The 56,201-nt window shown below is 62.1% G+C and carries 55 protein-coding genes, 1 tRNA gene and 1 pseudogene (1 of these 57 running past the window's edge); 27 read left to right on the forward strand and 30 right to left on the reverse strand.

Annotated features, from left to right (window positions below):
• From purU to HJC00_RS24495, 8 genes and pseudogenes are all read left to right on the forward strand, one after another.
• Positions 1-146 (forward strand): annotated as a pseudogene (gene purU / locus HJC00_RS24460) (formyltetrahydrofolate deformylase); the annotation flags it as partial.
• Positions 147-264: 118 nt separating this feature from the next.
• Positions 265-3,192 carry an aminotransferase gene (locus HJC00_RS24465; RefSeq protein WP_221164725.1) on the forward strand — a complete coding sequence of 976 codons (2,928 nt, stop codon included), beginning with the start codon at positions 265-267 and terminating at the stop codon, positions 3,190-3,192.
• Between the two features lie 521 nt (positions 3,193-3,713).
• Positions 3,714-3,908 (forward strand): hypothetical protein, encoded by a 195-nt coding sequence (locus tag HJC00_RS24470; RefSeq protein ID WP_003544544.1) that lies wholly within the window; start codon positions 3,714-3,716, stop codon positions 3,906-3,908.
• A 125-nt stretch (positions 3,909-4,033) separates the two neighbouring features.
• Positions 4,034-5,029 carry a P1 family peptidase gene (locus tag HJC00_RS24475; RefSeq protein WP_221164726.1) on the forward strand — a complete coding sequence of 332 codons (996 nt, stop codon included), beginning with the start codon at positions 4,034-4,036 and terminating at the stop codon, positions 5,027-5,029.
• Positions 5,030-5,137: 108 nt separating this feature from the next.
• The gene (locus tag HJC00_RS24480; RefSeq protein ID WP_210629565.1) at positions 5,138-6,667 is read left to right on the forward strand and encodes an ABC transporter substrate-binding protein; all 1,530 of its coding nucleotides are present in this window, start codon (positions 5,138-5,140) and stop codon (positions 6,665-6,667) included.
• Positions 6,668-6,829: 162 nt separating this feature from the next.
• Complete coding sequence (locus HJC00_RS24485) at positions 6,830-7,777, forward strand: ABC transporter permease (protein ID WP_221164727.1); 948 nt, start codon at positions 6,830-6,832, stop codon at positions 7,775-7,777.
• Positions 7,778-7,780: 3 nt separating this feature from the next.
• Entirely contained in the window at positions 7,781-8,644 is an 864-nt protein-coding gene (locus HJC00_RS24490; RefSeq protein ID WP_221164728.1) for an ABC transporter permease, read from the forward strand.
• Between the two features lie 23 nt (positions 8,645-8,667).
• Positions 8,668-10,059 carry an amidase gene (locus tag HJC00_RS24495; protein ID WP_210631710.1) on the forward strand — a complete coding sequence of 464 codons (1,392 nt, stop codon included), beginning with the start codon at positions 8,668-8,670 and terminating at the stop codon, positions 10,057-10,059.
• On the opposite strand, the gene HJC00_RS24500 is transcribed toward HJC00_RS24495, so the two are convergent.
• The 3 genes from HJC00_RS24500 to HJC00_RS24510 all read right to left on the reverse strand — a co-directional run bounded on the left by HJC00_RS24500 (position 10,056) and on the right by HJC00_RS24510 (position 12,840).
• Positions 10,056-10,913 carry an NlpC/P60 family protein gene (locus tag HJC00_RS24500; RefSeq protein WP_210629568.1) on the reverse strand — a complete coding sequence of 286 codons (858 nt, stop codon included), beginning with the start codon at positions 10,911-10,913 and terminating at the stop codon, positions 10,056-10,058. The genes HJC00_RS24495 and HJC00_RS24500 overlap by 4 nt on opposite strands.
• A gap of 11 nt (positions 10,914-10,924) precedes the next feature.
• Positions 10,925-11,275 carry a MarR family transcriptional regulator gene (locus HJC00_RS24505; RefSeq protein ID WP_011423607.1) on the reverse strand — a complete coding sequence of 117 codons (351 nt, stop codon included), beginning with the start codon at positions 11,273-11,275 and terminating at the stop codon, positions 10,925-10,927.
• 173 nt (positions 11,276-11,448) lie between these two features.
• The gene (locus HJC00_RS24510; protein ID WP_210629569.1) at positions 11,449-12,840 is read right to left on the reverse strand and encodes a M17 family metallopeptidase; all 1,392 of its coding nucleotides are present in this window, start codon (positions 12,838-12,840) and stop codon (positions 11,449-11,451) included.
• A gap of 141 nt (positions 12,841-12,981) precedes the next feature.
• Between HJC00_RS24510 and HJC00_RS24515 the strand changes: the two genes are divergently transcribed.
• A complete protein-coding gene (locus HJC00_RS24515; protein ID WP_221164729.1) occupies positions 12,982-13,821 on the forward strand; it encodes a tetratricopeptide repeat protein in 840 nt (279 codons plus the stop codon).
• A 44-nt stretch (positions 13,822-13,865) separates the two neighbouring features.
• Here HJC00_RS24515 and HJC00_RS24520 read toward each other — a convergent pair whose 3' ends face one another.
• The 10 genes from HJC00_RS24520 to HJC00_RS24565 form a co-directional block, all read right to left on the reverse strand.
• Entirely contained in the window at positions 13,866-14,498 is a 633-nt protein-coding gene (locus HJC00_RS24520) for a LysE family translocator (RefSeq protein ID WP_210629571.1), read from the reverse strand.
• A 124-nt stretch (positions 14,499-14,622) separates the two neighbouring features.
• Positions 14,623-15,609 carry a type II secretion system F family protein gene (locus tag HJC00_RS24525; protein ID WP_210629572.1) on the reverse strand — a complete coding sequence of 329 codons (987 nt, stop codon included), beginning with the start codon at positions 15,607-15,609 and terminating at the stop codon, positions 14,623-14,625.
• A 15-nt stretch (positions 15,610-15,624) separates the two neighbouring features.
• Positions 15,625-16,632, reverse strand: coding sequence for a type II secretion system F family protein (locus HJC00_RS24530; protein ID WP_221164730.1), 1,008 nt, complete (start codon positions 16,630-16,632; stop codon positions 15,625-15,627).
• Between the two features lie 4 nt (positions 16,633-16,636).
• Positions 16,637-18,112, reverse strand: a complete 1,476-nt coding sequence (locus HJC00_RS24535; protein ID WP_221147684.1) for a CpaF family protein — start codon at positions 18,110-18,112, stop codon at positions 16,637-16,639.
• Positions 18,113-18,144: 32 nt separating this feature from the next.
• Positions 18,145-19,422 (reverse strand): CpaE family protein, encoded by a 1,278-nt coding sequence (locus HJC00_RS24540; protein ID WP_210629575.1) that lies wholly within the window; start codon positions 19,420-19,422, stop codon positions 18,145-18,147.
• 14 nt (positions 19,423-19,436) lie between these two features.
• Positions 19,437-20,195: a CpaD family pilus assembly lipoprotein gene (locus tag HJC00_RS24545; protein ID WP_210629576.1), complete on the reverse strand. Its 759-nt coding sequence runs from the start codon at positions 20,193-20,195 to the stop codon at positions 19,437-19,439.
• Complete coding sequence (locus tag HJC00_RS24550; protein WP_221164731.1) at positions 20,192-21,688, reverse strand: type II and III secretion system protein family protein; 1,497 nt, start codon at positions 21,686-21,688, stop codon at positions 20,192-20,194. The genes HJC00_RS24545 and HJC00_RS24550 overlap by 4 nt, the downstream gene beginning before the upstream one ends.
• Before the next feature lie 12 nt (positions 21,689-21,700).
• Positions 21,701-22,516 (reverse strand): Flp pilus assembly protein CpaB, encoded by an 816-nt coding sequence (cpaB, locus tag HJC00_RS24555; RefSeq protein ID WP_221164732.1) that lies wholly within the window; start codon positions 22,514-22,516, stop codon positions 21,701-21,703.
• Positions 22,517-22,626: 110 nt separating this feature from the next.
• Positions 22,627-23,139, reverse strand: a complete 513-nt coding sequence (locus HJC00_RS24560) for a prepilin peptidase (protein WP_221164733.1) — start codon at positions 23,137-23,139, stop codon at positions 22,627-22,629.
• A gap of 124 nt (positions 23,140-23,263) precedes the next feature.
• Positions 23,264-23,449, reverse strand: a complete 186-nt coding sequence (locus HJC00_RS24565) for a Flp family type IVb pilin (protein ID WP_085857806.1) — start codon at positions 23,447-23,449, stop codon at positions 23,264-23,266.
• Between the two features lie 379 nt (positions 23,450-23,828).
• Between HJC00_RS24565 and HJC00_RS24570 the strand changes: the two genes are divergently transcribed.
• From HJC00_RS24570 to HJC00_RS24600, 7 genes are all read left to right on the forward strand, one after another.
• Positions 23,829-24,239, forward strand: a complete 411-nt coding sequence (locus HJC00_RS24570) for a pilus assembly protein N-terminal domain-containing protein (RefSeq protein WP_210629580.1) — start codon at positions 23,829-23,831, stop codon at positions 24,237-24,239.
• A gap of 113 nt (positions 24,240-24,352) precedes the next feature.
• On the forward strand, positions 24,353-24,988 hold the full coding sequence (locus HJC00_RS24575; protein WP_210629581.1) for a TadE/TadG family type IV pilus assembly protein: 636 nt from the start codon (positions 24,353-24,355) through the stop codon (positions 24,986-24,988).
• The gene (locus HJC00_RS24580) at positions 24,988-25,569 is read left to right on the forward strand and encodes a TadE/TadG family type IV pilus assembly protein (protein WP_221147682.1); all 582 of its coding nucleotides are present in this window, start codon (positions 24,988-24,990) and stop codon (positions 25,567-25,569) included. The genes HJC00_RS24575 and HJC00_RS24580 overlap by 1 nt, the downstream gene beginning before the upstream one ends.
• Positions 25,570-25,672: 103 nt before the next feature.
• On the forward strand, positions 25,673-26,893 hold the full coding sequence (locus HJC00_RS24585) for a phosphopentomutase (RefSeq protein ID WP_221123538.1): 1,221 nt from the start codon (positions 25,673-25,675) through the stop codon (positions 26,891-26,893).
• Positions 26,890-27,858: an adenosine deaminase gene (locus tag HJC00_RS24590; RefSeq protein WP_221123537.1), complete on the forward strand. Its 969-nt coding sequence runs from the start codon at positions 26,890-26,892 to the stop codon at positions 27,856-27,858. The genes HJC00_RS24585 and HJC00_RS24590 overlap by 4 nt, the downstream gene beginning before the upstream one ends.
• Positions 27,859-28,003: 145 nt before the next feature.
• Complete coding sequence (upp, locus tag HJC00_RS24595; protein ID WP_020920114.1) at positions 28,004-28,633, forward strand: uracil phosphoribosyltransferase; 630 nt, start codon at positions 28,004-28,006, stop codon at positions 28,631-28,633.
• 127 nt (positions 28,634-28,760) lie between these two features.
• Entirely contained in the window at positions 28,761-29,330 is a 570-nt protein-coding gene (locus HJC00_RS24600; protein ID WP_210629585.1) for a TIGR02281 family clan AA aspartic protease, read from the forward strand.
• 6 nt (positions 29,331-29,336) lie between these two features.
• On the opposite strand, the gene deoA is transcribed toward HJC00_RS24600, so the two are convergent.
• The 9 genes from deoA to HJC00_RS24645 form a co-directional block, all read right to left on the reverse strand.
• A complete protein-coding gene (gene deoA / locus HJC00_RS24605; protein ID WP_210629586.1) occupies positions 29,337-30,644 on the reverse strand; it encodes a thymidine phosphorylase in 1,308 nt (435 codons plus the stop codon).
• 1 nt (position 30,645) lies between these two features.
• The gene (deoC, locus tag HJC00_RS24610; RefSeq protein ID WP_210629587.1) at positions 30,646-31,422 is read right to left on the reverse strand and encodes a deoxyribose-phosphate aldolase; all 777 of its coding nucleotides are present in this window, start codon (positions 31,420-31,422) and stop codon (positions 30,646-30,648) included.
• Positions 31,415-32,221: a purine-nucleoside phosphorylase gene (locus HJC00_RS24615; RefSeq protein WP_221164734.1), complete on the reverse strand. Its 807-nt coding sequence runs from the start codon at positions 32,219-32,221 to the stop codon at positions 31,415-31,417. Before HJC00_RS24615 ends, deoC begins: the two co-directional genes overlap by 8 nt.
• On the reverse strand, positions 32,218-32,607 hold the full coding sequence (locus HJC00_RS24620; RefSeq protein ID WP_064800281.1) for a cytidine deaminase: 390 nt from the start codon (positions 32,605-32,607) through the stop codon (positions 32,218-32,220). Before HJC00_RS24620 ends, HJC00_RS24615 begins: the two co-directional genes overlap by 4 nt.
• 2 nt (positions 32,608-32,609) lie before the next feature.
• Positions 32,610-33,581 (reverse strand): ABC transporter permease, encoded by a 972-nt coding sequence (locus HJC00_RS24625; RefSeq protein ID WP_210629589.1) that lies wholly within the window; start codon positions 33,579-33,581, stop codon positions 32,610-32,612.
• A gap of 10 nt (positions 33,582-33,591) precedes the next feature.
• The gene (locus HJC00_RS24630) at positions 33,592-34,695 is read right to left on the reverse strand and encodes an ABC transporter permease (RefSeq protein WP_210629590.1); all 1,104 of its coding nucleotides are present in this window, start codon (positions 34,693-34,695) and stop codon (positions 33,592-33,594) included.
• A 7-nt stretch (positions 34,696-34,702) separates the two neighbouring features.
• Entirely contained in the window at positions 34,703-36,214 is a 1,512-nt protein-coding gene (locus HJC00_RS24635; protein ID WP_221164735.1) for an ABC transporter ATP-binding protein, read from the reverse strand.
• Positions 36,215-36,297: 83 nt separating this feature from the next.
• Complete coding sequence (locus HJC00_RS24640) at positions 36,298-37,290, reverse strand: BMP family protein (protein WP_085776574.1); 993 nt, start codon at positions 37,288-37,290, stop codon at positions 36,298-36,300.
• A 309-nt stretch (positions 37,291-37,599) separates the two neighbouring features.
• Positions 37,600-37,917, reverse strand: coding sequence for a hypothetical protein (locus HJC00_RS24645; protein ID WP_184458686.1), 318 nt, complete (start codon positions 37,915-37,917; stop codon positions 37,600-37,602).
• Between the two features lie 227 nt (positions 37,918-38,144).
• Between HJC00_RS24645 and HJC00_RS24650 the strand changes: the two genes are divergently transcribed.
• The 3 genes from HJC00_RS24650 (at position 38,145) to HJC00_RS24660 (ending at position 39,195) form a co-directional block, all read left to right on the forward strand.
• Positions 38,145-38,234 (forward strand) — tRNA-Ser (locus HJC00_RS24650).
• Between the two features lie 151 nt (positions 38,235-38,385).
• Positions 38,386-38,595, forward strand: a complete 210-nt coding sequence (locus HJC00_RS24655; RefSeq protein WP_210629592.1) for a KTSC domain-containing protein — start codon at positions 38,386-38,388, stop codon at positions 38,593-38,595.
• Between the two features lie 360 nt (positions 38,596-38,955).
• Positions 38,956-39,195: a CrpP-related protein gene (locus tag HJC00_RS24660; RefSeq protein WP_210631711.1), complete on the forward strand. Its 240-nt coding sequence runs from the start codon at positions 38,956-38,958 to the stop codon at positions 39,193-39,195.
• On the opposite strand, the gene pncB is transcribed toward HJC00_RS24660, so the two are convergent.
• From pncB to HJC00_RS24695, 7 genes are all read right to left on the reverse strand, one after another.
• Positions 39,177-40,481 carry a nicotinate phosphoribosyltransferase gene (pncB, locus tag HJC00_RS24665; RefSeq protein WP_210629593.1) on the reverse strand — a complete coding sequence of 435 codons (1,305 nt, stop codon included), beginning with the start codon at positions 40,479-40,481 and terminating at the stop codon, positions 39,177-39,179. The genes HJC00_RS24660 and pncB overlap by 19 nt on opposite strands.
• Before the next feature lie 187 nt (positions 40,482-40,668).
• On the reverse strand, positions 40,669-41,025 hold the full coding sequence (locus tag HJC00_RS24670; protein ID WP_221164759.1) for a hypothetical protein: 357 nt from the start codon (positions 41,023-41,025) through the stop codon (positions 40,669-40,671).
• 145 nt (positions 41,026-41,170) lie between these two features.
• A complete protein-coding gene (locus tag HJC00_RS24675) occupies positions 41,171-42,130 on the reverse strand; it encodes a glyoxylate/hydroxypyruvate reductase A (RefSeq protein ID WP_221123535.1) in 960 nt (319 codons plus the stop codon).
• A 9-nt stretch (positions 42,131-42,139) separates the two neighbouring features.
• Positions 42,140-43,777, reverse strand: a complete 1,638-nt coding sequence (locus HJC00_RS24680; protein ID WP_210629595.1) for an ABC transporter ATP-binding protein — start codon at positions 43,775-43,777, stop codon at positions 42,140-42,142.
• Positions 43,774-44,922 carry an ABC transporter permease gene (locus HJC00_RS24685; protein WP_210629596.1) on the reverse strand — a complete coding sequence of 383 codons (1,149 nt, stop codon included), beginning with the start codon at positions 44,920-44,922 and terminating at the stop codon, positions 43,774-43,776. Before HJC00_RS24685 ends, HJC00_RS24680 begins: the two co-directional genes overlap by 4 nt.
• Positions 44,922-46,010: a microcin C ABC transporter permease YejB gene (locus HJC00_RS24690; RefSeq protein ID WP_210629597.1), complete on the reverse strand. Its 1,089-nt coding sequence runs from the start codon at positions 46,008-46,010 to the stop codon at positions 44,922-44,924. The genes HJC00_RS24685 and HJC00_RS24690 overlap by 1 nt, the downstream gene beginning before the upstream one ends.
• 150 nt (positions 46,011-46,160) lie before the next feature.
• Positions 46,161-47,993: an extracellular solute-binding protein gene (locus HJC00_RS24695; protein ID WP_221164736.1), complete on the reverse strand. Its 1,833-nt coding sequence runs from the start codon at positions 47,991-47,993 to the stop codon at positions 46,161-46,163.
• Between the two features lie 246 nt (positions 47,994-48,239).
• Here HJC00_RS24695 and mepA point away from each other — a divergent pair, with 246 nt between their 5' ends.
• The 6 genes from mepA to HJC00_RS24725 all read left to right on the forward strand — a co-directional run bounded on the left by mepA (position 48,240) and on the right by HJC00_RS24725 (position 54,232).
• A complete protein-coding gene (gene mepA / locus HJC00_RS24700; RefSeq protein ID WP_221123533.1) occupies positions 48,240-49,313 on the forward strand; it encodes a penicillin-insensitive murein endopeptidase in 1,074 nt (357 codons plus the stop codon).
• Positions 49,314-49,399: 86 nt separating this feature from the next.
• Positions 49,400-49,780: a methylglyoxal synthase gene (locus HJC00_RS24705; protein ID WP_210629600.1), complete on the forward strand. Its 381-nt coding sequence runs from the start codon at positions 49,400-49,402 to the stop codon at positions 49,778-49,780.
• Between the two features lie 17 nt (positions 49,781-49,797).
• Complete coding sequence (locus HJC00_RS24710; protein WP_210629601.1) at positions 49,798-50,823, forward strand: glucokinase; 1,026 nt, start codon at positions 49,798-49,800, stop codon at positions 50,821-50,823.
• A gap of 124 nt (positions 50,824-50,947) precedes the next feature.
• Positions 50,948-52,735, forward strand: a complete 1,788-nt coding sequence (locus HJC00_RS24715) for an ABC transporter ATP-binding protein (protein ID WP_210629602.1) — start codon at positions 50,948-50,950, stop codon at positions 52,733-52,735.
• 15 nt (positions 52,736-52,750) lie between these two features.
• On the forward strand, positions 52,751-53,575 hold the full coding sequence (dapB, locus tag HJC00_RS24720; protein ID WP_221123531.1) for a 4-hydroxy-tetrahydrodipicolinate reductase: 825 nt from the start codon (positions 52,751-52,753) through the stop codon (positions 53,573-53,575).
• Positions 53,576-53,596: 21 nt separating this feature from the next.
• Positions 53,597-54,232, forward strand: coding sequence for a 2,3-bisphosphoglycerate-dependent phosphoglycerate mutase (locus tag HJC00_RS24725; protein ID WP_210629604.1), 636 nt, complete (start codon positions 53,597-53,599; stop codon positions 54,230-54,232).
• A gap of 54 nt (positions 54,233-54,286) precedes the next feature.
• Here the strand turns inward: HJC00_RS24725 and phnF are convergent, their stop codons facing one another.
• Positions 54,287-55,024 carry a phosphonate metabolism transcriptional regulator PhnF gene (gene phnF, locus HJC00_RS24730; protein ID WP_221123530.1) on the reverse strand — a complete coding sequence of 246 codons (738 nt, stop codon included), beginning with the start codon at positions 55,022-55,024 and terminating at the stop codon, positions 54,287-54,289.
• A 110-nt stretch (positions 55,025-55,134) separates the two neighbouring features.
• Between phnF and phnG the strand changes: the two genes are divergently transcribed.
• Positions 55,135-55,611, forward strand: coding sequence for a phosphonate C-P lyase system protein PhnG (gene phnG / locus HJC00_RS24735; protein ID WP_210629606.1), 477 nt, complete (start codon positions 55,135-55,137; stop codon positions 55,609-55,611).
• Positions 55,611-56,201 carry the 5' portion of a phosphonate C-P lyase system protein PhnH gene (phnH, locus tag HJC00_RS24740; protein ID WP_210629607.1) on the forward strand. Its footprint extends 18 nt past the window's final position, so only the first 591 of its 609 coding nucleotides appear in the window; its start codon is at positions 55,611-55,613; its stop codon lies off the right edge, out of view. The genes phnG and phnH overlap by 1 nt, the downstream gene beginning before the upstream one ends.

The following is a 56,201-nucleotide window of genomic DNA, read 5'->3' on the forward strand; positions in this document are numbered from 1 at the left end:
ATGTCTCGATCGGCCGCGACGTCGAAAGCCAGGTGCTGGCCCGCGCTATCCACGCCCATATCCATCATCGCACCTTCATCAACGGCAACCGCACCGTCGTCTTCCCGGCCAGCCCCGGAAGCTACGCCTCCGAACGCATGGGGTGAGTCGGCCGAGGCCGCGCATCTCTTTGCCGGCAGACAACAATCTCCCGTTGCCTGCCAGCGGCAAGTATTTGATTATCGCGCTTAAGGGGTAATCGAATCATGCTGCGGGAGGGGTGTCATGACCGACGAGGCGCTTGTGGATCGCATGACGCTGCCGCGTCCCGACGTCACCGTTGCTGACGCGGAAGAGATCCTTCTTGCCCATTACAGCCTGTCCGGCACGCTCGCCGAACTCGGCAGCCAGCAGGATCGGAACTACCGCGTCGACAGCGATCGTGGGCGATACGTCCTGAAGATCTGCCATGCCGCCTACGAGGCCCGCGAGCTCGAGGCGCAAAATGCCGCGCTCCATCATCTCAAGAGCCAGCAGGACGCGCCACGCGTTCCGAAGGTGATCGCCACGAATGATGGGCGGGAAATTATCGTCCTTACCGTGCGCGGGCGGGGCTACCAGGTCCGGTTGCTGGAATATCTGGAAGGCCAGGGACTGACGGAGTCGAGATATCTGGCGCCGGCTTCCGTCGCGGCGCTTGGCGCGCTCTGCGCGAGGCTGGCGCAGGCGCTTGCCGATTTCGACCATCCCGGCCTCGACCGCAGCCTGCAGTGGGATTTGCGACGCGCCGGGCCTGTCGCCGTACAGCTGCTGTCCGCCATCACCGACAGCGCTGCCCGTGACCGGATCGCCAAAACCATGGTGACGGCCGTTCGCCGCATCCAGCCCCTGGCGCCGTCGCTTCGGCTCCAGGCGGTCCATCACGACGTCACCGGCGACAATGTCGTCGGGCATCGCGACGCCCATGGCCACACGATCCCCGACGGGGTGATCGATTTCGGCGACATCATCCGCGGCTGGCTGGTCGGCGACCTCGCCGTCACCTGCGCTTCGCTGCTGCATCAGGCGAATGGCGATCCCTTTCACATCCTGCCCGCCGTCACCGCCTATCAGGCGATCTATCCGCTGAGCGACGAGGAGCTGAAGGCGCTCTGGCCGCTGATCGTCGCGCGCGCGGTCATCCTCGTTGCCAGCAGCGAACAGCAGATGTCGATCGATCCCGATAATGATTATGTCCGTGGCAATCTCGACCGCGAGCGGGCGATCTTCGATACGGTGATGTCGGTTCCGTTCGAACTCATGGAAGCTGCGATCCTCAAGGCGGCCGGCGCGGATGTCGCCGCTCCGCCGGCATCGGCATGGCTGCCCTTGCTGCCCGATATCGATCCCGCCACGATCGCCTATGTCGACCTTGGCGTGCGGAGCGCGCATTTTTCCGCCGGCAACTGGCTGAGCGCCGATATGGACTGGCGGCTGCTTGCCCGGGCTGCAAGCGAAAACGGCACGGCGGCGACGCGCTATGGTGAATATCGGCTTTCCCGCGCTGCCCTTGGAAGCGCGAGGGCACAGGCGACCTTCGCCCTGCATGTCGACATCTGCCTTGCCGCAGGAAGTGCGGTCGCAGCGCCCTTTGCGGGCCGTATCGGCTGGAAGGACCAGCATCTGACACTGACGGACGACAGCACGACCCTGCATCTCGACGGACTCGACCCTTTGGTCGAGAATGGCGCCGTGCTTGCCGCTGGCGATCCGCTTGGTTCTGTTTTCGGTGAAGCGTCGTCACTTGGCGGCCTGCGCCTCCAGCTCTGCAGCGTCGCGGGTCTTGAACCCCCGCTCTTTGCCATGCCGCGCGAGGCGGCGGCCTGGTCGGTGCTCTGCCCGTCGCCTTCATCCCTTCTCAGCCCGGGAGCGGATGCGCCGCAACCGGAGACCGGAGAACTGCTCGCCAAGCGGCAGGCCTATCTCGCAAGTGCGCAGAAGAACTATTATGCCGCGCCGCCGCAGATCGAGCGCGGCTGGAGGGAATATCTGTTCGATGTCGAGGGCCGCGCCTATCTCGACATGGTCAACAATGTCACGATCCTCGGCCACGGCCATCCCAGGCTGGCGGCGGCAATCAGCGCCCAATGGCTGCGGCTCAATACGAATTCACGCTTCCACTATGCGGCGATTACGGAGTTTTCCGAACGTCTCGCGGCGCTCGCGCCGGAGGGCCTCGACGCGGTCTTCCTCGTCAACAGCGGCTCTGAGGCGAACGATCTGGCGATTCGGCTGGCGCAGGCCCATAGCGGCGCCCGCAACATGCTCTGCCTGCTCGAAGCCTATCATGGCTGGTCGGCGGCGAGCGATGCCGTCTCCACGTCGATCGCCGACAATCCGCTGGCGCTGACCACCCGACCGGATTGGGTGCATGCGGCCGTTTCGCCGAATACCTATCGCGGCGCGTTTCGCGGACCCGACACAGCGGCGAGCTATCTGGCCGCCGTCAAGCCGATGCTCGAGACGATCGACGCCGGCGGCCAGGGCCTTGCCGGCTTCATCTGCGAATCGGTCTACGGCAATGCCGGCGGCATTCCGTTGCCGGAAGGGTATCTGAAGGAGATCTATACCGAGGTGCGCGCCCGCGGCGGGCTCTGCATCGCCGATGAGGTGCAGGTCGGTTACGGCAGGCTCGGCCATTATTTCTGGGGCTTCGAGCAGCAGGGGGTCGTGCCCGATATCATCACCATCGCCAAGGGCATAGGCAATGGCCACCCGCTCGGCGCCGTCATCACCAGACGGGAGATTGCGCAGTCGCTGGAGAAGGAGGGACCTTTCTTCTCCTCCACCGGCGGCAGCCCGGTCAGCTGCGTCGCCGGCATGACGGTGCTCGATATCATGGCTGAGGAGAAGCTGCAGGAAAATGCCCGCACGGTCGGCGATCATCTGAAGGCGCGGCTTGCCGCGCTGATCGACCGGCACGCGATCGCCGGCGCCGTCCATGGGATGGGCCTCTATCTCGGCCTGGAATTCGTCCGCGACAGAACGACGCTGGAGCCGGCGACGGAAGAGACGGCGGCGATCTGCGACCGGGTTCTCGACCTCGGCATCATCATGCAGCCAACCGGCGATCACCAAAATGTGCTGAAGATCAAGCCGCCGCTCTGCCTCAGTCTCGAAAGCGCGGATTTCTTCGCAGACATGCTGGAAAAGGTGCTCCAGGAAGGCTGGTGATCCATGCTTTCGGGCGTTAACCAAATCGGTCATTTCGAGGCATCTCGATTTTTAACGACGAGGCCCATTGCCGGAATCAGACAGACTTCCTATTTCTGCTGCGGCGATCGAACGAGTTTCGATTCTGTCATGCGAATTTTACGAAGAGCTGATATGTTTCTTTCTGTAAGTTCGGGCCAGGATGGAATGAATTTTTTCGGATCGTCGATATTTTGACACGTTTCGGAATATGTTTCCGACAGGCTGTCGGATAATCTCTACTAAGTTAGTAGATATTGAACGCAGCCTTCACCGGCCCCGGGCTCTTCCGGGACCATCGAGCGCAACGCCAACGAAAGGAACGAGACATGACAGACATCGAAATTCTCGCCACTCTCCTTGGGCGATCTGTGCTTGGCAGTGACCGTCCGGGCGCCCTCTCCCGCCCGAACTGTCGAATGTGACATTCGTCCTCCTTTTAACGGCACCAGACAAGTCAATTCGCCATGGCTGCGCATGCCCGCGCGGCAGGAGTTCTATCTATGAAGAAGCAAGTTATCGAATATGCAGGCGTTCCCGTCGGGATCGTTATCCCCGACGAAGATCGGCTGAAGTTCATCGCCGTGAAATTCCATGTCCACGATCTCGACGAGCAGCGGTTCGGTTCGCCCGACGAGGTGCGGCTGGCCATCCACGACCTGATGACCCGCCGTCATCCGAAGCCGCTTCATGCCTGACGGCATGCGGCCGCTACCGACTTTCGCGGCTCTTCTGATGTGACCGGTCCTGCCAAAGGGCCGGTCTTGTTTTTTGCGGGCAATTGCAGTCCTATCGGCCGGATCAGCGCCACCAGGATCAGCCCTTGCCCGATCTTCTCAATCTGCTCACCGACATCGAAGGCGTTTCCGTCGGCCATGCGACTGACCTCTCGCTGGGATCCGGCGTCACGGTCATCGTCTTCGACGAGCCGGCGGTCGCCTCCGGCGCGGTGCTCGGCGGCGCGCCGGGCGGACGCGATACCGGCCTGCTCGACCCGTCGATGACCGTCAGTACCGTCGATGCCTTTGTGTTCTCGGGCGGCTCGGCCTTCGGGCTCGATGCGGCCGGCGGCGTGCAGGCCGGCTTGCGCGAAGCCGGCCGCGGCTTTGCAGTCGGGCCGGTCAAGATTCCGATCGTGCCGCAAGCGATCCTGATGGACCTGCTGAACGGCGGCGACAAGGATTGGGGTCTTCACTCCCCCTATCGTGAGATGGGTTATGCGGCATTGAAGACCGCGACGAAGGGCGTATTTGCGCTCGGCACCGCCGGCGCCGGCACCGGGGCGACGACGGCCACTTTCAAGGGCGGGCTCGGCTCGGCCAGTGCCGTCAGCAGCGCCGGCCATCGCGTCGCTGCGATCGTCGCCGTCAATGCGCTCGGTTCGGCAACGATCGGTGACGGGCCGCATTTCTGGGCGGCGCCCTTCGAGAAGGACGGCGAATTTGGCGGGCTCGGTATGCCTGCGACCACCGATCACAGGATACGGCTCAAGGGGATGAGCACGCCGGCAACGACGATCGGCGCTGTCGTCACCGACGCGCAGCTGACGAAGGCGGAAGCGCATCGGCTTTCACTTGCCGGTCATGACGGCCTTGCCCGAGCGCTGCTGCCGGCACACCTGCCGCTCGACGGCGATACCGTCTTTGCCGCGTCGACCGTCAAACATCCAAGAAACGACATGGCAAGCCTGATGGAACTTTGCCACCTCGCCACCATCGTCATGGCGCGGGCAATCGCGCGCGGCGTCTATATGGCGAGCGCCCTTCCGGCCGAGGGCGGGCAAATAGCATGGCAAGACCGCTATCCCCAGGGCCGTTGATTGAATAGGGTCGCAACCTGGTGAAATGGCGGAGACACGCGAATGCAGATCCTGGCGCTGAAGTATTTTCGACGAGCTGGTGGGGACCGAATCATGCCGGGTGATGTGATGAACAAGGTTTCGTTTGCGTCTTCGGCGCGCTGCATCAAGCGGCTTTCCCTCGGTGCTGCGTTGTCGGCCGGTCTCGTAGTGACAGCAATGACACCGGCGGAAGCGGCCAAGACCGCCCTCAATCTCGGCATGAGCGTCGAACCAACAGGCCTCGACCCGACGATCGCCGCACCGGTCGCGATCGGCCAGCTCACCTGGCAGAATGTGTTCGAGGGGCTGGTGACGATCGATCAGACCGGCAAGGTCCAGCCGCAGCTGGCGAAAAGCTGGGAAATCTCGGGCGATGGCCTGACCTATATGTTCAAGCTGCGGACCGGCGTCAAATTCCATGACGGCGAGGCCTTCGATGCCGCCGCCGCCAAATTTGCCCTCGACCGCGCCCGCGGTACGGATTCGGTTAATCCGCAAAAACGCTTCTTCGCCTCGATTGCCTCGATCGATACGCCGGATGCCGAAACGCTGGTGCTGCATCTCACGGCCCCGACCGGCAGCCTGATCTATTGGCTCGCCTGGCCGGCATCTGTCATGGTCGCCCCGAAGACGGCCGACAACGACAAGGTCATGCCGATCGGCACCGGTCCCTTCAAGTTCGCCAGCTGGACGAAGGGGGACAGGGTCGAACTCGTCAGGAATGGCGACTACTGGAACAAGGATGCGTCTGCCAAGCTCGACAAGGTGACCTTCCGCTTCATCGCCGATCCGCAGGCGCAGGCAGCCGCCCTGAAATCCGGCGATCTCGATGCCTTTCCGGAATTTGCCGCACCCGAGCTGATGAGTTCCTTCGACGGCGATGCCAGGCTCATCACCAAGGTCGGCAATACCGAACTCAAGGTCGTCGCCGGCATGAACAATGCCAGGAAGCCCTTTGACGACAAGCGCGTCCGCCAGGCGCTGATGATGGCGATCGACCGCCAGACGGTGATCGACGGGGCGTGGTCCGGCCTCGGCACGCCGATCGGCAGCCACTACACGCCGAACGATCCGGGCTACAAGGACATGACCGGCGTGCTGCCCTATGATGTCGAAAAGGCAAAGGCACTGCTGACTGAGGCCGGCTACCCCAACGGCTTCACGTTCACGATCAAATCGCCGCAGATGGCCTATGCGCCGCGCAGCGCCCAGGTGATGCAGGCGATGTTTGCCGAAATTGGCGTGACGATGAACATCGAACCGACCGAGTTTCCGGCGAAATGGGTGCAGGACGTCATGAAGGATCGCAACTTCGACATGACGATCGTCGCCCACGCCGAACCGCTCGACATCGACATCTACGCACGCGATCCCTATTATTTCAACTACAGGAACCCGGCCTTCGATGCGCTGATGAAGAAGGTCCAGGAGACCGCGGATCCCGCCACCCAAAATGCGGTTTACGGCGAAGCGCAAAAGATCCTCGCCGAGGACGTACCGGCGCTCTACCTCTTCGTCATGCCGAAACTCGGCGTCTGGGACAGGAAGCTGAAGGGGTTGTGGGAGAACGAGCCGATTCCGTCGAATGTGCTCTCGGGGGTTTATTGGGAGGAGTGAGCGAGCGGGTTCGGGCGGATTGAGAGGCACGATGAGCAAGGCGAAGCGGGACAGCGATACGCTCAATGCAGGCCGCAGCCCTCGCCATCCCTCATTCCTGTCACAAGCTTGGCGCCGAGGCTACAACGTACTCCCGAAAGCCAACTCGAAAGCGTGGCATGCATGATCGCGCTTCTCCTTCGCCGCTTCACCGGCCTCATCCTCACCCTCGTCATCGTCTCTCTGCTGATCTTCACCGTCATGGATCTGCTGCCCGGCGATCCAGCCTCGATCATGCTTGGCACCTCGGCAAGCCCGGAAACGCTGGCAGCGCTGCGTCACGAGCTCGGCCTCGACCAGCCGCTCGTCCTGCGCTACGGCCAATGGCTGGCCGGCCTCCTGTCCGGCAACCTCGGCAGTTCCCTGACCTACGGCGTTCCAGTTGCCGGACTGATCGTCGAGCGGCTGGCGGTGACGCTGCCGCTGGCGCTGATGGCAATGGTGCTTTCGATGGCGATCGCCCTGCCGCTTGGCGTTCTGGCCGCCTCGCGCCGCGGCCGCGTTTTCGACACGATCGCAACATTGTTTTCGCAGATCAGCATCGCCGTGCCCGCCTTCTGGGTGGCGCTGCTGTTGATCATCCTGTTTTCGACGATGCTCGGGCTGATGCCGGCCGGCGGCTTCCCGGGGTGGGGCGCCGGTCTTCTGCCGGCATTGCAGGCGCTCGTCATGCCGGCCGTCGCGCTGGCGATGCCGCAGGCGGGCGTGTTGACACGCGTCGCACGTTCGGCGGTTCTCGAGACGATGCATGAGGATTTTGCCCGCACCGCGGTGGCCAAGGGGCTGTCAAGCAGTGCGGTGCTGTGGCGGCATATCGTGCCGAATGCGCTGATCCCGGTTCTGACGATGATCGGACTGCAGTTCACCTTTCTGGTCGCCGGCGCGGTGCTGGTGGAAAACGTCTTCAACCTGCCGGGGCTCGGGAGGCTTGCGCTTCAGGCACTCTCCCAGCGCGATGTCATCGTCATGCAGGATGTCGTGCTGTTCTTCGCGGGCTTGGTCATCGTGGTGAATTTCGTCGTCGATCTCTCCTATGTGGCGATCGACCCCAGGATCAGAAAGGCGGTTTGAAACATGGCCCAGATCGTATCTTCCGCCTTTGCCCGCCGCCGAAGGACTGACAGACTTAGCCGGCGAATGAATCTCATCGCGGGCATGGTCATCATTGGCCTGCTGGTCGCCGTTGCGCTGCTGTCGCTCGTCTGGACGCCCTTGCCGCCGGCGAAGATGCAGATCATCCATAAACTGCAGCCGCCGCTTGCCTTCGGCCTGCTCGGCACGGATCAGTTCGGCCGCGACGTGGCGTCGATGCTGATGGCTGGATGCCGGAACTCTTTGTCGATTGCCATCACCGCGGTTGCGATCGGCGGGACGCTCGGCTCGATATCAGGCATCTCCGCCGCGGCGATCCGCGGTCCAGCCGAAACGCTGCTGATGCGCATCTGCGACGTCATCTTCGCCTTGCCACCGATCCTGTCGGCGATGGTGCTCGGCGCCTTTCTCGGGCCGGGGCGCTTCACCGCGATCACCGCGATCGCCGTCTTCATGATTCCGGTCTTTGCGCGGGTGACGTTGGCGACCTCGCTGCAGGCCTGGAGCCGCGATTATGTGACGGCGGCGCGCGCGATCGGCAATACGCGCCTGACCATTTCACTGCGCCATGTGCTGCCGAATATCATCAGCCAGATCATCGTGCATGGGACAATCCAGCTCGGTCTGGCGATCCTGACCGAGGCCGGTCTCAGCTTTCTCGGGCTCGGCATGGCGCCGCCAGCGCCGACATGGGGCCGGATGCTTGCAGATGCGCAAACCTATCTGGCGCTGGCCCCCTGGCTCGCGATCCTGCCCGGCCTTGCCATCGCGCTCACCGTCCTCGGCTTCAACATGCTCGGCGACGGCTTGCGCGATCTTCTCGATCCACGCGAGGCGAGCCGCTGATGTCCCTCCGAAACAAAACGCCTATGGCCGAAACCGATCTTACAATCCGTGAACTCAGGCGACGCTTCGCCGATAAGAGCCTCTCGCCGCTCGAATACTGGCTCTCCCTCGAAGACCATATCGCCGCCTGGGAGCCGTCCATATCAGCACTCTACCTCTACGACCCAGAGGCGGCGCGCGTGCAAGCGAAAGCTTCGACGGAGCGCTGGGCGAAGGGACAAACGCTGGGCAGGCTCGACGGCATCCCGGTCACGCTGAAAGAACTGCTCGCGACGAAGGGCCAGCCGGTGCCGCTCGGCTCCAGGGCGGTGGAACTGAAGCCGGCGGAGGCCGACGCGCCGGCTGCAGCGCGGCTGCGCGAGGACGGCGCGGTGATCTTCGCCAAGACCACCTGTCCCGATTACGGCATGCTTTCCTCCGGCCTGTCGAGCTTTCATCCTCTCAGCCGCAATCCCTGGAACATCGCGCAAAATCCCGGCGGATCGAGCGCCGGCGCCGCGGCCGCGGCCGCGGCCGGTTACGGGCCGCTGCACATCGGCACGGATATTGGCGGTTCGGTGCGGCTTCCTGCCGGCTGGACCGGCACCTTCGGCTTCAAGCCGAGCCACGGGCGCATTCCGGCCGATCCCTATTATGTCGGGCGCTGTCTCGGCCCGATGACGCGCACCGTCGAGGACGCCGCTTTTTCCATGGCGACGCTGTCACGGCCCGACTGGCGTGACGGGACCAGCCTGCCGCCCAACGATTTCGACTGGATGGATTTCGTTGTCGACATGTCAGGCATGAAGATCGGCCTAATGCTCGATGCCGGCTGCGGGTTTGCTGTCGATGATGAGATCAGGGTCGCGGTCGAATCGGCGGCGAAACGTTTCGAGAAGGCCGGCGCGACCATCGTCTGCGTTCAACCGGTGCTGACGCGCGCGATGCTTGACGGGCTCGACACGTTCTGGCGCGCCCGCCTGTGGAGCGATATCGCAGGGCTGGACGAAGAGCGGCGCGACAGCATCCTGCCCTATATCCGGGAATGGGCCAAGGCCGGCGCCGATATCAATGGCGTCGATGCCGTCAGGGGTTTCAATCAGACGATCGAAATGCGCAGGAGCTGCGGACGGCTGTTCACCTCGGTCGACGCCCTGCTTTCGCCGACCAACCCGATCGTCTCCTATCCGGCCGAATGGGCATCGCCGACCAACGATCCGGCGAGGCCGTTCGAACATATCGCCTTCACCGTGCCGTGGAACATGTCGGAGCAGCCGGCCGCGTCGATCAATTGCGGCTTCTCCCGTTCGGGCATGCCGATCGGGCTTCAGATCGTTGGGCCGCGTTTCGACGACATGCGGGTGCTGAGACTGTCGAAAGCTTTCGAGGATTGGACCGGCGGCGTGAGATCCTGGCCGCAGCGACCGATCACTTAGCTAAACGGGCGGCGATAGCCGGTCGGCCGTTGGTACAGCGAGCCGATGCGCTCGACGGCCGCCTCGAAGTTCTCCCGCGCCACCGTCATGCTGTGGCCATTGGCGTGGAGAATGGTTTGGGAATCTTCGAAAATGGCGACGTGGCCCTTCCAGAACACCAGGTCGCCGCGGCGAATTTCGGAGCGGTCGATCGGTTCGCCGAGTCCGGCCGCCTGCATGTCGGTATCACGCGGCGCCAGTCTGCCGGTCATCAGCATCGCCAGCTGGACGAGGCCGGAGCAATCGATGCCAAGGCCGGATCGGCCGCCCCAAAGATAGGGTGTTTCGAGGAAACGGGCGGCGATACCGACATAATCGGCACCCTCGAGAGCGCCGATCGGCTGCACGTGCCTGGCGAAGATCGCCGTGCCGTCCGTCAGCACGACATAGTGATTGCCGCGCACCTCCGCCTCGCCTACGACGTGAACGCGGCTTCCCATCGACAAGATGGCCTGATGCGGTTTGCGCAGTTCCGGCTCCGGATAAAGGAAGGTGCGCGGCACGGTGACGATGTGAGTCGGCGCCGGCCCTGTCTGGGAGAGCGCCTCTGCCTCGAGATAACCGACATAGCCGTCGGAGGCAGCTTTTACCCAGCACCAGCCGTCGGCGCGATCGAAAACGGTCACCTCCTCGCCGAGGAGCAGTTCCGTATCGATGCCGCGGGCAAGTTCCGGCTCAGGGCGCAGGGCGGCGACGGGAAGGGCAACGCGCGCTGCGGCGCCTTCGACGAAGCGCGACGCCTCCACCTTGCCCTGGAGCCCCGCTTCCGCGAGATCCGGCCGATAGGCATGCAGGCGGCGGTCGAGCATCGTCATTCGTGTTCCCTTCAGATCGGCAGCCGGCGGCCCTGATCCCGGACGAGATCGCCGAGCTTTTCCAGGTAAAGCGCACCGCCGACGGTACGTTTGATGATCACATTGCGGCGATCGGCATCGTCGCGCACGCGATCAACCAGGCCCATCTCACCCATCGTATCCAAGGCGCGGGTAATGACCGGCTTGGTGACATTGAGTGTGGCGGCAAGCCCGCGCACCGTGTGGGGCGGCGGCACGAGGTAAATATGCAGCAGGATCGCCATCTGGCGCAATGTCAAATCGCGGTCGTCATGGCGAACCTGATCGAGCGCCACGCCATGCCAGAGCCCCAGCGCCTGCGAGGCGGTCAGTTCGATCGGCACGGCCCCTCCGGAAAATCGTTACGCTAGCGTTTCATTTTCCGGCAGTTGCAATGGACATGCAAGAGGTGGCGGGAACTGCCGCCCGGCAGGGTGAATAAAATTTTAACGATCGGCCGCGAGACGCAGCGCGGGACGGCGGTCATGCGATGCGCCTTAGCATTATCCGGGCGGCGTCAGCGCAGGCTGGTGCGGATATGATGGAAGAGCGCGCGGATTGCCTGTGCTTCGCCGCCGCCCGGCGAATGTGGCCGTTCGGACGGAGCCCAGCCGTAAATGTCGAAATGTGCCCAGCTCTTGGACTTGCTGACGAAACGCTTTAGGAAAAGCGCGGCGGTGATCGATCCCGCCATGCCGCCGGCCGGGGCATTGGTCAGGTCGGCGAATTTGGCGCGGACATCCTTTTCATAGCCGGCATAGAGCGGCAGACGCCAGATCGGATCGTCCGTCTCCAGGCTTGCTTCGGTCAGGTCATGGGCCAGATTGGCATCATCGGTGAAGAAGGGCGGAAGATCCGGACCGAGGGCAACGCGGGCAGCCCCTGTCAGCGTCGCCATGTCGATCAAGAGTTCGGGCTCTTCCTCGTCGGCATAGGCCAGCGCGTCGGCCAGGATCAAACGGCCTTCGGCGTCGGTATTGTCGATCTGAACGGTCAGGCCCTTTCGGCTTCGGTAAATGTCGCCGGGGCGAAAGGCATTGGAGGAGATGGCGTTTTCGACGACCGGGATAATGACGCGCAGATCGACCTTCAGCTTGGCGTCCATGATCATCAGGGCGAGTCCCATGACATTCGCGGCGCCGCCCATGTCCTTCTTCATCAGCAGCATCGAGGCGGCAGGCTTGATATCGAGACCGCCGGTATCGAAGCAGACGCCCTTGCCGACGAGCGTCACCTTGCGATGACCCTTTTTGCCCCAGCGCAGCTCAAGAAGGCGCGGCGCGTCGGCGCTGGCGCGGCCCACGGTGTGAACCAGCGGGAAATTCTGGGTGAGCAGTTCATCGCCCGTGATGACCGACAGTTCCGCCTTGTAATGTCCGGCCAGGGCACGGAAAGCGGCCTCGAGCTGGTCCGGCCCCATATCGTTCGTCGGCGTATTGATGAGGTCGCGAGCAAGAAAGACGCCGGCGAGCTGGCGCTTGATATCGGCGCCGTCGGCATCGCGGGGGATCATCAAGGTCGCTGCCGGCGATTTTTCCGATTTGTAGCGATCGAAACGGTAGCTGCCGAGCCCGAAGCCAAGGGCCAGCCGGTTTGCCGTCAGCGGCGCGGTCTCGATGTGCCATTCGCCGGCGGGCAGCGCACGGGCCAGCCTGCCGGTGATGTAGGGCTGTTCCGACGGGTTGGTGCCCAAGCCGAAAAGCGCGCCGCCGAGATGGCCATCGGCCGTCGGGATCAGCAGGAGCGAGCCGCTTTCGGCCTTGTAGCCCGCCTTGCGCGCCCAATCGAGCGCGATCGGATCGATCGTGCCGGTCTCGATATGGGCAGGGGTGACGGCAAAGATCGGCAGCGTCAAGCCGCCCTTCGTGTTGAAAGGAGTCGGTCTTTCGATGAACTGATAGGGGGCCATGATTGTCCTTCGGCGGTCGCCAGGAATCGTTCCTTAACGGTCTGTTAGGGTTAACAGACTATTGCTGGAGCGAAGATTGCGTCAAACCTTTCCCTGTTCCGCTTCGAGGTCAGGCGCCGATTTCGGAATCAGGAACGCAACATGCCTGCCTCGCGCATCACCATTTCCCTAAATCGCATCCTGCAGGGCGCAGCAGCATCGCTGATCATCCTCGCGCTTGCCGGCTGCTCGACGACGGCCAAGGACCGGATGACGACAGGCTCGGTGCCGAAGCTTACCAAACCGGTCGAGGAGATGGATTCGACCGAACTGCGCTCGGCGACGGACCGAATCGGCCAGGCCTATGAGAAGAACCCGCGCGATCCCGTCAACGGCGTCAACTACGCCAACCTGCTGCGCATGAACGGCCGCGACGCTCAGGCGCTCGCCGTCATGCAGCAGGTGGCGATCGCCAACCCGGGCGACCGCAACGTGCTGGCCGCCTATGGCAAGGCGCAGGCGGCGGCTGGGCAGTTCCAGCAGGCGCTCGACACGATCGGCCGCGCCCAGACACCGGATCGCCCCGACTGGAGGCTGATCTCGGCCGAAGGCGCAATCCTCGACCAGATGGGCCGGGCAAGCGAGGCCCGGCAGCGCTACCGCGACGCACTCGACATTCAGCCGAACGAACCTTCCATCCTGTCCAACCTCGGCATGTCCTACGTGCTGACCGGCGATCTGCGCACGGCCGAAACCTATCTGCGCTCCGCCGCCGGCCAGCCGACCGCCGACAGCCGCGTCCGGCAGAATCTTGCCCTCGTCGTCGGCCTGCAAGGGCGTTTTGCGGAAGCGGAACAGATCGCGCGGCGGGAGCTTTCACCGCAGCAGGCCGATGCCAATGTCGCCTATCTCAGGGGCATGCTCTCGCAACAGAATTCCTGGCAGAAGCTCGCCGCCAAGGACAAGACGCCGGGCGCAGCCGATGGCAGCAACACCAACTGACCTCGTCATTTTTTGCCGGATGACCAGGCCCCTCTCCGCCTGATCTACCTGACGCTGAGGCCCGAAAGAATGAGCCGCAGACCAAGGCCGCCCATCACCGCACTGGCGGCGCGGTCGATCCAGCCCTTGGCATGGAGATAGAGCCGCCGCGGGTGGCGGGCCGAAAAGGCGAGCGCCACGATCGAATACCACCCCGCCTCCACCGCGAACACGCCGACCGGCAGCGCGACGAGGAGATCGAGCGGCACCGTCCTCGGCAGAAGCGCCGCAAAGAGGCTGGCGTAGACGATGATGGTCTTCGGGTTGCTGAGCTGCGTCAGCAATGCGGTCATGAAGCTGCGCATGGGCGCACGATGGCCATGGACGGCATCGGAAAGCTCGATCGGCTTTGCGGCGCCTCTCCAGATATTGACGGCGATGTAGAGGAGATAAGCCCCGCCCGCCACCTTGAGCAGCACATAAAGCCATTCGAATTGCGACAGCAACGCCGTCAGACCGGCGAGCGCCAGGCCGGCGAAAACGACGCCGCCGGCGCCCATGCCGAATGCCGCCGCAAGTCCATCCAGCCGCGAACGCGAGATGGCAATCCTGGAGACGACGACGAAGCTCGGGCCGGGGCTCATCGCGCCGACGGCCAAGGCTGCCATGATGCTGATGAAAATGCCTGCGGAAGACATCGGAACCTCTTTCGGAATCGGATAGCGCTGGGAAAGCGGCGGTCACTTCCGTGCTCCCGACCGCCTCATCCTGTTTATCAGCTATGCCAGCGTCGGTCACGCGGGTCGAAGTGGCCCCTGCGGTTCAGAATCTATCCGCCACCTGGATGCCGGCCGGGCCGAGAATGACGGCGATCAGCACCGGCAGGAAAAACAGGATCATCGGCACCGTCAGTTTCGGCGGCAGGGCGGCCGCCTTCTTTTCCGCTTCGTTCATCCGCTCGTCGCGTCCTTCCTGGGCCAGAACGCGCAGGGCCTGTGCAACCGGCGTGCCGTAGCGGTCCGCCTGGATCAGCGCCTGGGTCACCGAACGCACCAGCTCGAGCTGCGTACGTGCGGCGAGATTATCGAGCGCCACGCGGCGATCCGGCAGGAAGGAGAGTTCGGCGGTGGTCAACACCATCTCCTCGGCAAGCGGCGGCGACTGCTCGCCGAGCTCCTCCGACACGCGACGCATCGCCGCCTCCATCGAGACGCCGGATTCGACGCAGATCAGCATCAGATCCAGCGCATCCGGCCAGGCGCGCTTTATCGAGTGCTGACGCTTGCTCATGCGGTTGGAGATATAGATATTCGGCGCATAAAAGCCGAGATAGGCGATGCCGATGACGGCGAGCATACGCATGGGCATGCCGCGACCAGCAAGGCCGCCGAGACCGAAGACCCAGAAGGCGGCAAGTGCGAGGAAGAGAAATGGCAGCAGGAAGCGCGCGACCAGAAAGGTATTCAGCGCATTTTCCGAGCGAAAACCGGCGGCGCGCAGCTTGTTGACCGTGTTTTCGTCGACGAGCGCCTTGCGCAGGTTGAAACGTTCGACGATCTGGCGGACCGAGCGGTTGTTCTGGTTCCTGAGCGAAGCCTTGCCGGCGCCCGGTTCCATGTTCAAGCGGGCGCGTTCGCGGGCGCGGATCTGCTCGCGCTCGGTCGAGACAGCTTTCATGCGCTTGTTGAGATCGCCGCGCTCGAAGAAGGGGATGGCGATCGTGTAAAAAGTCGCGAAGACGGCGATCGCGACGAAAACAGCGATCAGCATGCTCGGATTGGTCAGCGTTGCGGCAAGATCCTGCGACATGGTGCTTCTCTCCCGCTAGATGTCGAAATTGACCATGTTGCGCATGACGAGGATGCCGATCGACATCCAGACCGCCGAGGCGCCCATGATGAAATGGCCGCGCGGATCGGTGAAAAGGACGATCATGTAGTTCGGCGACGTGAGGTAAACGAGGGTCGCGACGATAAAGGGCAGAGCACCGATGATGACGGCGGACGCCTTGGCTTCCATCGACAGCGCCGAGACCTTGGCCTTCATCTTCCTGCGCTCGCGCAGCACCTTTGACAGGTTGCCGATCGCTTCGGAGAGATTGCCGCCGGCCTGCGACTGGATGGCGATGACGATCGCGAAGAAGTTGACTTCCTGGAGCGGCATTTGGAGTGTCATGCGGGCGCAAGCGTCGGGAATGCTGAGGCCAACTTGCTGGGCTTCGATCACCCGGCGGAATTCGCTCTTCACCGGCTCGGTGCCTTCGGTGGCGATAAGGCGGATCGCATCGTTGAGCGGCAATCCCGATTTGATCGAACGGGTGATGACATCGAGCGCATTGGGGAACTCGTTGAGGAACTTGTTCTGGCGGCGCTTGATCAGGAAACCAATGACCCAACGCGGCAGACCGAGTCCGGCGACGAAAGCGATGCCGACCATGACCAGCCACGACGCGCCGATGATAAAGGCCATGAACAGCAGCACCGAAGCGAAAATGGCGCTGAAGAGATAGAACTGCGTCAGCGTGACCGTCAGCCCGGCCTGCACCAGCCGCGGTTTCATCGACAGGGTCTTCTTGGTCTTTTCGTTCTGGCGCTTTTCCAGATCCTTCAGGTTGTCCTGCACCGATTTGCGCCGCTTCGACATCTCCTGCACCCGGTCGCGGGCAGCCTTGACCTTGGCACGGTCGACCTCGGCCGATTTGACACGGTTGATGCGGCTTGCCGATTTCTTGTCGGCCTCGATCCGGGAAAACAGCAGGGCATAGGCGACCGCCGCGGCGGAGACAGCGGCGAGGACGACGATTGCCAGGACTACCGGATCGAATCCGAACATCACCCTATTCCTTCGATTTCGCTTCCATTGCGTCGAGGGCGGCGGCCAGGCGCTTTTCCTCGTTGAAGTAACGAGCCCGATCCCAGAAATGCGGTTTGCCGACGCCGGTCGACATGTGCCGGCCGACCAGTCGGCCGCCAGCATCCTCGCCTTCGATCTCGTAGCGCATCAGATCCTGGGTGATGATGACGTCGCCTTCCATGCCGATCACTTCGGTGATCTGGGTGATGCGGCGCGAACCGTCGCGCAGGCGCGCTGCCTGGATGATGATATCGACGGAGGTGGAGATAATCTCGCGGACCGTCTTTGCCGGCAGCGAGAAGCCGCCCATGGCGATCATCGATTCGATACGGCTCAGGCATTCGCGCGGCGTGTTGGCATGGATCGTGCCCATCGAGCCGTCGTGACCGGTGTTCATGGCCTGCAGCAAGTCGAAGACTTCAGGTCCGCGCACTTCGCCGACGATGATGCGTTCTGGACGCATGCGCAGGCAGTTCTTGACGAGGTCGCGCATGGTGATCTCGCCCTCGCCTTCGATATTCGGCGGGCGCGTTTCGAGACGCACGACATGCGGCTGCTGCAGCTGCAGTTCGGCCGTGTCCTCGCAGGTGATGACGCGCTCGTCCCGGTCGATGTAGTTGGTGAGGCAGTTCAGCAGGGTCGTTTTGCCCGAGCCCGTGCCGCCCGAGATGATGACGTTGCAGCGCACGCGGCCGATAATCTGCAGCACGGTCGCGCCTTCCGGCGTGATCGCGCCGAAACGGACGAGCTGGTCGAGCGTCAGCTTGTCCTTCTTGAACTTGCGGATGGTCAGCGCCGGCCCGTCAATCGACAGCGGCGGCGCGATGACGTTGACGCGCGAGCCATCGGGCAGGCGCGCGTCGCAGATCGGGCTCGATTCATCGACGCGGCGGCCGACCTGGCTGACAATGCGCTGGCAGATGGAGAGAAGCTGCGCATTGTCACGGAAGCGGATTTCCGATTCGATCGTCTTGCCGCCGACTTCGATGAAGGTCTGGCCGGCGCCGTTGACCATGATGTCGGCGATGTCGTCGCGCGCGAGCAACGGCTCCAGCGGACCGTAGCCCAGAACGTCATTGCAGATATCCTCGAGCAATTCTTCCTGCTCGGAGATCGACATCGCGAAGTTCTTGATGGTGATGATGTCGTTGACGATGTCGCGGATTTCCTCGCGCGCGCTTTCGCCATCGAGCTTGGAAAGCTGCGAGAGATCGATCGTGTCGATCAGCGCGGAAAAGACCTGCTGCTTGGTATCATAATATTCGTCGGTGCGAACCGGTCGCTTGCGCTGCGGCGCCTGCATCGGCGGCGGCATCACCTGCTGGCGCGCGGGTTCGCGCTGGGGTTCGACGAGGACGGCAGGAGAAGAGGCCACGGGGGCGGCGGCCGGGGCCGGCGGCGGAGGAGCAATCGCGCCTCCGGCCTTTCCGAAACCATCGTTTCCGCGTTTTCCAAACATGCCGCTTAATCCGATCTCTTCATTCTGGTCACCTACTTCCGCTTCAGGAGGCCGAGCAGGCCGCCCTTCTTCGCCTTCTTGATGGCGACCCGGCCGGTGACGATGTGCGATATCTGCGAAAAGGTTTCGGCCGTCGGCGACTTCGGATCGACTTCCGAGATCATCCGGCCGCTGTTGGCGGCGTTGCCGAAGAGGTTGATGTCAAAGGGAATGATCGCGATCGGATCGACCTCCAGCGGCTCACAGAAATCCGACGGCGATATCTCCGGGCGTTTCGGCATGCCGACCTGATTGAGGATCAGATGCGGCGGCTTGTCATTCGGCCGCATCTTGCGCAGCGCGTCCAGCATGTTTTTGGTGTTGCGCAGGTTGGCAAGGTCGGGAACCGCCGTGATGACCACCTCGTCGACGCTCGCCAGAACCGAGCGCGTCCATTCCGACCAGGCATGCGGGACGTCTAGCACGGTGACGGGCGCACTGCGCTGCAGGACATCGAGCACCGGCTGGAAGGCCTGGCCATCGAAATCATAGGCGCGGTCGAGCAGCGAGGGTGCGGCAAGGAGGGAAAGGTGCTCGGAGCATTTCGTCAGCAAGCGGTCGAGAAAGACCTCGTCGAGCCGATCGGGCGCAAAGACCGCTTCGGCGATGCCTTGCGCCGGATCCTGATCGAAGTCGATATTGGCTGTGCCATAGGGCAGGTCGAGATCGGCGAGGATCGTCTCGGTGGAGAAAAGATTGGAAATGCCGAAAGCGCAATTATGCGCGATGGTCGAGGCGCCGGTGCCGCCTTTCGAGCCGATGAAGGCGATGCTGCGCCCGAGCGGCTCGGCTTCCGGATCAACGAAGATCGAGGCCATCGCCGTCAGAATGTCGGGCATGGCGACCGGCTGAACCATATATTCGGAAATGCCGTTGCGGATGAGTTCGCGATAAAGCCCGATATCATTGTAGTAGCCGACGATCACGACCTTGGTGCTGGGGTCGCAGACGGCGGCGAGCGGCGCAAGTTCGTCGAGCAGGCTTCCGGAATTGGCTTTGGTCTCGAGGATGATCAGGTTCGGCGTCGGCGCTGCGGCGAACATATTGGCGGCAGCGGCTATGCCGCCGCTGGTGATGCGCATGCTCACCTTCGCCATGCGCCGGTCGTTGGCGCAGCGTTCCATCACATGCTGCAGGGGCTCGCTCTCGCAGAAGGCGTGAACGGAGATGCGCGGCAATGGCCGCATATTTTCCAGATCCGCCATCCGCACCGCCTCTTCGGCGTGACGAAGTTCGCTGGGGTTCCTGATTTCGTATTCGATCGCGCTCATCGTCCCGTTCCGCCTCAGAAGCTGCTGTCGCTGCCGGCAACATCCTCGATCGTCGTTGTCGTCGTCCGGTATTCCTGTATTGCGTTGTTGCGCCGCTGTGCATCGATCGGGGTCATGCCGCGGGGCGCCACCAGGTCCTCCGGATTAGCGATCTGGGCAGCGAGGTTGTTCTGCGAGGCGCAGCCAAAATTATAATAGTTCTGGTTGGCGAGATCGTTCGAGATATCCTTCGGCCACTGGCCGCATTGCGTGGTGATCGCGGTCGTGCCGGTAAAGCTCAGCCGGATCGGCGCGGCATCGCCGGCGCCGGCAGCGGCATAGGAGGTATTGATGATTTTCGAACTTGCGATCCCTCTTGTCGTCAGCTCGGCACGAACTTGGTTGCGCAGCTGATGTGCGGCTGCGGAATTGGGCGAACCTTCCGGCGACAGGACATAAACCGGCCCCGAGGCGCGTGAAATGTAGTTGGCGGCAAAGCCGCGGATGAGATCACGCTGGGCGATGGTCAGGCGGCGGTCGGTCGAGGCGACGGGTATATCCACCGTCTGCTCCGCCTCCGTGACGATGATCGGATGGCGGGCGCGGTAGTCGTCAGGAATCCCGCCTGTCGTCAGCTGGTCATGCGGACCGGCGCATCCGGACAGGATCGCCAGCGACATGACCGCCGCGGTAAAAAGCGCCCTGGAGCAACCGAGGCGGTGTGTCGTCGCATTCATCTGGGCCATCGCCTGATCTCTGTTCTGTGCCATTGCTGCCGATCGTGCCCCGCTCATTTGTAGATGAACCCGATCGAGCCGTGGAACTGCGCGTCGGCCACGGGCGCCTCGCGGCCGCCATAGACCTTGTTCACACGGTTGAGGAAGAAGGTTGCACCGTCATTCTCAGGGCTGAAATTATCATCCGGCCGGTTGAGTTGGTTCCGCGCCACCGGGCGCACCAGATAGGGTGTCGCGATGATGACAAGTTCGGTTTCCTGACGTTCGAAACCCTTCTGGCGGAAGAGCGTGCCGAGCAGCGGGATCTTGGAGACGCCGGGTGTGCCGCCCATCGTCTGGGAAACATTGTCGCGGATGAGGCCCGCCAGAGCGATCGAGCCGCCAGAAGGCAGTTCCACCGAGGTCTCCGCCGAACGCCGCTGATAGGTGGCGTTGCCGCTGCCGGCCACCGGCTCGGAGACGTTCGTCTTGATCTCCAGGCTGATGCGTCCAGACGACAGCACGACCGGTTTGAAGGCAAGATTGATGCCGTAGTTGAAGGGAACGACCGTGACGTTGCCGTCATTGTCGGTCGTCGAATAAAGCTGCTGGCCGCCGGAATTGAAGGTTGCCGCCTGGCCGGATATGGCCGTCAACGTCGGCTCCGCAAGCGTCCTGACGACCTTGGCCTGCTCCAGCGCATTGAGATAAGTCGAAATATCGTATTTGCCGATCGAGCTCTTGAAGAGCGCCGCCAGGCCGCCGCCGACGGTGGCTGTGGCGCTGTCGGCGCTCGGAGTGCCAAGCTGAGCGACCGTCATGCCGGAGGAACTGGAGACGAGGTTGTCGAAGCCGAGCTGCTTCAGCACCTCGCGGCGAACCTCGGCGATCGTCACCTTGAGGGTGACCTGGTCCTCGCCCTGGATCTGCAGGAGGTTGACGACCTGCGACGTCTGGCGGCCTTCGGCAAAGAGCGCCACCGAGCTGTCGCCGCCGGTGCCGGAGGCCGTCTCGGTTCTCGTCGTCGCTTCGCCGCCCTTCAGGAAGACCTGCGCCAGATCGGCCGCCTGCGTCGCATCCTGCGGGGTGCGCACGGTGCCGGTCAGCACGATATTGTCGGAGACGATTTCGACTTTGATGTTGGAGTCGGGAATGAAACGGCGGAGATTGGTTTCAAGGCCGGAGACGTCGCGCTCGATCTCGATGTCGAGATTGACGACCTCCTGCCCGCCGGCGCCGAAGACAAAGATATTCGTCTGGCCGACCTTCTTGCCGAACAGGTAGATGCGCCGGGAAGTGCGGGTAACGGCATCGGCCATTGTCGGATCGGAGACCAGGATATCATGGGCTTCCTCCGGCAGGTCGACGACGACGGCCTTGTTCAGCCCGAGCTTCAGCCGGCGATGGGCGTCGGGGCCGGTCTGCGAGATGCGGACAAGGCTTTCAGCGGCACGCGCCTCACGGACAGCGAAAAGCGGCCCGAAAGAGGTCGGCGCCATGCCGGTCGCGCCGACTGCCAGCGAAAGGCAGCCTGTCAGGAGAAGTTTGGCGCGCCGCGTTGAATTACCCATTTGCACGTCCCTTTACTCCGCCTTCGGCGCTGCGCCGGCATCCGTCACGATGGAGCCCGACTTGATGACCTGAATGATCGCGCTGCCGTTGTCGCCGCTCAGCAGATAGTCCGCCGCACTGGTATCCTGCTCCTGCGCATCGGCGACCGAGCGCAGAGCGAGCGAAAGCCGGTCAGCCATCTGTTGGGCAACGGCGAGAACTTTCGTCTGGTCCGGGGTCAGCTCGAGCGTTGCGGTCGTGCCGACCACCGTCTTCGAACCATCGTCCTTTTCCTGGATCTGCTGGTCGATGGCGAGAACGCGCACATTGCTCAGCACGGTTTCGGTGATCAGCTTGTTGGCCTCGGTACCCTTGCGGACCATGATGACGTCGACGCGATCGTTCGGCAGGATGAAACCGCCAGCGCCCGTTGCCACAGAGATCTCGGTCGCGACGGCGCGTTTGCCGGCCGGCAACAGCGAGGACAGGATGCGGCTGCTGGAATCGGCGACCTTTTCAGGCCGGATCGGCTCGCCTTCGAAGATCGGCAGACGCACGACGGCGCCCTGCAGGTCCTTGATCGCGTCCGGCTTGTCAGCCTCGGTGATGAAGCCCTGGACCACGCCGCCCTGCGGCCAGGGCATCCAGTGCATCGATTTCTCATCGAGCCTTGCCCCGACCGGCAGATTGCCGCTCGAAACGAGGATGTTGACGGTGGGTTCTTTCTTGATAACCGACTGCACCTGGGTGACGACGCCACCGCTGCCGGCCATGCGCATTGCCAGGAGCCCGGCTAGGCCGGCTGCCACCACGGCGACAGCGAGAATTATAAGGCGGGCCGGTTTCATCGATCATTCCTCAGGGCACGATATGTTCGCCCTGCAGAATGCTCAGGAATTGGTGTAATTATGGTTAATGGAATGCTTACATTTTAAGTTAACGGGCATTTAAAATGCGGTTATTTCAGGCTTTCCAGCGCGGCGGTGAAGAGCGGCGAGGACGGGAAGGCCATGAAGCCGCCGATCGCGATGGCGATGCCGTAGGGAATCTTCTTGGCGAGCAGCAGAGAGTTCGGCACCGGCAGGCCGATGGCGAGGATGGTATTCGACTGTGCCCTCAGCAGCAGGATGAGCAGGGTGATTAGGCCGCCGATAATGGCAACATCGGTCATCAGGAAAAGCAGGGATTCGTTCAGGCCGAACCAGAGTGCGGTGGCGGTCAACAGCTTTGCGTCTCCGCCGCCCATCACATTAAAGGCAAAAAGAGCAAAGCATGCGGTAAAGACGATCGCGCCGGCGGCAAGATGCATGCCGATCGCCTGCAGGCCGAAACCAAAAAACGGCGCCAGTGCGAGGAAGGAGACAACAAGGATCAGGGAAATGCGGTTCGGGATCGTCATGGTGAACAGATCCGAGAAGGCCGCCACGGCGAGGCAGAGTGGCAGTATTACAAAGACTGCAGCTGCGATCATGCGTATACCCGATCATAATAAGATGCGAAAAGGCTCACGGCCATTCAGCGCGTGAGCCCGCTCGATAGACCAGCCAGGTCAGATCCGGCCAGAATCAGGGAGGTGCCGCCGCGCGGCGCCTCGCTTAGTTGACCGCCGTGGTGGCGTCATCCATCTTGGTGCTCAGACCGTTGAACGTGTTGCCGATCTTCTCGCCGAGGGTCGTGGCGCCGGCGATGAGCGCTACGGAAATGAGAGCTGCGATCAGGCCGTATTCGATTGCGGTCGCGCCGGATTCGTCCTTCAGAAAACGGCTAAAAAGCTTGGTCATGGGTACTCCTAACTCCAGTTGATGTTCAGCACGTCCGCCAACTGTTGCCGTTGATCGGATGAACAGCAATCTAATGAATGGGCGTTTCCATCGGCTTAAGAAAAAGAGTTAACAGCATGTGAAAGCCGTCGGAGGCTCCTGTATGGTAAGCCTTACGCTATTCATTTCGCTCAAGATTTAATGGTTTTCAGAGGTTAACGAGGGGATTCATCCGGTAATAGCACAGGCGCCGTATCGAGCCGCAATGACACCGACTGGATCCAGTGCCAAATCAGATCAACTTGCTTCACCGCGAAACAAGATGGTGGGTTTAAGGCTTCATTCACCATTTTTTTCCATTCTATGCGCCTATTGCGCTGTGATCGTGAAAGAGGACCCAATGTCATCGAGCGGCAAAACCATTTTCTTTGCCGGTATGATCGCCGTTTCCGGTGTTTCGGGAGTTTCCTCGGCCGCAGACGATGACATGCTGCGCGTCTATATGGATCACGCGCGCGTCTTGAAGCTCGACCGCCCCGTCAGCAAGGTCATCGTCGGCAATGCCCAGGTCGCCGACGCGACCGTCGCCGATGCCAAGACGATCGTGCTGACAGGACGCAGCTTCGGCACCACCAATCTGGTCCTTCTGGACGCCGACGGCAACGCGATCCTCGACGAGCGCATCCTTGTGTCGATAGACGAGGGCAACACGGTGCGCGTCTACCGGCAGACCGAGCGCTCCGTGCTGTCCTGCACGCCCAATTGCGAGCAGCATGCGCAGCAAGCGGCCGCCGGCGCCACGTCACCCTGATCGGCCCGGCCCGGATCTTCTGCCATTCGTTAAAATCGTCGTATCGGCCTGAAACGGAAAATCAACGAACGGACCCTAGTGTGGCAGGCAGAGATGTCGCGCGGGTCCAGGCAATGACGGTAGTTGATCAGAAGACGGATAGGGAGCGCGCCTTCGCGCCGGACCGTTTCTCCCGGTTTCGCGCTGTTGTCCGCTCGCGCGACGGCGCAGCGGCGATCGAATTTGCCTTGCTTGCCATCCCGTACTTCCTGGTGATCTTCGCGATCCTAGAAACCTTCATCGCGTTCGCTGCCGAAGAACTCGTCTCCAACGCCGTCGATACGATGAGCCGGCGGATGCGGACCGGGCAGATCACCTACAATCTCGGCCGTACGACCGACATGAGCCGGACGCAATTCCGCCAGGCGTTCTGCAATGAGATTTCGATCCTGATCAGCTGCTCGACCAGCGAAGCCGCCACGCCGAGCAAGCTTTACCTGGATGTGCAGACATTCGGCACCTTCTCGGCCATCCCGACGACGATCCCCAAGGTTTCCAGTGACCGATATGCCGATATCAACACTGCCGCCTTCAAATATACGCCTGGCGGTGCCGGCACCATCAACATGCTGCGCGCCTATTATCGATGGGAAATCATCACGGATCTGGTCCGGCCCTATATCACGACGATCCGTCCGTCCGACGGTTCGATGCCGACGCAATATCTGATCATCGCAACCTCCGCCTTCCAGAACGAGCAGTATCCATAATGGCGATGCGCAACCCGTTCACCAGACTGGTACAGCAGGCGCGTCGGCTGGCGCGAGAGCGCAAGGGCGCCGGAGCGATCGAATTCGCGATCCTCTTTCCCGTGCTCATCATGCTCTATATCGGCGCTTTCGAGATCACCATCGGCCTCAGCGTCAGCAAACGCGCGACACGCGCCGCTGGTTCGATCGCCGACCTCGTCACCCAGCAGCAATCCGTCACGAAGAGCGCGCTCGCGCAGATGCCGTCGGTCGCAACGGCGATGTTCGTGCCCTACAATTCAACATCGCTGACGCTGAAAATCACCGGAATTTCAATCGACGCCGGCGCCAATGCGAAAGTGCTCTGGTCCTGGGCGCAGGGCGGAACGGCGCCTTACGCCAAGAATGCGCCGGTGAGCGACGTGCCGGCCGATATGAAGATGGCAAACAGCTTCCTCGTTCGGACCGAACTCAGCATCCCCTATACGATGTTCCTGTTCGCGCCGAACTTCATGCCGGATGGGATGCGCACGATTACCATCAGCCGCAGTTACTTCTACCGCCAGCGGCAAGGCGACTCGATCCCCTGCGGAGACTGCTGACCCCCTTCCCACCTCGAATTTGCCAAGGCAGGCGCGGCACTATATGCGTGGGCTTCAGCCTCCGACGGTCCGGAGGCCGGCGATCGGTCCTTTCGGGGGTAAAATGGCGCGCGCCTTTCTTTTCGTTCTCGATTCCTTCGGCGTCGGCGGGGCGCCGGATGCGGCAGCCTATGGCGACGAGGGCGCCGACACGCTCGGCCATATCGCCGAATTCTGCGCGGCCGGTGCCGGAGACCGCGCTGGGCTGCGCAGCGGACCGCTTTCCCTGCCCAACATGTCGGAACTCGGGCTTCTGCACATCGCCCGGGCCGCCTCCGGCCGATTTCCGGCCGGCATGCCCCTGCCGGAAAAGCTCTACGGCATTTATGGCGCCGCCAGCGAAATCTCCCGCGGCAAGGATACGCCATCGGGGCATTGGGAGATCGCAGGGACACCCGTCAATTTCGATTGGGGATATTTTCCGACGGAAGGCGATGCCTTTCCCCCGGAGCTGATCGAGGCACTATGCCGGGAGGGCGACGTTCCCGGCATTCTCGGCAATTGCCACGCCTCGGGAACCGAAATCATCGCCAGGCTCGGCGAGGAACATATCCGCACCGGCAAGCCGATCTGCTACACGTCCTCGGATTCGGTCTTCCAGGTCGCGGCGCACGAAATGCATTTCGGCCTGGACCGGCTGCTTGCCTTCTGCCGCACGGCCCGCACCCTTCTCGATTCCTACAATATTGGCCGCGTCATTGCCCGGCCCTTCATCGGCCAGTCGTCCTCCACCTTCCAGCGCACCGGAAACCGGCGCGATTTTTCCGTGCCGCCGCCGGAGCCGACACTGCTCGACCGGCTCGTCGAGCACCGCCGGCATGTGCATGCCGTCGGAAAGATCGGTGACATCTTCGCCCACCAGGGCATTTCCAGGCTCATCAAGGCCAGCGGCAACGAGGCGCTGATGGATGCGTCGCTATCGGCAATCGACGAGGCCGAGGACGGCGATCTCGTCTTCACCAATTTCGTCGATTTCGACATGATCTACGGCCATCGTCGTGACGTGCCCGGTTATGCGGCAGCGCTCGAAGCCTTTGATGCGCGTCTGCCTGAGGTCCACAAGAAGTTGAAACCCGGCGACCTCGTCGTGCTGACCGCCGACCATGGCTGCGACCCTACCTGGCGCGGCACGGATCATACGCGCGAACGCGTGCCGGTCATCGCCTACGGCCCCGGCATCCGGTCGCGTTCCATCGGCGTTCGCCGCACCTATGCCGATATCGGCGAAAGCATTGCGCACCATCTCGGCATCCCGGGCGGCGCGCATGGAAGGAGCTTTTTGTGACATCGCATTTGAAGAAGGTCGAGCTGCACTGCCATCTGGAGGGCGCGGCACCGCCTGCATTGACCGAGGCGCAGGCGCGGAAATACGGTGTCGACATCAGCGGCGAGCTGCGCGATGGCGCCTATGTCTGGCACGATTTCGCAAGTTTTCTGGAATGTTACGACAAGGTTTCCGAGGTCTACAGGACGGAGGAGGATTATGCGCTTCTGACCGAAACCTATCTAGACGAACTTGCCGGCATCCATACGATCTACAGCGAACTCATCGTCTCGCCCGACCACGGCAAGCGTATCGGGCTCGGCGCCGATGCCTATATAGCAGGCGTCTGTGAAGGCATCCGGCGGGCCAAGGCCAAAACCGGCATCGAGGCCCGGCTGATCGTCACCGGGGAACGGCATTTCGGTCCGGAGAGCGTGATGGGAGCGGCCGAATATGCGGCAAAGGCCGGCAACCCTCTGATAACCGGCTTCAATCTAGCCGGTGAGGAGCGCATGGGCCGTGTGGCCGATTATATCAGAGCCTTCGACATCGCCCGCGATGCCGGTCTGGGCTTGACCATCCATGCCGGCGAGGTCTGCGGCGCCTTCAGCGTTGCCGACGCGCTCGATGCCGTGCGGCCTGCACGCATCGGCCACGGCGTGCGTGCCATCGAGGATGTCGATCTGGTGAAGCGACTTGCCGATCTCGGCACCGTGCTTGAAGTCTGCCCAGGCTCCAATATCGCGCTCAGGGTGTTTCCCGATTTCACCTCGCATCCGCTGCGGCGACTGAAGGAAGCGGGCGTGCGGGTGACGATCAGTTCCGACGATCCGCCGTTTTTCCATACGTCGCTGAAGCGGGAGTATGAACTTGCGGCCGATGTCTTCGGCTTCAGCGACACAGAGATCGACGCCATGACCCGCACGGCGATCGAGGCAGCTTTCGTCGATGAAGAGACGCGCAAGGCTCTGCTTGCCCGGCTTTGAAGATGAGTGTCTTCTTATCCCGGAACCGCTGCACACTTCCGGGCGACAAGCATTGGGGAAGATCGCGGCAAATTCGGCTCCGCTCTTGCGGTCGGGCCGATTTCCGTGAAAGAAACATTCGATAGAAAGAATGAAAGGCTTCCCCATGGACGGCGTCACGGTCATCGATCACCCGCTTGTGCAGCACAAGCTCACCATCATGCGACGCAAGGAGACATCGACGGGAAGTTTCCGGCGCCTGCTGCGCGAAATCTCCACGCTGCTTTGTTACGAGGTCACCCGCGATCTCGAATTGACGATGGCGACGATCGAGACGCCGCTGCAGACGATGGACTCGCCGATCCTCGAGGGCAAGAAGCTGGTCTTCGCCTCGATCCTGCGCGCCGGCAACGGGCTGCTCGAAGGCATGCTCGATCTCGTGCCTTCCGCCCGGGTCTCGCATATCGGCGTCTATCGCGATCACGAGACGCTGCAGCCGGTCGAGTATTACTTCAAGGCGCCGGAGGACGTGGCCGAGCGCCTGATCATCGTCGTCGACCCGATGCTGGCGACCGGCAATTCCTCGATTGCGGCGATCGACAAGCTCAAGGAACGCGGCGCCCACAATATCCGCTTCCTCTGCCTGCTCGCCGCCCCGGAAGGCATCCGCAACTTCCGCGCGGCGCATCCGGATGTTCCGGTCTTCACCGCGGCGATCGACAGCCATCTGAACGAGAAGGGCTACATTATGCCGGGCCTCGGCGATGCCGGCGACCGCATGTACGGCACGAAATAATTTCAGCCTTCCTTTACCAAATCGCAAGACTTTATGGCCCGGAAGGTTCGCTCCGGGCCTTTTTGTTATCGATATTAGCAAGTTCTCAGGATTTGAGGCTTAGCAAGCTGGAAGCATGAGGCCCCGCATGACGCGGGGTTTATACAGGAAGGATTTCTGTTTCATGCTCGTGCGTACCGTCATTTTCGCCAGCGTCGCCGCAGTGCTGGCCACACAGGTACCTTCGCTCGTTGGACGTATCAGCCAACAACCTGCCGACGGTCTCTCCGCCAATTACGTCTCGGCCGACGCCCACCAGTCCGCTGCACCGGCGCCCGCTTCCGGCAATGGTACGATCCGCCTGCAGGCGGATGCGCAGGGGCACTATACCGGCAGCTTCAAGATCAACGGCAAACCGGTGCCAGGGCTGATCGATACCGGCGCCACCTATGTCGCGCTCAATGAGACACTCGCCCGCCGGCTCGGCTACACCGCAAATCAGCTTGACTTCCGCTATGGTGTGAACACGGCGAACGGCCAGACGAAGGCCGCGCATGTGATCCTTGACCGCGTCGAAATCGGCGGCATCCGCGTCCGCAATGTCGAAGCCTTCGTGCTCAGGGACGATGCCTTGACGACCACGCTCGTCGGCATGAGCTTCCTGCAGAAACTCGCCTCCTATTCGGTCGCCGACGGCTCGCTCAGCCTCAAACAGTAAACCGCATCAGACCCGACCTGCAATGACGGGGGCCAATTCCGGCCTGTCGTCAGCAATGCGATAATGCACGGCAAGGGCGGCAACTGCTTTTTCCGCCGCGGCTTCGCAGGCAGCGTGAACGACAGCGATCGGATCGCCCGCATCGACCCACGTGCCGAGCGGCAGGAGGCCGGAGAAACCGACGCGGTGGTCGATGCGATCTGACGGATGGCGGCGGCCGCCGCCGAGATCGATGACGCTGATGCCGATACCGCGCGCGTCGCAGGCGGCCATCCAGCCGGATCGGGCAGCGGGGACTTCTCTTTCGACCGGCGCCCCGGCCAGGTATCTCTCGGGATTTTCGACGAGATCGGCCGGTCCGCCGAGCATGGAAACCATGCGCCCGAAGCTTTCGGCCGCCCGTCCCGACGACAGCGCTCGACGCGCCATCGCGTCGGCTTCCTCGCAGGAAGAGGCAATGCCTGATTTAACCAGCATCTCGGCGGCGAAGGCAAAAACCACGGTCTCGAGTCGCGTGCCGGTCTTCCTGCCCGCCAGGAAGTCCAAGCAGTTGCGCATCTCGACGGCATTGCCGGCGCAATCGGCAAGCGGCTCATTCATGTCGGTGATCAAGGCGGAGGTCTTCACGCCCGCGCCGTTCGCCACCTCGACCAGGGAACGCGCCAGCATCTCCGCCTGACCGCGGTCAGCCATGAAGGCGCCGTTGCCGAGCTTGACGTCGAGCACCAGCGTCTCAAGTCCGGCTGCGAGCTTCTTCGACAGGATGGAGGCAGTGATGAGCGGAATGGAATCGACGGTGGCGGTGACATCGCGCACGGCATAAAGCCTGCCGTCGGCGGGCGCCAAGCTTCCGGTCTGGCCGATGATGGCGAATCCCGCCCCTTTCACGACCCTGTGGAACAGGTCCGAATCAGGGGTGATTACATAGCCGGGAATGGATTCGAGCTTGTCGAGCGTGCCGCCGGTATGGCCGAGGCCGCGCCCCGAGATCATCGGGACGGCGAGGCCGCAGGCGGCGGCGATCGGCGCCAGCATCAGCGAGACGTTATCGCCGACGCCGCCGGTTGAATGTTTGTCGGCGATGGGACGGCCGATATCCGCCCATTGCAGCCTGTCGCCGGAATTGGCCATCGCCAGCGTGAGGGCGACGATTTCCTTGCGTGACATGCCCTTGAACCAGACGGCCATGGCGAAGGCGCCGATCTGTCCTTCGGACAGCTGCCCGTCGGAGAGTGCCGCGATGAAGGAGCTGATATCGGCGGGGTCGAGTTCCTCGCCATCGCGTTTACGCCGGATGATCTCCTGCGGAATCATCTCAATAGCTCGACGCCGCAGCCGCTGCCGGCTGCGCTCCGCTCAGAACCGCCAGTATGTCGTCGAGCAGGCCGGAAGCGCCGAAGCGGAAGGTCGAGGGCATGGCCCAGTCCGGCGCCATGATGGTTTCGGCAAGGCTGAGATAGAGCGCCGCATCGGCCACCGAGCCGATGCCGCCAGCCGGCTTGAAGCCGACCTTGCGCCCGCTCTCACGAATGGCCCGGATCATAATGTCGGCGGCTTCGAGCGTCGCGTTGACGGCGACCTTGCCGGTCGAGGTCTTGATGAAATCGGCGCCGGCTTCAATCGCGAGCTCCGAGGCACGGCGGATCAGGGCCGCATCCTTCAACTCGCCGGTCTCGATGATCACTTTCAGCAGGACGGGGCCGGCGCATTCGGCGCGCACCGCCTTGACCATGTCGGTCACCGCCTTCTCGTTGCCTGATATGAACTTGCGGTAGGGAATGACCAGATCGATCTCGTCAGCGCCATCGGCGATCGCCTCACGGGTTTCGGCGGCGACATCGGCCACCTCCATATCGCCCGCGGGGAAATTGACGACGGTTGCGATCCGCACAGCATGGCCGGCGCCGAGGATATTGCGGGCATGGGCGACGAAACGCGGCCAGATGCAGATCGCGGCGCTGTTGCCGTAGGGCGTCTGCGCGCGGGCGCAGAGCGTGTCGATCTGCGCCTCGGTGCAATCGTCCTTCAAATTGGTGAGGTCGAGAAGGGAAAGGGCGACCGCCGCGGTCTCCCGGATAGAATGGCTAGTCATTTTCGCTTCCTCCCGCAATCATCTCTTTCAATATGGCGGCGAGACGGGCGCCGCCGACGGGCGCCATGTCCTTGGTTTCTTCATGGCTGAGCTCATTGCCGGTCATGCCTGCTCCATAGTTGGTGATAACGGAAGCGGCCGCAACCCTCAGACCCAGCATTCTTGCGATGATCACCTCGGGCACTGTCGACATGCCGACGGCATCGGCGCCCAGGATGCGCGCCATGCGGATTTCGGCCGGCGTTTCGAAGCTCGGCCCGGAAAACCACATATAGACGCCCTGCGCCAGCTCAATCTTGAGCTTTGCCGCTGCCTTCCGAATCGCCGCGGCGAGGCCGGCATCATAGGCATTGGTCATGCCGACGAAGCGATGGTCGCTCTCCTCGCCGATCAGCGGGTTCATGCCGGAGTAGTTGATGTGATCGGTGATTTGCATCACCGAACTGGGCGGCATGTCGTCGCGCAGCGATCCGGCCGAATTGGTCAGGATCAGCGCCTCGACGCCGAGCGCCTTCAGCACCTCGATCGGCAGGCGCATGGCGTTGGCATCGCCCTTCTCATAATAATGCACGCGGCCGGAAAGCATGATGACTGGCTTTCCACCGAGGCGGCCTGCGACGACTTCGCCAGCGTGGCCGGAGACGGCGCTGACGGGAAAGCCCGGCAGGTCGCGATAGGGAATACGGACGGCGCCGTCCAGCTGGCCAACGAGGGAGCCGAGGCCAGAGCCGAGCACGATGCCATGGCGCGGCTTGATCGCGCCGAGCAGGGCGACAAGCAGTTCGACCGTCGCCTTCATCCGAGTTCGGTCTCGAAGCTGAAAGGAAGGAGCTCTTCCATCGTCATGGTCTTCTTCACGCCCGCCTCATCGCAGAGATAGATCTTCGTGTCCTTGGCGGCGAATTCGGAAATTTTCTGGCGGCAGCCGCCGCAGGGCGGGCAGAGCGGCAGCTTCTCGGCGATGACGGCCATTTCGACGATCTTCCTGGCGCCGCCCATGATCATGGCGCTGATCGCCGTCGGCTCGGCGCACCATCCTTGCGGAAAGGAGAGGTTTTCGATGTTGGCGCCGGTATAGACCTTGCCGTCCTCGGCGCGGATCGCCGCGCCGACCGGGAATTTCGAATAGGGCGCATGGGCAAAGGCCATGGCGCCGCGGGCGGCTTCGAACAGGTCGTGGGACATGATCAACGCTCCTTCGTATAGGGCACGCCGCCGGCCTTGGGCGGTATTGCGACGCCGATGAAGCCGGCAAGCAGGATGCAGGTCAGGATATAGGGCAGTGCCTGGAAGACCTGGACGGGCACTTCACCGACCAACGGCACCTGCTTGCCCTGCATGAAGTTCGCCAAAGCATCCAGGAAGCCGAAGAGCAGGCAGGCGAACATCACCGGTACCGGCTTCCACTTGGCGAAAACTAGCGCCGCCAGCGCGATGTAGCCCTTGCCGGCCGACATGTCCTTGATGAAGGCGGCGGACTGGGCGATCGCGAGGTACGTGCCGGAAAAGCCGCAGAGGATGCCGGCGCACATGACGGCGCGATAGCGCAGCCAAGAAACCGAAATGCCTGCCGTATCGACCGCGCCGGGATTTTCGCCGACGGCGCGCAGCCTGAGGCCGAAGCGCGTGCGGTAAAGCACCCACCAGGAGAAGGGCACGGCGAGGAAGGCGAGATAGGTGAGGATATTGTTGCCCGATATCACGCTTGCATAGAGCGGACCGATGATCGGTATGTCGTGGACGGCATCGGCGCCCGGCAGGATGATCGGCGCGAAGCGGGCCTCCGGCGCCAGCTGCGGCGTCCGGCCGCCCTGGCCGAACCAGGCCTGGCCGAGCACGATGGTGATGCCGGCGATGAAGAAGTTGATCGCCACACCTGAGACGATCTGGTTGCCGCGATTGGTGATCGAGGCAAAGCCATGCACCAGGCTGAGCGCCACCGAACAAACGACACCGGCGCCAAGGCCCAGCCAGGCCGAACCGGTGAGATAGGCCACGCAGGCGGCGGCGAAGGCCGAGCCCAGCATCTTGCCTTCCAGGCCGATATCGAAGATGCCGGCGCGCTCGGAAAACAGTCCCGCGAGCGCGGTAAAGATCAGCGGAATAGAGAGCCTGACCGTCGAGCTCAGGACGTTGATGAAGATGTCGTAATAATCCATCGTCCGCTCCTCAGGCTCGCTTCAATTGCTGGTAGATGTGCACCATTGCCGGCCGGAACATGTATTCCAGCGCACCGGCAAAGAGGATCACCAGTCCCTGGATGACCAGGATCATTTCGCGGGTGATATTCGGCATCTCGAAAGAGATCCAGTCGCCGCCCTGGTAAAGGGTGCCGAAAAGGATTGCGGAAAAGATGATGCCGAGCGGATGGTTGCGGCCCATCAGCGACACTGCAATGCCGACGAAGCCGGCGCCACCAACGAACTCGACCTGCAGACGGGCGGACGATCCCATGACGGGATTGAGCGCCATCATGCCGGCGAGCGCGCCCGAAATCAGCATCGCGATGATAACGATGCGCGCATAGGGTATGCCGGCATAGGCAGCCGCGGTCGAGCTCACGCCGAGTGTACGCATCTCAAAGCCCAGCTTGGTGCGCCAGATGAGGATCCAGACAAACCAGGCGGCAAGAAGGGCGATGATGAAGGAGACGTTGAAGGGTGCTGCACCCAATTTGGCACCGAAGATGCTCATGAGCCAGCCAAGCTTCGGAAGCTGCCCACCTTCGAGGAAGGTGCGGGTTTCCGGCGCCATCTTGCCCGGCACGATCAGCACGTGCACCAGCAGATAGACCATCAGGGCGGCTGCGATGTAGTTGAACATGATCGTCGTGATAACGATATGGCTGCCGCGTTTGGCCTGCAGGAAAGCGGGAATGAAGGCCCAAGCCGCACCGAAGATCCCGGCGCCGACAATGGCAATCGGCATCGTCACATACCAGGGCACGTAATGGTCGAGCGCAAGCGCTACCAGCGCACAGCCGAGCCCGCCAATATAGGCCTGGCCTTCAGAGCCGATGTTAAAGAGACCGGCATGGATGGCGACGGCCACGGAAAGGCCGGTGAAGATGAAACTCGTTGCATAGTAGAGCGTGAAGCCGATGCCTTCGCCGCTGCCGAAGGCGCCCTCGATCAGCAGCGAGAGCGCGGCGAGCGGGCTTTCGCCGATCAGCCAGACGACGAAACCCGAGATCAGGAAGGCGACGACGAGGTTTAAAAGCGGGATGAGACCGTAATTAATCCAGTTTGGTAGCGGAACGGAAGCAGTGCTCATAAAGGCCTCACGCGGCAATGCCGGCCATCATCAGGCCGAGGGTCTGTTCACCGGCATCGGGCGTCTTCTCGCCGACGACCTGGCCGGCGAACATGACAAGGATACGGTCTGAAAGGGCGCGGATCTCATCGAGTTCGACGGAGACGAGCAGGATCGCCTTGCCCGCATCGCGCATTTCGATGATCCGGCGGTGAATGAATTCGATGGCGCCGATATCGACGCCGCGGGTCGGCTGACCGATGATCAGCATCTTCGGATCGCGTTCGATTTCGCGGGCGACGACGATCTTCTGCTGATTGCCGCCGGAGAAATTCGCCGTCTTCAGCCGCGGGTTCGGCGGGCGGATATCGTATTTTTCGATCTTCTCCATCGCATCCTTGCGGATCGCTTCGAGATCGAGCAGCGGCCCTTTGCTGTAGTCCGGACGGCGGTGATAGCCGAGGACGGAGTTTTCATATTCCTCGAACTTCAGCACCAGTCCCATATGGTGCCGGTCCTCGGGAATGTGGGCGAGGCCGAGATCGCGCAGGCAGGCGGGGTCGGCCTTGTCGATCGTCTGGCCATCGAGAAGGATTTCGCCGGAGACAGGCTTGCGGATTCCGGCAATCGCCTCCAGCAATTCCGACTGGCCGTTGCCGGCAACACCGGCAATGCCGACGATCTCGCCGGCGCGCACGTCGAAGGAGACGTTGTCGACCATGGTGACGCCGCGATTGTCCTTGACCGTCAGGTTGCGGACGGAGAGCACGGCGGCGCCCGGATTGGCTACGCCCTTCTGCACGCGCAGCAGCACGCGACGGCCGACCATCAGCTCGGCAAGCTCCTCCACCGTCGTTTCCGCCGTCTTGCGGGTGGCGACCATCTCGCCGCGGCGCATGACGGAGACCGTATCGGTGATCGCCATGATCTCGCGAAGTTTGTGGGTGATGAGGACGATCGTCTTGCCCTGGTCGCGCAGCACCTTGAGGATGCGGAAGAGGTGGTCCGCTTCAGCTGGCGTCAGCACACCTGTGGGTTCGTCGAGGATCAGGATCTCGGCGCCGCGATACATGGCTTTCAGGATTTCGACGCGCTGCTGCAAGCCGACCGGCAGCTCTTCGATCAGTGCGTCCGGATCGACCTCGAGGCCGTATTCGGTTTCCAGCCGCTTGAGCTCGGCGCGGGCCGATGCGACGCCCCTGGCCAGCAGCGAGCCGCCTTCGGCGCCGAGCATGATGTTCTCGAGCACGGTGAAATTGTCGACCAGCATGAAATGCTGGTGCACCATGCCGATGCCGGCGGCGATGGCCGCCTGGCTGTCACGGATGGTGACCGGATTGCCGTTGACGCGGATCTCGCCGCTGTCGGCATGATAGAAACCGTAGATGATCGACATCAGCGTCGATTTGCCGGCGCCGTTTTCACCGATGATGCCGTGGATCGTCCCCTTGGCAACGGTGAGGTTGATGTCCTTGTTGGCATGGACGGCACCGAATTTCTTATCGATGCCGACAAGCTCGATAGCGGGCTTATCTGTCACTGCAGGCTCCAAATAAGAAAAGGGCGTATGGCGAAAATCCCCTCCGCCATACGCCCGATCTCGATATTACATCAGGGCGCTGATCACTTCGGGCAAGCGTTGTCCGAGGTGTAATCGTGAACCTTGACGGTTCCGGCGATGATATCGGCCTTGGCCTTGTCGACGGCAGCCTGCATTTCCGGCGTGATCAGCGACTTGTTGTTGTCGTCGATCGCGGCGCCGACACCGTCTTCCTTGACGCCGAGAGCCTGAACGCCAGCGGTGAACTTGTCGTTCTTGGTATCGGTGTAGGCGTTGTAGACGGCGAGGTCGACGCGCTTGACCATCGAGGTCAGGACCGAGCCCGGATGCAGATGGTTCTGGTTGGAATCGACGCCGATCGACAGCTTCTTGTTGTCGGCGGCGGTCTGGAGAACGCCGAGACCGGTGGCGCCGGCAGCCGCGTAAATAACGTCGGCGCCCTGATCGATCTGGTTCTTGGTGAGCTCGCCGCCGCGAACCGGGTCGTTCCAGGCAGCACCCGTGGTGCCGGTCATGTTCTGGAACACCTCGATATCGGCCTTGGCGGCGCGGGCGCCCTGCTCATAGCCACATTCGAACTTGCGGATCAGCGGAATGTCCATGCCGCCGACAAAACCGACCTTGCCGGTCTTCGATGCCATGCCGGCGAGAATGCCGACGAGGTAGGAGCCTTCTTCTTCCTTGTAGACGACGGAGCGGACGTTCGGCTTATCGACGACGGAGTCGACGATGATGAATTTGGTATCCGGGAATTCGGCTGCGACCTTCTCGATTGCCGAAGTCCAGGCGAAGGAAACGGCCACCACCGGATTGAAACCGCGGCTTGCGAAGTTGCGGATGGCCTGTTCGCCCTGCGTGTCGCCCGTCGGCTCGAAGTCGCGATAGGCGATGCCGGTCTCGGCCTTGAACTTCTCGGCGCCGTTATAGGCCGCTTCGTTGAAAGACTTATCGAACTTCCCGCCGGTGCCGTAAACCAGCGCCGGCTTGACATCGGCGGCCAGCGCCGTCGTCGACATGGCAGCCACGGCAAGGAGAGTGAGAAGGGATTTTTTCATTGTGCAGCCCTGTTGTTGCTATTCGTTAGGGGTCCTCCCGCAAGCCCTTTTCGGACATGTCTGCGGAACCACCGACCTCCCCCCGGAGGCCTGGCTGCGCGCATCCTTGCATGGCTCACGGAAAAATTCACCAGAAATTTTTCAGGCGGTAAAGATTTGCAGCGATTGCTGAAAATCAGTTCTTCCCGGCTGATTTTTGGACATTTCCCCATCGATGCTGCAGTTTTTCTAGCCAATCCGCCGGCAGATGCCGAAGCCGCGAGGGCCATAACCGGCCTTCGCCGCAGCGCACCGGCTCAAACCGATCGGCTACGCGATGAAGCGGCCTGACACTTGCGGTTTCTTGTAGCCGATCATCCAAAGAAGCAGCGCGATCACCAGAAAAACCGCAAAGGCCGGCTGCAGCATCAGCCACTGAAAGATGAAGGCATAGAAGCGCGGGTGGATATAGTAGGAAAGCGCGGATTGCAGCGACGTCAGCGTGTCTGGGCTGACATCCTGCCAGGCATCCGACATCGGCGTCATGATCACGGCGGAGGCGGCAACCGACTGGATCGAATCGATGGTTCCGGCAATAACGGCTGCCGCAAGCGCGACAAGACTCGCCAGACGCAACAGGAAACGCATCAATCCCTCCGACGCTTCAATATGCCGGACAATTCCGGCGAGCCCGCGCCATTCTCCACCTTGAGAATTACATAGTCATCGATGAGGTGAAGCACAATGGGATGGGCCAAGGGGAGTTTTATCGGAAGAAGTCAAAAAACTGTTAGATTTGGGTTGATCGGCAAAAATTCATCGGTATATATCGCGCCGTTCCGACGATTTGCTCCTATCCGGGCGCGAACGCCAAAGGACAGGTGGCCGAGTGGTTTAAGGCGCACGCCTGGAACGCGTGTGTACGTGAAAGCGTACCGAGGGTTCGAATCCCTCCCTGTCCGCCATTTCGCTTTCCCTCTTGCATCTCCTTCAGACATCCCCGGGGGAACCGAGTTCGGCATGTCCCGAATTGGAGATTTTTTACCACGCTGCTTCACCGTGTCTTTGCACGTTTGGGTTTAGGGTTCTGCCAAACCAAGAACAGAGGTAAAACAGGTGCAAGAACTTTCGGTGAAGTCGAAGATCATCAAATCCGTCTATTTCAGTCAGGAAGACGGAAGGCTCAGGATCTGTTTCAAGAACGGTGAAGAGCGCCTGTTCGAAGGCGTGCCCTCCTCGGAAGCGCATGCGATGACGGCGGCGCCGTCTCCCGGACATTATTATCTCGACCGGATCAGGACGCGGTTTCGCAGACTGGCCGCCTGAAACCCGTGGGCCCGGCTGGAAATTGCGCCGGATTGAGACGGGGCCGGTGGATATTAACCACGGGCTAACCCTCACCTTCATCACAGTTGGATCGGCCGGAGCAGAACGCGGCAATTGTCAGCGCTGCCGCTTTCAGAGATTCGGTCAGCCGGGAGGCTCGGTGGCGGACCCCAGCCACGAAGCCGGGCCTCCCCGTCACGCCCAATCCGTTTCGCCAGATCAATCCGAGGTCGGCTGCGATTGCCTTGAAATAGCGAAATGGGGCTAATCCTGTGAAAAACCGGAATGCTCACATCTAGACTCGACAATGCTTCATTAGCATGATTGCATAAACCCATGGAACGGGAGGCCGGGGTGATGATGTTCGAGAATCTGCTTGAGATGCAGGAGCGTGGCGTGCGCGACCGTGCTCGTGGCCGCAGCTTGGCGGACAATCCGATGTCGAAGCCGGATGTGCTGCCGATCACCGATTTTCAGGAATGGTACTCGATGTTCGACGCCTGGCGCTTCGGCTGGTCGATCGAGGATGCGATGGCGGGGCATATCGATGCGCCCCGTCATGGCCGCGCCTCACCTCGTGCCTATACCAGGACAGTCTGATCGACCCGATCCTCGGCGCCGAAGAATTTCAGGTAACGCTCGACCTCCGCCGGGTCTCCCGTCGCCTTCTGCGGATTGTCAGAGAGTTTTACCGCTGGACGGCCGTTGGCGTCGCTGACCTTGCAGACGATCGAGATCGGATTGAGGCCTGATATTTCCGTCGGCGCGCAGCCGGCAAAATCATTCGTCAGGTTGGTGCCCCAGCCGAAGCTCATGCGCACACGGCCTTCGAAATGCCGGTAAGTGTCGATGATGGCGTCGACATCGAGGCCGTCGGAGAAGATCAACAGCTTCTGGCGCGGATCGCGGCCCATCTTCTTCCACCAGTCGATGATCTTTTCTCCGCCTTCGATCGGCGGCGCGCTGTCCGGACGGAAGCCGGTCCAGTCGGCGACCCATTCGGGGGCGTCACGCAGGAAGGCCGCGGTGCCGAAGGCGTCCGGCAGGACGATCAGCAGGTTGCCGCCATAGAGCTTGTTCCAGTCGCGCAGGATCTTGTAAGGGGCATTGCGCAGTTGCTCATCGGTCTGCGCCAGGGCGGCTGCCACCATCGGCAGCTCATGGGCATTGGTGCCGACCGCCTCGAGATCGGAATCCATCGCCAGCAATACATTGCTGGTGCCGGTGAAGGCCGGACCGATGCCTTCCTTCAGCGCCTCGACGCACCAGCGCTGCCAGAGAAAGCTGTGGCGGCGGCGGGTGCCGAAATCGGAGATGCGCAGGCCCGGCAACTCCCTCAGCCGCTCGACCTTCGACCACATCTTTGCCTTGGCGCGGGCGTAGAGCACATCCAGCGTGAAGGGACCGAGCGCCCTCATCGCCGAGCGCGAACGCAGCTCGTTGACGATGGCGAGCGCCGGGATCTCCCACATCGTGGTTTCCTTCCAGGACCCATGGAAGTCCAGCACATATTGCCCGTCCTTCTTCGACAGCTCATATTCAGGGAGCTGGAAATTGGACAGCCAGGCGAGGAATTCCGGCTCGAAGATCTGCGCACGGCCGTAGAAACTGTTACCCGCCAGCCAGATCATCTCCTTCTTGGAGAGCCGCAGCGTGCGGGCGTGATCGAGCTGTTCGCGCAATTCGCCCTCATCGATCTCTTCGGCGAGATGGACGCGCTTGGTGCGGTTGATCAGGGTGAAGGAGGCGTTCACATCAGGATAGAGCTTCCAGATCATCTGCAGCATCAGCAGCTTATAGAAGTCGGTATCGATCAGGCTCCGGATGATCGGGTCGAGTTTCCAGGCGTGATTGTAGACGCGTCTCGCGATATCGGTCTTGGCCATGAGATTCCTGCCCCTGTCCACTCCGGTCAGGTGCTGCCAAATTCCCAGGTGCTGCCAAGTTCCGGGCCGGCGCACGAAACCGGCTCGTGCGCCTTCTTATCGAAAAATCGGCGGAGAAAGTCCAGACAAAACATAAACATCCCGCCGGATCGTGGCGACGGGATGCGGGAGATCATCCGTCGAACGCCTATTGGGCCGGAGGTTGAGCCGGGGTCGCAGGAGCGGTATCCGGGGCCGGCGCCGTTTGCGGCGTCTCGGTCGGGACCGCATTGCCATTCTGGATCGTCGGCGCGGGTGCTGCGTCCGACTGCTGCTGCTGGAGCTGTTGGCCGGGCTGATGCGGCGCCACCTCGTTCGCCTCGCGGCGGCCCCAGATCTCGACTGGAATCCAGACCACGAAAGCGAGGATCAGCGCCACGAGCAGCACGGTGAGGATACGATAACCCATACGCCCCTGCTTTGCCTCGACCGGCGGGATTTGCTGTTCCTTGTGAAGCTTTCCGTCGGATTTTTCCCAGCGTGTTTCGGTCTGATGCGCCATCATCGTCTCCTTCGCTGCCTTGGCGGCCGATTTGGCCGCAAAGAACTTCGCAAGGAAAACGGGTGGCCGTCTGGAAGGTTCCGGGCTCATACCTGCCGCGGTCTTGGGAATAACCAAACCTCGGCAGTGGTTTTGGCGCGAGATTCCGCTAATAGCCGGCGTCGCGATCGATCACGAACTGCAGCGGCTCGCCGCGCTCAAAACGGGCGATCTGCATCTCGACATGGCGGAACAGCGCGTTCTCTTCGGAGACCGCCGCGTCATGCGGGGTGATGAAGACATTCTCCAATTCCCACAACGGGCTGTCGGTGGCGAGCGGCTCCACTTCGAAAACGTCGAGAGAAGCGCCGCCGAGGATCCCCTCCCTGACCGCCGAGACGATGTCGCTCTCGATCTGGCTCTTGCCGCGGCCGGCATTGATGAAGACAGGCTGCCCGAGCGCACCGTCGCGGCGGAGCTTCTTAAATAGCCCGCTATCATAGAAGCCGGTCGTCTCAGGCGTCAGCGGCAAGAGGCCGACCAGAATGTCGGTCTTGGCGAGGAACCGGTCCAGTTCGCCCGCGTCGAAGGTCTCGACGCCCTCGATTGTTTTGCGGGTGCGCGACCAGCCGATGACGTTGAAGCCCATCACTTTCAGCTTGGCGACCGCATCCTGGCCCAGAATGCCGAGCCCCATGACGCCGACGGTCACCTCCGCCGCTTCCGGCGCGATCAACTTGGCCCATTCGCGCCGCCGCTGCTTGATGTCATGGGCATATTGCCCCCGCAGATGCATCAGGCACTGCATGACGACCCATTCGCTCATGCGGGTTGTCAGGCTGCGGTCGACGAAACGGACGATCGGAATGTCGGGCAGACCGGCCATGCCGATGATGTGATCGACACCGGCGCCGCCCGAGAAGATGACCTTGAGGTTTGGCGCCCGGCTGAAAAGATCGGCATCCGGCCTCCAGAGAAGAGCATACTCGACGGCACGCAGATCATGCGCGGCATCAGCCGGATCGGCGAGATTGATGCAGCCGCGATCGGCAAAAGCCGTCTTCAGCGCATTGGCAATGCCTTCGGGGTTGAATTTGAGATCGACGAGAACGGGAGAAAGTGCGGACATGATCTTCTTTTACTGCTGCACGGCGGGCGTCGGCACCGCCTCGATGTTGAAGGCGGCCGCCATCAGCGCCTTGGTGTAATCGTCCTTGGGCGCACGGAAGATTTCCGCGGACGGTCCCTGCTCCACCACCTTGCCGAACCGCATGACGATGACGTCGTTGGCAAGCGCCTTCACCACCTTCAGGTCGTGGCTGATGAAGAGATAGGCGAGGTCGTGTTTCCTCTGCAGGTCGCGCAGCAGGTCGACCACCTGCGCCTGTACACTCATGTCGAGCGCGGAGGTCGGTTCGTCGAGCATGACGAAACGCGGCTTCAGCACCATGGCCCGGGCGATGGCGATGCGCTGGCGCTGGCCGCCGGAGAATTCATGCGGATAGCGCCAGCGGGTCAGCGGATCGAGGCCGACCTCCTCCAGCGCCCAGCAGACGCGCTGGTCGCGCTCCTCTGCCGTCAATGCGCGCTCATGCACCTTCAGCCCTTCGGCGATGATATCGCCCACCGACATGCGGGGGCTGAGCGAACCATAGGGATCCTGGAAGACGATCTGCAGCTGATTGCGCAGCGGTCGCATCTCATTGAACGAATAGCCGGCTATATCCTTGCCGACGAAGGCGATCCGTCCCTGTGAAGAGATCAGCCGGGTGAGCGCCAGGCCGAGCGTGGTCTTGCCCGAACCGGACTCGCCGACGACGCCGAGCGTCTGGCCGGCGCGCAGCGAAAGATCGATGCCGTCGACCGCCTTCACATGATCGACGACGCGGCGCATCAGCCCCGCCTTGATCGGGAACCAGACGCGGATATCCGAACCTTCCATCACCACCGGCTTCGACGGATCGGCGAGCGGTGGCTCGCCGCGCGGCTCGGAGGCCAGGAGGTGGCGGGTATAATCGTGCTTCGGATTGGCGAAGACCTCCTCGACCGTTCCTGCCTCGACGATCCTGCCCTTGGTCATGACGCAGACGCGGTCGGCGAATTTGCGCACAATGCCGAGATCATGGGTGATGAACAGCATCGACATGCCGTGCGCTGCCTTCAATTGCCGCAGCAGTTCGAGGATCTGCGCCTGCACGGTGACGTCGAGCGCCGTGGTCGGCTCGTCGGCGATCAGCAATTCCGGCCGGTTGGCGAGCGCCATGGCGATCATGACGCGCTGGCGCTGGCCGCCGGACAGTTCGTGCGGATAGGCCTTCAACCGCTTTTCCGGCTCGCGGATGCCGACCTGGTTCAACAATTCCAACACGCGCTGGCGCGCCGGCTGGCCGGTGATGCCCTGGTGCAGGGCGAGGATCTCGGCGATCTGCTTCTCGATCGTATGAAGCGGATTGAGCGAGGTCATCGGCTCCTGGAAGATCATGGTGATGTCGTTGCCGCGCACCTCGCGCAGCGCCCGCTCCGAGGCTTTCAGGAGATCCTTGCCCTTGAACAGGATCTCGCCAGAGGGATGGCTTGCGGTCGGATAGGGCAGAAGCTTCAGGATCGAATTGGCCGAGACCGATTTGCCGGAGCCGGATTCGCCGACGAGCGCCACGACCTCGCCTCTGGCGATATCGAAGGAGACGCGATCGACGGCAAGGGAGGCTTCGCCGCCCTGGTGAAAGGCAACCGAGAGATCGCGGACGGAAAGGAGCGGTTCTGTCATGTCACTCATTGAAAGGTCTTCCTCGGGTCGAAGGCGTCGCGCACGGCTTCGCCGATGAAGATCAATAGGGAAAGCATGATCGACATGGCGAAGAAGGCCGTCAGCCCCAGCCAGGGCGCCTGCAGGTTGGTCTTGCCCTGCGCGATCATTTCGCCGAGCGAAGGGGAGCCGGGCGGCATGCCGAAGCCGAGGAAATCGAGCGAGGTCAGCGTCGTGATCGAGCCGGAGAGGATGAAGGGCAGGAAGGTGAGTGTTGCCACCATGGCGTTCGGCAGCAGGTGGCGCCACATGATGGTGCGGTTGTTGACGCCGAGCGCGCGAGCGGCGCGGACATATTCGAAATTGCGGGCGCGCAGGAATTCGGCTCGCACCACGCCGACGAAGCTGACCCAGGAGAAGAGCAGCATGATGCCGAGCAGCACGAAGAAGCCGGGCGGCAGGATCGCGGCGATGATCAGCAGGATGTAGAGCACCGGCATCGACGACCAGATCTCGATGAAGCGCTGCAGCAGGAGATCGGTCAAGCCGCCGAAATAGCCCTGCACCGCCCCTGCCGTGACGCCGATGATTGCCGAGCAGATGGTCAGCGCCAGGCCGAACAGCACCGATATGCGAAAGCCATAGATGACACGCGCCAGCACATCGCGCGCCTGGTCATCAGTGCCGAGCCAGTTGAGATTGCCAAGCGTGCAGCCGGGATCATTCACCCCTTGCGGATAGCCGGAGCAACGCTCCTCTTTCGTCATCAGCCAGAAGGGCGCGGTTGGCGCCGAATGCGGAATGTTCGAGTTGACCGAGCGGTAGGAATAGCGGATCGGCGGCCAGATCATCCAGCCATTGGCGTTGATCTCGTCCGATATCACCGAGGAGCGGTAGTCGGTCTCGGCGAGGAAGCCGCCGAATTTCTCCTCGGGATAGTCGATCAGCACGGGAAACAGGATTTCGCCCTTGTAGGAGGCGATGATCGGCCGGTCGTTGGCGAGGAACTCGGCAAAGAGGCTGAGCAAGAACAGCAGCAGGAACAGCCACAGCGACCAGTAGCCGCGACCGTTCGCCCGGAAATTCTGCCAGCGACGGATGTTGGTCGGCGACAGCAGGCCCTTGCGCGGCGGCTTGACCGGGGTTGCGGTGGCGGGATTTGCGGCGGCGTCCATCAGACATCCCTCCGCTCAAAATCGATGCGCGGATCGATCCAGGTGTAGATCAGGTCGGAAATCAGGCTGACGAAGAGACCGAGCAGCGAGAAGATATAGAGTGTCGCGAAGACGATCGGATAATCCCGGTTGACCACCGAGAGATAGCCGAGGCGGCCGAGGCCATCGAGCGAAAAGATGTTCTCGATCAGCAGCGAGCCGGTGAAGAAGGCGGATATGAAGGCGCCGGGAAAACCGGCGATGATGATCAGCATGGCGTTGCGGAACACATGGCCGTAGAGCACCTGCCGGTCATTCAGACCCTTGGCGCGGGCGGTGACGACATATTGCTTCTTGATCTCCTCGATGAAGGAATTCTTGGTCAAGAGCGTCGTGGTTGCGAAGGCGGCAAGAGAAAGAGAAATCAGCGGCAAAGTGAGGTGCCAGAAATAGTCGAGCGGCTTCTGCCACCAGGCGAGCTCACCGAAATTGTCGGAAACGAGGCCGCGCAGCGGGAACCAGTCGTAGAAGGAGCCGCCGGCGAAAAGCACGATCAGCAGGATGCCGAAGAGAAAGCTCGGAACGGCATAACCGATAACGATGACGCCCGAGGTCCAGACGTCGAAGGTCGACCCGTCCTTGACCGCCTTGCGGATGCCGAGCGGGATGGAGATCGCATAGGAGAAGATCAGGATCCAGATGCCGAGCGAAATCGACACCGGCAGCTTCTCCTTGATGAGGTCGAGCACGGAGGTGTTGCGGAAGAAACTCTCGCCGAAATCGAAGCGGATGTAATTCCACATCATCTCGCCAAAGCGCGTCAGCGGCGGCTTGTCAAAGCCGAACTGTTTTTCGAGCTTGGCGATCAGCTCCGGATCGAGCCCCTGAGCGCCGCGATATTTCGAACCTTCGTCGCTGCCGCCGCCACCGAGGAGATCGCCGCCGCCGGACAGGCGCTGATCGGCGCTGTCGGCCTGGCCGGTCAGCTGGGCAATCACCTGCTCGACCGGGCCGCCGGGTGCAAATTGAACAACGATGAAGGAAATTGCCATGATGCCGACAATGGTCGGAATCATCAAAAGCAGGCGGCGAATGACATAGGCACCCATCAGCCTTCAGCCTCCGGGAAAGTATTTCTTGTCTGCACGCCGTTCAGTCCAATGCCGCTCAAGCCGCCAGCCTTCCCTTGCCGGCCCCGCCGGCTTGTCGTGATTCGCTCGTGCCATTTGGAGCCCAGGGCCCCGCTAATGCAAGCCCGCTCATTTTGCCGAGGTCGACCACCAGGCATCGGGGAAACCAAGGCTGTAGGCCGGAAATTCGGCAGGATGCGTGACTGTGTTCCAATAGGCGATATTAACGGTATCGCGGTAGAACAGCGGGATAACATAGTGATTTGCCAGCAAGACCCGGTCCATTGCCTTGATCGCAGCGACCTGTTCATCGCGGTTCGGCGCGAAGATAATCATGCGGATGAGCTCATCGACGGCTGGGTTGGCAATGCCGGCGTAGTTGCGAGAACCCTGCTGGTTGACCGAGCCGGATCCCCAGTAGTCGGCTTGCTCGTTGCCCGGATTCATTGTCTCCGCCCAGACATTCCAGATCATGTCGAAGTCAAAGCTGCGTTCGCGGTTGACAGCTTGCGAAGCGTCGACTGTCCGAACTCGCGCATCTATGCCGATTTTCTTGAGATTGCTGGCATAAGGCACTGCCCAGCGCTCCAACATGGGGCTCGACAATAATATCTCGAAACTCATTGGCTGGCCGGTCTTGGTATTGACCATGCGACTGCCCTTCAGCTCCCAACCGGCTTCTTTCAGAAGAGCAATCGCCTTTCGGAGGTTGTCGCGGCTCTTCTGCGGATCGCCGCCAACAGGATTGGTGTACGGCGTCGTGAAGACCTCGGGCGGAACCTTGTCCTTCAGGCCTTGCAGAATTTCCAGCTCCCGCCCCTGCGGCAGACCGGAGGAGGCGAGCTCGGTATTCCAGAAATAGCTGTCGATGCGCTTGTAACTGTTAAAGGCAACGGTGCGGTTCAACTCCTCGAAATCGAGGCCGTAGTTCAGCGCCTCGCGGACCCTTATATCCTTGAAGAGGTCACGCCGCATATTCGGCACAAGAGCCTGCAGAATGCCGGTGGAGCGCAGAGGATTTGCAACCTCTTCCTTCTTGACGCGTCCTTCCTTCACTGCAGGGAAATCGTATCCCGTCGCCCAGCGGGCAGCCGTTGTCTCCTGCCAATAGTCGCTATTGCCGGCGCGAAAGGCTTCGAACTCAACATCGCGGTCACCGAAATAGGTGTAGATGACATTGCGGAAATTGTTCTGGCCGACATTCACATTGAGATTCTTGCCCCAGTAATCGTCACGCAGTTCATAACGGATGGTTGCGCCGGGCGAGAAAGAAGCAATCTTGTAAGGCCCGGACCCCATTACGGGCTCCAGCGTCGTTTTGGTAATGTCACGCGGCTTGCCATCCGCTCCGGGTGCTTCCCACCAATGTTTCGGCACAATCATTAACTGGCCGAGAATGTTGGGCAATTCGTGGTTGTTCTTCTCATCAAAGGTGAAGGTCACATCCCGATCGCCGGTCTTTTCCGCTTTGACGACGTGATGGTAGTAGTTCCCGGCGACGGGGTTCAATTCCTTAGTCTTGTCCAGGCTGAAAATGACGTCTTCCGGAGTTACCGGCTGACCGTCCGCCCATTTCGCCTCTTTGCGCAGGCGGAAGGTCGCGCTGGAAACGTCAGAAGGAAAGGAAAGTCCTTCGGCAAGCAGGCCGTAGGAGACAAGGAGCTCGTCATCGGCGGGCTTCATCAAGGTGTCGTACACGAGCGTCAGGCCGACCGCCGTCTGTCCCTTGGCAAGCAGCGGGTTGAAGGTGTCGAAGGCGCCACTTGCGGAAAGGCGCAGATCCCCGCCCTTGGGAGCATCGGGATTGACGTAATCGAAATGCGCAAAGCCCGGCTTGTATTTCATTTCGCTGATGACCGAGCTTCCGATCTGAAACGGCTGCTCTTCACCCATTGCCGTCAATGGCATCAAAACACCAGCAAGTGCCAGAATAACACCGATTTTCGACCACGATGCCGTCATTCCCATTTCCCCTGAATATTGCGGATTCGACAATACGAGAAATAGGGGCGAAAAACAGGAGAGAGTTTGGTTTTTGCCGAGCTCGCGGAATTTTGAGCTTTTCTGTCAAAGGGCAGCTGCGGTGATGCTGCGGCGATCCGTCGCCGGCTCCTCCTGCGCCGCTCCGCCAAATCATCGATTCACCAAAATTGCTTTTCACGATAGATTCGAGTGCAAATCACTTCGGCATCGACGTAAGGGAACAGCATGGCTTTCGGCTTCGCCCAGGCTTTCAGGACTTTTGGCAAATTGACGCTTGCCGGCGCAATCGGGGCAAGCCTTGCCGCCGGCGACGTCGGCGCAGAGCAGAAAACGCCAAGCCCGGGCAGCGCCAAGGCGCTATTCGCAGGCGCCAGCCTGCCGACGCAGGGGCCGGCGCAGCCGATCGGCTTCTATGCAAAGGGCTGCATGACCGGCGCGGTGGCGCTGCCGACCGACGGGCCGACCTGGCAGGCAATGCGGCTTTCACGCAACCGCCGCTGGGGCAACCCGGCGATGATTGCGCTTCTGGAACGGTTTTCGCAGGATGCGGTCAAATATGCCGGCTGGCCGGGCATCCTGGTCGGCGATGTCGCGCAGCCGCGCGGCGGGCCGATGCTCAACGGCCATTCCTCACATCAGATCGGCCTCGATGCCGATATCTGGTTCACCCCGATGCCGGCGCGCCGCATGACGGCTGAGGAGCGCGAGGACCTGCCCTTCACCAGCATGCTGCAGAAGGACAAGTTCCTCACCGTCGACCCGAAGGTGTGGACGGAATCGCGGGCGCGGCTTTTGATGCTGGCGGCGAGCTATCCCGAAGTGGAGCGCATCTTCGTCAATCCGGCGATCAAGAAGAAGATGTGCGACACCTGGACCGGCGACCGCACCAACCTTGGTAAGCTGCGGCCGATATACGGCCATGACTCGCATTTCCACATCCGCATCAAATGCCCGCCCGGTGCTGCCGGATGCACGCCGCAAGCTCCCGTCGCCTCAGGAGACGGCTGCGACAAGTCGCTCGCTTATTGGTTCACCCCGGCGCCTTGGGCACCGCCCAAACCGCCCAAACCCGGCGCCAAGCCCCCGAAGCCGCCGCGTGAGATGATGATCACCGACCTGCCGAAGGCCTGCTCTGCCGTGCTCGATGCCGCTTCTGTCGCTTCGATGCAGGCCGCCACCTATGGCGGGCCTTCCGCCGTAAGCGCGTTCGCCGCCGCTCCGGCAGCTGCGCCGGCTGATGATGACGAGGGGTTGCCGGATGTCGGCCCGGTTCCGAACGACAAGCCGGCGATCCAATGAATGGGCGGACGCGTTGTCTTTCAAATCGCAAATTCTTGGTATAAAGCGATCAAATCGATTGAATTGTTGGGGCGGAGATTCCTTTCATGGCCGGCAGCAAGTGCCTTGCGCTGATCGCGCATGACCAGAAGAAGGACGACATGGCGGCTTTCGCCCGCGCCAATCAGGACCTTCTCTCGCGCTGGAAGATCGTCGCGACAGGTACCACCGGCGGTCGCGTGCTCGACGCCGCTCCCGGTCTCGACGTCACCAGACTGAAAAGCGGGCCGCTCGGCGGCGACCAGCAGATCGGCGCGCTGATCTCGACCGGCGAAGTCGACGCGCTGATTTTCTTCGTCGACCCGCTGACACCGATGCCGCATGATGTCGACGTGAAGGCGCTGATGCGGCTGGCGATTGTCTACGACATTCCGATGGCGCTCAACCACGCGACCGCTATAAAGCTCCTTCCCACACTCGAAGCCTGATCAGCACGGAACCGGCCATGCCCAAATCCAATCACAGCACCGCTCCGCTTCCCTTCCCGATCCTGATCGGCGATATTGGCGGCACCAATGCCCGCTTCTCCATCCTGACCGACGCCTATGCCGAACCGAAGCAGTTTCCGAACGTGCGCACGGCGGATTTCGCCACGATTGACGAAGCGATCCAAAAGGGCGTGCGCGACAAGACAGCGGTGCAGCCGCGCTCGGCGATCCTCGCCGTCGCCGGCCCGATCAACGACGACGAGATCCCCCTGACCAATTGCGACTGGGTGGTGCGGCCAAAGACGATGATCGAGGGCCTCGGCATCGAGGACGTGCTCGTCGTCAACGATTTCGAGGCGCAGGCGCTGGCGATTGCCGCCCTGTCTGATGAAAACCGCGAACGTATCGGCAGCGCCACCGGCGACATGGTCGCCTCGCGCGTCGTGCTCGGACCCGGCACCGGCCTCGGCGTCGGCGGACTCGTGCATGCCCAGCATACTTGGATTCCGGTTCCCGGCGAAGGCGGCCATGTCGATCTCGGGCCGCGCAGCAAGCGCGACTATGAAATCTTTCCGCATATCGAGACGATCGAAGGTCGTATTTCGGCCGAACAGATCCTCTGCGGACGCGGCCTCGTCAATCTCTACAACGCCATTTGCGTAGTCGACGGGAGCCAGCCGACGATGAAGGATCCGGCCGAGATCACCTCGCATGCGCTTGCCGGCAGCGATAAGACCGCCGTCGAGACCGTTTCGCTGTTTGCCACCTATCTCGGCCGCGTGGCCGGCGACATGGCGATGGTGTTCATGGCGCGTGGCGGCGTCTACCTCTCCGGCGGCATCTCGCAGAAGATCCTCCCGGCGCTGAAGAAACCGGAATTCCGGCAGGCTTTCGAGGACAAGGCGCCACATAGTGCGCTGCTTCGCACCATCCCGACCTATGTGGTGACGCATCCGCTGGCGGCGCTCGCCGGACTTTCGTCCTATGCGCGGATGCCGGCCAATTTCGGCGTATCGACGGAAGGCCGCCGCTGGCGGCGCTGAGCCCAGGGCGCGTCCCTCCGGGACGCGCCGCGGTCTAGCCAAACCAGTCCCAACTCTTTATAGAGCCGGCCAAAGTGCGCGCCACATTCACGACGCGCTCAGTCTCGGACAGGAAGCTTGATATTTGGAAGCCGTGGAAAGCAGAAAGCAGAGCGTCAGCAGCGATACCGTCACCGGCATCCTGAAGCGCATCATCGCTGAAAACGGCCGCGACCATCTCTGGGGTTATGTCTTCGCTATCGTCTGCCTCGTGGTCGTGGCACTTTCGACGGCGTTCACCGCCTGGATCATGCGGGCGATCATCGACGAGGCCTTCGCCAACCGCCGCGCCGACGTCGTCTGGATCATCTGTCTTTCGATCTTCATTGCCTTCGTGCTGCGCGGCTTTGCCAGCTACGGCCAGGCGGTGGCGCTTTCCAAGGTCGGCAACAATATCGTCGCCCGCTATCAGCGCCGCCTCTATGCCCATCTGATGACGCTTTCAGTCGGCTTTTTCAGCGAGGCGCGCTCGGCTCATATCGCCGCGCAAGTCAGCCAGAACGTTAGCGGCATCCGTGACGTGCTCAACCTGACGATCACCTCGACGGTGCGCGACCTCCTGACATTCGTTTCGCTGATCGGCGTGATGGTCCTCCAGGACCCGCTGCTGAGCCTCGCCGTGTTCATCATGGCGCCGCCACTGCTCTATGCGCTGCGTTATGTTTCCAAACGTCTTCGCTCGGCAACCCGCGAGGCCGTGCATCTGAACAGCCACGTGCTGGGGGCCATGCAGGAGACGATCCAGGGTATTGCCATCGTCAAAGCCTTCACGATGGAAGAGGAGCTGGAGAACAAGGTCAACAAGCTCATCACCGCCGCCGAAAACCGGGCGAACCGGATTGCCCGGCTTTCCGAGCGCACCTCGCCGCTGACGGAGAGCTTCGCAGGCTTTGCCGTCGCCAGCGTGCTTGCCTATGCCGCCTATCGCTCGATCTATTACAATGTGGCCCCGGGCGCCTTCTTCTCCTTCGTGACGGCGCTGCTGCTTGCCTATGACCCGGCCCGCCGCCTTGCCCGCCTGCAGGTGCAGATGGAACGCGCCGTCGTCAATGCACGGATGATCTACGAATTGCTGGACATGGAGCCGCGCCAGCGCGACCTGCCGGATGCCCGGCCGCTGACGGTGACGCAGGCGCGCATCGAATTCCGCAATGTTTCCTTCGCCTACGGCAGTGAAAGCGTGCTGAACAGTGTCAGCTTCGTCGCCGAGGGCGGGACGACCACGGCGCTTGTCGGCCCCTCTGGAGCGGGCAAATCCACCGTCATCAGCCTCATTCCGCGCTTCTACGACCCTCGCGAAGGCGAGATCCTGATCGACGGGCAGGATATCGCCCACATCACCAAGAAGTCGCTGCGCCAGCAGCTCGCCTATGTCTCGCAGCAGCCCTACCTGTTCGAGGGCACGATCCGCGACAATATCCGCTACGGCCGGCCGGAAGCGACCGATGCCGAGGTGGAAGAGGCCGCCCGGCTTGCCTATGCGCATGACTTCATCTCAGCGCAGCCGCAGGGTTACGATACGCCTGTCGGCGAAAACGGCGTGACGCTTTCAGGCGGCCAGCGCCAGCGACTTTCCATCGCGCGCGCTTTGGTGCGCAATGCACCGATCCTGCTGCTCGACGAGGCGACCTCCGCCCTCGACACCGAATCCGAGGCCGCCGTGCAGAAGGCGCTCGACGAGGCGATGACCGGGCGCACCGTGGTGGTGATCGCCCATCGGCTATCGACCGTGGTGCGCGCCGACAAGATCGTCGTCATGCAGCAGGGCCGGGTCGTCGAGGAGGGCAATCATGAGACGCTTGCGAAGGTCAGCGACGGTCTTTACGCTCGCCTCAACAATCTGCAGAGGCCCTCGGCCTCGGATTCATACTAAGCTGGTGGGACTGACATGAGCGATGCTGCGATGAAACTGGTGGTGGTCGGCGCAGCGGGACGCATGGGGCAGACGCTGATCCGGCTCATTCATTCCATGGAAGGCGTGATGCTGCATGCCGCCGTCGAACGTGCCGGCTCGCCCTTCGTCGGCAAGGATGCCGGTGAAATTGCCGGGCTCGGCCCGACCGGCGTCATCATCGGCGACGATCCGCTCCAGGCTTTCCTGCATGCCGAAGGCGTGCTCGATTTCACCGCGCCTGCCGCCACGGTGGAGTTTTCCGGTCTCGCCGCTCAGGCCCGCATCGTCCATGTCATCGGCACGACAGGCTGCTCGACCGAGGACAACGCGAAGATCGCCGCCGCGGCACGCCATGCCCGCGTCGTCAAGTCTGGCAATATGAGCCTCGGCGTCAATCTGCTCAGCGTTCTGGCCGAGCAGGCGGCACGAGCGCTCGATCCGGCGGACTGGGACATCGAAATCCTGGAAATGCACCACAAGCACAAAGTCGATGCTCCTTCCGGCACCGCCCTTCTCTTCGGCGAAGCGGCAGCCAAGGGCCGCAGTATCGATCTTGCCTCAAAATCGGTGAGGGTCCGCGACGGCCACACCGGCGCGCGCGAAGTCGGCACGATCGGTTTTGCGACGCTGCGCGGCGGCTCGGTCATCGGCGAGCATTCCGTGCTTTTTGCCGGAGAAGGCGAAATCGTCGCCCTGTCGCACAGCGCGGCAGACCGCTCGATCTTCGCGCGCGGCGCGATCAAGGCGGCGCTCTGGGCGCGCGACAAGAAGCCAGGTTTCTATTCCATGCTCGACGTGCTCGGGCTTTCTTCCCAATAACGACATATCGGAGGCATATTCATGAGCGGTACCCTCGTCCTCGTTCGCCACGGCCAGAGTGACTGGAACCTGAAGAATCTCTTCACCGGCTGGAAGGACCCGGATCTGACGGAGCTCGGCATCCAGGAAGCCAACGCCGGCGGCGCCGCACTTGCCGAATACGGGATCAAATTCGACGTCGCCTATACCTCGGCGCTGGTGCGCGCGCAGCACACGCTGAAGCTCATCCTCGACAAGGTCGGCCAGCCCGACCTCGAGACGATCCGCGACCAGGCGCTGAACGAGCGCGACTACGGCGATCTCTCCGGCCTCAACAAGGATGACGCGCGTGCCAAATGGGGCGAGGAACAGGTTCATATCTGGCGCCGTTCCTATGACGTGCCGCCGCCGGGCGGCGAGAGCCTGCGCGACACCGGCGCCCGTGTCTGGCCTTACTACCTCACGGAAATCCTGCCGCGCGTGCTGCGCGGCGAAAAGGTGCTGGTCGCCGCCCACGGCAATTCGCTGCGCTCGCTGGTCATGGTGCTCGACAAGCTGACCAAAGAAGGCGTGCTCGCCCTCAATCTCGCGACCGGCGTTCCAATGGTCTACAAGCTGAAGGCGGATTCAACCGTGGCTTCAAAGGAAGTTCTGGGCGATATGTCCGGTGCACACTAATTCGGTGAGGCGTGCCGCCGGAAGCGGTCGGCACGCCTGCCTCAACTATTGGCCTCAGTTCTCGATCGTGAACTGCACCCGGTCGGCGGCGAAACGGCTGATCGAATATTGCACCGGCACGCCGTCGAGATCGGTGTTCATTGCCTTGGCGATCAGCAGGATCGCGCCGGGGGTGAGTTCCAGGTCGGCAAGGTCGGCTGTCCCGGCATGGGCGGCCGTCACCTCGGTTGTCGCGCGGACATAATCCGCCACGCCAAGCTCGGCGAAAGCCTTGGTGATCGATTCATGCTTGCGGTAGGCCTCGCCGATCCCGGCGAAACGTTCGGCGGGAAACCAGCTCGTCGCTTTTGAAACCGGCCGCCTGTCGGCATGGCGCAATGTTTCCAGCCGGATCACTTGCTCGCCCTGTTTCACACCCAACCAGCGGGCAACCTCGGCGCTCGCCTCCTCCTGCGCCTCATCGAGCAGAAGACCACGCGTCTCGCGCGCCTGATCGCCGATGCCGGCAGTGAAGCGCGTGCGCCGGGTGATCGGGAAGTTCAGCCGCTGCTTGCGCTCGATCAGCGTGCCGCGGCCTTGCACCGCGCGCACGATCCCCTCCTGCGCCAGCGCCGCCAGCGCACTGCGCACCGTATGCCTGTTAACGCCGAATTGCAGCGCCAGCACCGTTTCCGGCGGCACCATTCTCGTTTCGTCATAGACTCCGTTGCCGATCGCCTCGCGAATTCGATCGGCGATCTGACGCCAGAGCGCCACACCTGTCTGCCTCTGCACCTGCTTCAGTCCTGCCATTCTGCCCCTGCCTTGCCCCACAATGTCACACGCTTGTCACGACACCGATTTAAGGCTAGGTATAACTTGTATGGTTGTCTATATCAATAGACATTTCGAGGAAAGCAGCGATGATATCAGCGGACAAGGAAGACGCCGCGTCGCAAACGGTCTCGGAGCGCAAACGCGCCGCCGATCTGTTGGCGCGAGCGGAACGGAGCGAACTCCAGGCAGTCTGGGACGCATTGCCGCAAAAGCCCGTGGCTTATCCGGTGCGCGGACCGGAGACCGGACTTGTAATGGTGCGCGGCCGCATCGGCGGCGGCGGAGCTCCTTTCAATCTCGGCGAGGTGACGATGACACGCGCGACGGTGCGGCTCGAGTCCGGTTCCATCGGTCATGCGCAGGCGCTCGGCACCGACCGGGAGAAGGCCCGTCTTGCGGCGATCTTCGACGCGCTCTGGCAGGAGGAGACGAGCAAGAATTTTGTCGAACAGGCACTGCTTTTGCCGATTGCCGCGCGCATCGCCGCCACTGAGCGCCGCAAGGCGGATGAGACGGCGGCAACCCGCGTCGATTTCTTCACCATGGTGCGGGGAGACAACTGATGGGTCTTGCGACAGAAGCTTTGATCGGCGGTTTTGCCGACCCGGTTTTCCATGCACAGAGCGTCTTCAAGATGCTGATGGACGGCATGGCCCGTCCCGGCGCCATTCAGACCATTGAGCCCGATATCGCTCCGCCGGCGCCGCTCGGCATTGCCGCCGGCGCGATCGCGCTCACGCTTTGCGACCACGACACGCCGGTCTGGCTTACCACGGGACTGGCGAAATCCGCCATGCCGGAGTGGCTCGGCTTCCACACTGGCGCGCCGCTGACCGCCGAGAAGGCCGATGCGCGTTTTGCCTTCATTGAGGCGGGCATTACGCTTTGCTCCTTCGGCCTGTTTGCATCAGGCACACAGGAATATCCCGACCGTTCGACGACTGTTGTCATCGAACTTCCCGAACTCGACGGCGGACGCAGGCTGGCGCTGATGGGTCCGGGCATCAAGAGTGTCGTGGAGATCGGGCCGGCCAGCCTCCCGGAGACATTCCTCAGACTCTGGAGCGAGAACCGGGCGCTCTTCCCGCGCGGCGTCGACATCGTGTTGACCTCAGGCAGACACTTCGTCTGCCTGCCGCGCACCACCAAGATC

The organism is Rhizobium sp. NLR22b (assembly GCF_019685295.1).
Classification (GTDB): domain Bacteria; phylum Pseudomonadota; class Alphaproteobacteria; order Rhizobiales; family Rhizobiaceae; genus Rhizobium.

What these genes read in the sequence shown, in the direction of transcription:
- HJC00_RS24465 (WP_221164725.1), top strand. Translation starts at nt 265, where the DNA reads ATGACCGACGAGGCGCTTGTGGATCGCATGACGCTGCCGCGTCCCGAC.
- HJC00_RS24470 (WP_003544544.1), top strand. Translation starts at nt 3,714, where the DNA reads ATGAAGAAGCAAGTTATCGAATATGCAGGCGTTCCCGTCGGGATCGTT.
- HJC00_RS24480 (WP_210629565.1), top strand. Translation starts at nt 5,138, where the DNA reads ATGAACAAGGTTTCGTTTGCGTCTTCGGCGCGCTGCATCAAGCGGCTT.
- HJC00_RS24485 (WP_221164727.1), top strand. Translation starts at nt 6,830, where the DNA reads ATGATCGCGCTTCTCCTTCGCCGCTTCACCGGCCTCATCCTCACCCTC.
- HJC00_RS24490 (WP_221164728.1), top strand. Translation starts at nt 7,781, where the DNA reads ATGGCCCAGATCGTATCTTCCGCCTTTGCCCGCCGCCGAAGGACTGAC.
- HJC00_RS24495 (WP_210631710.1), top strand. Translation starts at nt 8,668, where the DNA reads ATGGCCGAAACCGATCTTACAATCCGTGAACTCAGGCGACGCTTCGCC.
- HJC00_RS24500 (WP_210629568.1), bottom strand. Translation starts at nt 10,913, where the DNA reads ATGACGATGCTCGACCGCCGCCTGCATGCCTATCGGCCGGATCTCGCG.
- HJC00_RS24510 (WP_210629569.1), bottom strand. Translation starts at nt 12,840, where the DNA reads ATGGCCCCCTATCAGTTCATCGAAAGACCGACTCCTTTCAACACGAAG.
- HJC00_RS24515 (WP_221164729.1), top strand. Translation starts at nt 12,982, where the DNA reads ATGCCTGCCTCGCGCATCACCATTTCCCTAAATCGCATCCTGCAGGGC.
- HJC00_RS24520 (WP_210629571.1), bottom strand. Translation starts at nt 14,498, where the DNA reads ATGTCTTCCGCAGGCATTTTCATCAGCATCATGGCAGCCTTGGCCGTC.
- HJC00_RS24525 (WP_210629572.1), bottom strand. Translation starts at nt 15,609, where the DNA reads ATGTCGCAGGATCTTGCCGCAACGCTGACCAATCCGAGCATGCTGATC.
- HJC00_RS24530 (WP_221164730.1), bottom strand. Translation starts at nt 16,632, where the DNA reads ATGTTCGGATTCGATCCGGTAGTCCTGGCAATCGTCGTCCTCGCCGCT.
- HJC00_RS24535 (WP_221147684.1), bottom strand. Translation starts at nt 18,112, where the DNA reads ATGTTTGGAAAACGCGGAAACGATGGTTTCGGAAAGGCCGGAGGCGCG.
- HJC00_RS24540 (WP_210629575.1), bottom strand. Translation starts at nt 19,422, where the DNA reads ATGAGCGCGATCGAATACGAAATCAGGAACCCCAGCGAACTTCGTCAC.
- HJC00_RS24545 (WP_210629576.1), bottom strand. Translation starts at nt 20,195, where the DNA reads ATGAGCGGGGCACGATCGGCAGCAATGGCACAGAACAGAGATCAGGCG.
- HJC00_RS24550 (WP_221164731.1), bottom strand. Translation starts at nt 21,688, where the DNA reads ATGGGTAATTCAACGCGGCGCGCCAAACTTCTCCTGACAGGCTGCCTT.
- cpaB (WP_221164732.1), bottom strand. Translation starts at nt 22,516, where the DNA reads ATGAAACCGGCCCGCCTTATAATTCTCGCTGTCGCCGTGGTGGCAGCC.
- HJC00_RS24560 (WP_221164733.1), bottom strand. Translation starts at nt 23,139, where the DNA reads ATGATCGCAGCTGCAGTCTTTGTAATACTGCCACTCTGCCTCGCCGTG.
- HJC00_RS24565 (WP_085857806.1), bottom strand. Translation starts at nt 23,449, where the DNA reads ATGACCAAGCTTTTTAGCCGTTTTCTGAAGGACGAATCCGGCGCGACC.
- HJC00_RS24570 (WP_210629580.1), top strand. Translation starts at nt 23,829, where the DNA reads ATGTCATCGAGCGGCAAAACCATTTTCTTTGCCGGTATGATCGCCGTT.
- HJC00_RS24575 (WP_210629581.1), top strand. Translation starts at nt 24,353, where the DNA reads ATGACGGTAGTTGATCAGAAGACGGATAGGGAGCGCGCCTTCGCGCCG.
- HJC00_RS24580 (WP_221147682.1), top strand. Translation starts at nt 24,988, where the DNA reads ATGGCGATGCGCAACCCGTTCACCAGACTGGTACAGCAGGCGCGTCGG.
- HJC00_RS24585 (WP_221123538.1), top strand. Translation starts at nt 25,673, where the DNA reads ATGGCGCGCGCCTTTCTTTTCGTTCTCGATTCCTTCGGCGTCGGCGGG.
- upp (WP_020920114.1), top strand. Translation starts at nt 28,004, where the DNA reads ATGGACGGCGTCACGGTCATCGATCACCCGCTTGTGCAGCACAAGCTC.
- HJC00_RS24600 (WP_210629585.1), top strand. Translation starts at nt 28,761, where the DNA reads ATGACGCGGGGTTTATACAGGAAGGATTTCTGTTTCATGCTCGTGCGT.
- deoA (WP_210629586.1), bottom strand. Translation starts at nt 30,644, where the DNA reads ATGATTCCGCAGGAGATCATCCGGCGTAAACGCGATGGCGAGGAACTC.
- deoC (WP_210629587.1), bottom strand. Translation starts at nt 31,422, where the DNA reads ATGACTAGCCATTCTATCCGGGAGACCGCGGCGGTCGCCCTTTCCCTT.
- HJC00_RS24615 (WP_221164734.1), bottom strand. Translation starts at nt 32,221, where the DNA reads ATGAAGGCGACGGTCGAACTGCTTGTCGCCCTGCTCGGCGCGATCAAG.
- HJC00_RS24620 (WP_064800281.1), bottom strand. Translation starts at nt 32,607, where the DNA reads ATGTCCCACGACCTGTTCGAAGCCGCCCGCGGCGCCATGGCCTTTGCC.
- HJC00_RS24625 (WP_210629589.1), bottom strand. Translation starts at nt 33,581, where the DNA reads ATGGATTATTACGACATCTTCATCAACGTCCTGAGCTCGACGGTCAGG.
- HJC00_RS24630 (WP_210629590.1), bottom strand. Translation starts at nt 34,695, where the DNA reads ATGAGCACTGCTTCCGTTCCGCTACCAAACTGGATTAATTACGGTCTC.
- HJC00_RS24640 (WP_085776574.1), bottom strand. Translation starts at nt 37,290, where the DNA reads ATGAAAAAATCCCTTCTCACTCTCCTTGCCGTGGCTGCCATGTCGACG.
- HJC00_RS24645 (WP_184458686.1), bottom strand. Translation starts at nt 37,917, where the DNA reads ATGCGTTTCCTGTTGCGTCTGGCGAGTCTTGTCGCGCTTGCGGCAGCC.
- HJC00_RS24660 (WP_210631711.1), top strand. Translation starts at nt 38,956, where the DNA reads ATGTTCGAGAATCTGCTTGAGATGCAGGAGCGTGGCGTGCGCGACCGT.
- pncB (WP_210629593.1), bottom strand. Translation starts at nt 40,481, where the DNA reads ATGGCCAAGACCGATATCGCGAGACGCGTCTACAATCACGCCTGGAAA.
- HJC00_RS24670 (WP_221164759.1), bottom strand. Translation starts at nt 41,025, where the DNA reads ATGATGGCGCATCAGACCGAAACACGCTGGGAAAAATCCGACGGAAAG.
- HJC00_RS24675 (WP_221123535.1), bottom strand. Translation starts at nt 42,130, where the DNA reads ATGTCCGCACTTTCTCCCGTTCTCGTCGATCTCAAATTCAACCCCGAA.
- HJC00_RS24680 (WP_210629595.1), bottom strand. Translation starts at nt 43,777, where the DNA reads ATGAGTGACATGACAGAACCGCTCCTTTCCGTCCGCGATCTCTCGGTT.
- HJC00_RS24685 (WP_210629596.1), bottom strand. Translation starts at nt 44,922, where the DNA reads ATGGACGCCGCCGCAAATCCCGCCACCGCAACCCCGGTCAAGCCGCCG.
- HJC00_RS24690 (WP_210629597.1), bottom strand. Translation starts at nt 46,010, where the DNA reads ATGGGTGCCTATGTCATTCGCCGCCTGCTTTTGATGATTCCGACCATT.
- HJC00_RS24695 (WP_221164736.1), bottom strand. Translation starts at nt 47,993, where the DNA reads ATGACGGCATCGTGGTCGAAAATCGGTGTTATTCTGGCACTTGCTGGT.
- mepA (WP_221123533.1), top strand. Translation starts at nt 48,240, where the DNA reads ATGGCTTTCGGCTTCGCCCAGGCTTTCAGGACTTTTGGCAAATTGACG.
- HJC00_RS24705 (WP_210629600.1), top strand. Translation starts at nt 49,400, where the DNA reads ATGGCCGGCAGCAAGTGCCTTGCGCTGATCGCGCATGACCAGAAGAAG.
- HJC00_RS24710 (WP_210629601.1), top strand. Translation starts at nt 49,798, where the DNA reads ATGCCCAAATCCAATCACAGCACCGCTCCGCTTCCCTTCCCGATCCTG.
- dapB (WP_221123531.1), top strand. Translation starts at nt 52,751, where the DNA reads ATGAGCGATGCTGCGATGAAACTGGTGGTGGTCGGCGCAGCGGGACGC.
- HJC00_RS24725 (WP_210629604.1), top strand. Translation starts at nt 53,597, where the DNA reads ATGAGCGGTACCCTCGTCCTCGTTCGCCACGGCCAGAGTGACTGGAAC.
- phnF (WP_221123530.1), bottom strand. Translation starts at nt 55,024, where the DNA reads ATGGCAGGACTGAAGCAGGTGCAGAGGCAGACAGGTGTGGCGCTCTGG.
- phnG (WP_210629606.1), top strand. Translation starts at nt 55,135, where the DNA reads ATGATATCAGCGGACAAGGAAGACGCCGCGTCGCAAACGGTCTCGGAG.